49 protein-coding genes and 1 pseudogene (1 of these 50 only partly in view) are annotated in these 57,671 nt (G+C 70.8%); 31 read left to right on the top strand and 19 right to left on the bottom strand.

What is annotated here, in order from left to right; translation table 11 throughout:
• The first annotated feature begins 324 nt into the window (after nt 1–324).
• Entirely contained in the window at nt 325–966 is a 642-nt protein-coding gene (locus tag OG819_RS07870; RefSeq protein ID WP_266627965.1) for a PH domain-containing protein, read from the top strand.
• Nucleotides 967–1,011: 45 nt separating this feature from the next.
• On the opposite strand, the gene OG819_RS07865 is transcribed toward OG819_RS07870, so the two are convergent.
• From OG819_RS07865 to OG819_RS07850, 4 genes are all read right to left on the bottom strand, one after another.
• Nucleotides 1,012–2,124 carry a hypothetical protein gene (locus OG819_RS07865; RefSeq protein WP_266652620.1) on the bottom strand — a complete coding sequence of 371 codons (1,113 nt, stop codon included), beginning with the start codon at nt 2,122–2,124 and terminating at the stop codon, nt 1,012–1,014.
• 314 nt (nt 2,125–2,438) lie between these two features.
• Nucleotides 2,439–4,070, bottom strand: a complete 1,632-nt coding sequence (locus tag OG819_RS07860; protein ID WP_266648636.1) for a phospho-sugar mutase — start codon at nt 4,068–4,070, stop codon at nt 2,439–2,441.
• Nucleotides 4,071–4,424: 354 nt separating this feature from the next.
• Complete coding sequence (locus OG819_RS07855) at nt 4,425–5,249, bottom strand: purine-nucleoside phosphorylase (protein WP_266436654.1); 825 nt, start codon at nt 5,247–5,249, stop codon at nt 4,425–4,427.
• 168 nt (nt 5,250–5,417) lie between these two features.
• Nucleotides 5,418–5,855 (bottom strand): gamma-glutamylcyclotransferase, encoded by a 438-nt coding sequence (locus OG819_RS07850; RefSeq protein ID WP_054233631.1) that lies wholly within the window; start codon nt 5,853–5,855, stop codon nt 5,418–5,420.
• 143 nt (nt 5,856–5,998) lie between these two features.
• On the opposite strand from OG819_RS07850, the gene OG819_RS07845 reads away from it, so the two are divergent.
• The 3 genes from OG819_RS07845 (at nt 5,999) to OG819_RS07835 (ending at nt 10,053) form a co-directional block, all read left to right on the top strand.
• Nucleotides 5,999–7,447, top strand: coding sequence for an NAD(P)H-quinone dehydrogenase (locus OG819_RS07845; protein ID WP_266627969.1), 1,449 nt, complete (start codon nt 5,999–6,001; stop codon nt 7,445–7,447).
• A gap of 167 nt (nt 7,448–7,614) precedes the next feature.
• A complete protein-coding gene (locus OG819_RS07840) occupies nt 7,615–8,577 on the top strand; it encodes a DeoR/GlpR family DNA-binding transcription regulator (protein WP_266436649.1) in 963 nt (320 codons plus the stop codon).
• 357 nt (nt 8,578–8,934) lie between these two features.
• On the top strand, nt 8,935–10,053 hold the full coding sequence (locus OG819_RS07835) for an AI-2E family transporter (RefSeq protein ID WP_323139331.1): 1,119 nt from the start codon (nt 8,935–8,937) through the stop codon (nt 10,051–10,053).
• Between the two features lie 133 nt (nt 10,054–10,186).
• Here the strand turns inward: OG819_RS07835 and OG819_RS07830 are convergent, their stop codons facing one another.
• Nucleotides 10,187–11,959 (bottom strand): biotin carboxylase N-terminal domain-containing protein, encoded by a 1,773-nt coding sequence (locus OG819_RS07830; RefSeq protein WP_266648632.1) that lies wholly within the window; start codon nt 11,957–11,959, stop codon nt 10,187–10,189.
• A 355-nt stretch (nt 11,960–12,314) separates the two neighbouring features.
• Here OG819_RS07830 and OG819_RS07825 point away from each other — a divergent pair, with 355 nt between their 5' ends.
• Nucleotides 12,315–12,848 carry a hypothetical protein gene (locus OG819_RS07825; protein WP_266627975.1) on the top strand — a complete coding sequence of 178 codons (534 nt, stop codon included), beginning with the start codon at nt 12,315–12,317 and terminating at the stop codon, nt 12,846–12,848.
• Here the strand turns inward: OG819_RS07825 and OG819_RS07820 are convergent, their stop codons facing one another.
• The 4 genes from OG819_RS07820 to OG819_RS07805 form a co-directional block, all read right to left on the bottom strand.
• On the bottom strand, nt 12,849–13,469 hold the full coding sequence (locus OG819_RS07820) for a nucleoside triphosphate pyrophosphatase (protein WP_266648630.1): 621 nt from the start codon (nt 13,467–13,469) through the stop codon (nt 12,849–12,851). It abuts the gene before it with no gap.
• A 46-nt stretch (nt 13,470–13,515) separates the two neighbouring features.
• The gene (mmpB, locus tag OG819_RS07815; RefSeq protein WP_096239832.1) at nt 13,516–13,644 is read right to left on the bottom strand and encodes a morphogenic membrane protein MmpB; all 129 of its coding nucleotides are present in this window, start codon (nt 13,642–13,644) and stop codon (nt 13,516–13,518) included.
• Between the two features lie 150 nt (nt 13,645–13,794).
• On the bottom strand, nt 13,795–14,004 hold the full coding sequence (locus tag OG819_RS07810) for an acyl-CoA carboxylase epsilon subunit (RefSeq protein ID WP_266436638.1): 210 nt from the start codon (nt 14,002–14,004) through the stop codon (nt 13,795–13,797).
• Between the two features lie 24 nt (nt 14,005–14,028).
• The gene (locus OG819_RS07805) at nt 14,029–15,630 is read right to left on the bottom strand and encodes an acyl-CoA carboxylase subunit beta (RefSeq protein ID WP_266627978.1); all 1,602 of its coding nucleotides are present in this window, start codon (nt 15,628–15,630) and stop codon (nt 14,029–14,031) included.
• 322 nt (nt 15,631–15,952) lie between these two features.
• On the opposite strand from OG819_RS07805, the gene OG819_RS07800 reads away from it, so the two are divergent.
• Entirely contained in the window at nt 15,953–16,849 is an 897-nt protein-coding gene (locus OG819_RS07800; RefSeq protein WP_266648629.1) for a biotin--[acetyl-CoA-carboxylase] ligase, read from the top strand.
• Between the two features lie 529 nt (nt 16,850–17,378).
• Complete coding sequence (locus OG819_RS07795; protein ID WP_266438069.1) at nt 17,379–18,461, top strand: adenylate/guanylate cyclase domain-containing protein; 1,083 nt, start codon at nt 17,379–17,381, stop codon at nt 18,459–18,461.
• A 43-nt stretch (nt 18,462–18,504) separates the two neighbouring features.
• Here the strand turns inward: OG819_RS07795 and OG819_RS07790 are convergent, their stop codons facing one another.
• Nucleotides 18,505–19,680 carry a hypothetical protein gene (locus OG819_RS07790; RefSeq protein WP_266648627.1) on the bottom strand — a complete coding sequence of 392 codons (1,176 nt, stop codon included), beginning with the start codon at nt 19,678–19,680 and terminating at the stop codon, nt 18,505–18,507.
• 244 nt (nt 19,681–19,924) lie between these two features.
• Between OG819_RS07790 and OG819_RS07785 the strand changes: the two genes are divergently transcribed.
• From OG819_RS07785 to OG819_RS07765, 5 genes are all read left to right on the top strand, one after another.
• A complete protein-coding gene (locus OG819_RS07785) occupies nt 19,925–20,731 on the top strand; it encodes an enoyl-CoA hydratase/isomerase family protein (RefSeq protein ID WP_266627982.1) in 807 nt (268 codons plus the stop codon).
• Between the two features lie 101 nt (nt 20,732–20,832).
• Nucleotides 20,833–21,987 (top strand): sensor domain-containing diguanylate cyclase, encoded by a 1,155-nt coding sequence (locus tag OG819_RS07780; RefSeq protein ID WP_266648625.1) that lies wholly within the window; start codon nt 20,833–20,835, stop codon nt 21,985–21,987.
• Between the two features lie 99 nt (nt 21,988–22,086).
• The gene (hutH, locus tag OG819_RS07775) at nt 22,087–23,625 is read left to right on the top strand and encodes a histidine ammonia-lyase (RefSeq protein WP_266652615.1); all 1,539 of its coding nucleotides are present in this window, start codon (nt 22,087–22,089) and stop codon (nt 23,623–23,625) included.
• Between the two features lie 220 nt (nt 23,626–23,845).
• Nucleotides 23,846–24,049: a cold-shock protein gene (locus OG819_RS07770; protein WP_028803001.1), complete on the top strand. Its 204-nt coding sequence runs from the start codon at nt 23,846–23,848 to the stop codon at nt 24,047–24,049.
• 135 nt (nt 24,050–24,184) lie between these two features.
• A complete protein-coding gene (locus OG819_RS07765; protein WP_266648624.1) occupies nt 24,185–25,822 on the top strand; it encodes a DEAD/DEAH box helicase in 1,638 nt (545 codons plus the stop codon).
• A 125-nt stretch (nt 25,823–25,947) separates the two neighbouring features.
• Here the strand turns inward: OG819_RS07765 and OG819_RS07760 are convergent, their stop codons facing one another.
• Both OG819_RS07760 and OG819_RS07755 read right to left on the bottom strand, forming a co-directional pair.
• Nucleotides 25,948–26,685: a DUF2625 family protein gene (locus OG819_RS07760; protein ID WP_266648623.1), complete on the bottom strand. Its 738-nt coding sequence runs from the start codon at nt 26,683–26,685 to the stop codon at nt 25,948–25,950.
• A 37-nt stretch (nt 26,686–26,722) separates the two neighbouring features.
• Nucleotides 26,723–27,103 carry a cell wall protein gene (locus tag OG819_RS07755; protein ID WP_266648621.1) on the bottom strand — a complete coding sequence of 127 codons (381 nt, stop codon included), beginning with the start codon at nt 27,101–27,103 and terminating at the stop codon, nt 26,723–26,725.
• A 110-nt stretch (nt 27,104–27,213) separates the two neighbouring features.
• Between OG819_RS07755 and OG819_RS07750 the strand changes: the two genes are divergently transcribed.
• The 5 genes from OG819_RS07750 (at nt 27,214) to OG819_RS07730 (ending at nt 35,328) form a co-directional block, all read left to right on the top strand.
• Nucleotides 27,214–27,561 carry a hypothetical protein gene (locus OG819_RS07750; RefSeq protein ID WP_266648619.1) on the top strand — a complete coding sequence of 116 codons (348 nt, stop codon included), beginning with the start codon at nt 27,214–27,216 and terminating at the stop codon, nt 27,559–27,561.
• A 282-nt stretch (nt 27,562–27,843) separates the two neighbouring features.
• Nucleotides 27,844–29,094, top strand: a complete 1,251-nt coding sequence (locus tag OG819_RS07745) for an Ig-like domain-containing protein (RefSeq protein WP_266627994.1) — start codon at nt 27,844–27,846, stop codon at nt 29,092–29,094.
• A gap of 291 nt (nt 29,095–29,385) precedes the next feature.
• Nucleotides 29,386–30,861 (top strand): ABC transporter permease, encoded by a 1,476-nt coding sequence (locus OG819_RS07740; RefSeq protein WP_266627996.1) that lies wholly within the window; start codon nt 29,386–29,388, stop codon nt 30,859–30,861.
• Between the two features lie 278 nt (nt 30,862–31,139).
• Nucleotides 31,140–31,823, top strand: coding sequence for an ABC transporter ATP-binding protein (locus tag OG819_RS07735; protein WP_266436608.1), 684 nt, complete (start codon nt 31,140–31,142; stop codon nt 31,821–31,823).
• A 262-nt stretch (nt 31,824–32,085) separates the two neighbouring features.
• The gene (locus OG819_RS07730; protein ID WP_266648617.1) at nt 32,086–35,328 is read left to right on the top strand and encodes a S8 family peptidase; all 3,243 of its coding nucleotides are present in this window, start codon (nt 32,086–32,088) and stop codon (nt 35,326–35,328) included.
• Between the two features lie 286 nt (nt 35,329–35,614).
• Here the strand turns inward: OG819_RS07730 and OG819_RS07725 are convergent, their stop codons facing one another.
• Nucleotides 35,615–35,836, bottom strand: a complete 222-nt coding sequence (locus OG819_RS07725; RefSeq protein WP_323139330.1) for an ATP-binding protein — start codon at nt 35,834–35,836, stop codon at nt 35,615–35,617.
• Between the two features lie 117 nt (nt 35,837–35,953).
• On the opposite strand from OG819_RS07725, the pseudogene OG819_RS07720 reads away from it, so the two are divergent.
• Nucleotides 35,954–36,346: pseudogene (locus OG819_RS07720) on the top strand (group II truncated hemoglobin); the annotation flags it as partial.
• A gap of 138 nt (nt 36,347–36,484) precedes the next feature.
• On the opposite strand, the gene OG819_RS07715 reads toward OG819_RS07720, so the two are convergent.
• Entirely contained in the window at nt 36,485–37,375 is an 891-nt protein-coding gene (locus OG819_RS07715; RefSeq protein ID WP_266648615.1) for a helix-turn-helix transcriptional regulator, read from the bottom strand.
• 171 nt (nt 37,376–37,546) lie between these two features.
• On the opposite strand from OG819_RS07715, the gene OG819_RS07710 reads away from it, so the two are divergent.
• Complete coding sequence (locus OG819_RS07710) at nt 37,547–38,590, top strand: NAD(P)-dependent alcohol dehydrogenase (RefSeq protein ID WP_266648613.1); 1,044 nt, start codon at nt 37,547–37,549, stop codon at nt 38,588–38,590.
• 345 nt (nt 38,591–38,935) lie between these two features.
• Here OG819_RS07710 and OG819_RS07705 read toward each other — a convergent pair whose 3' ends face one another.
• The 3 genes from OG819_RS07705 to OG819_RS07695 form a co-directional block, all read right to left on the bottom strand.
• Nucleotides 38,936–39,943, bottom strand: coding sequence for an iron ABC transporter permease (locus OG819_RS07705; protein ID WP_266652611.1), 1,008 nt, complete (start codon nt 39,941–39,943; stop codon nt 38,936–38,938).
• 83 nt (nt 39,944–40,026) lie between these two features.
• Nucleotides 40,027–41,013 carry an iron ABC transporter permease gene (locus OG819_RS07700; protein ID WP_266652609.1) on the bottom strand — a complete coding sequence of 329 codons (987 nt, stop codon included), beginning with the start codon at nt 41,011–41,013 and terminating at the stop codon, nt 40,027–40,029.
• A gap of 44 nt (nt 41,014–41,057) precedes the next feature.
• Nucleotides 41,058–42,119 (bottom strand): iron-siderophore ABC transporter substrate-binding protein, encoded by a 1,062-nt coding sequence (locus OG819_RS07695; RefSeq protein ID WP_266648611.1) that lies wholly within the window; start codon nt 42,117–42,119, stop codon nt 41,058–41,060.
• Between the two features lie 147 nt (nt 42,120–42,266).
• Here OG819_RS07695 and OG819_RS07690 point away from each other — a divergent pair, with 147 nt between their 5' ends.
• From OG819_RS07690 to OG819_RS07645, 10 genes are all read left to right on the top strand, one after another.
• Entirely contained in the window at nt 42,267–43,907 is a 1,641-nt protein-coding gene (locus tag OG819_RS07690) for a multicopper oxidase family protein (protein WP_266628013.1), read from the top strand.
• 299 nt (nt 43,908–44,206) lie between these two features.
• The gene (locus OG819_RS07685; RefSeq protein ID WP_266648610.1) at nt 44,207–44,683 is read left to right on the top strand and encodes a hypothetical protein; all 477 of its coding nucleotides are present in this window, start codon (nt 44,207–44,209) and stop codon (nt 44,681–44,683) included.
• A gap of 156 nt (nt 44,684–44,839) precedes the next feature.
• Nucleotides 44,840–45,274 (top strand): GAP family protein, encoded by a 435-nt coding sequence (locus tag OG819_RS07680; protein WP_266648609.1) that lies wholly within the window; start codon nt 44,840–44,842, stop codon nt 45,272–45,274.
• Nucleotides 45,275–45,328: 54 nt separating this feature from the next.
• Nucleotides 45,329–45,556, top strand: coding sequence for a ferredoxin (locus tag OG819_RS07675; RefSeq protein ID WP_266585255.1), 228 nt, complete (start codon nt 45,329–45,331; stop codon nt 45,554–45,556).
• The gene (locus OG819_RS07670) at nt 45,553–46,947 is read left to right on the top strand and encodes an NAD(P)/FAD-dependent oxidoreductase (protein ID WP_266628016.1); all 1,395 of its coding nucleotides are present in this window, start codon (nt 45,553–45,555) and stop codon (nt 46,945–46,947) included. Before OG819_RS07675 ends, OG819_RS07670 begins: the two co-directional genes overlap by 4 nt.
• A gap of 50 nt (nt 46,948–46,997) precedes the next feature.
• Nucleotides 46,998–48,212, top strand: coding sequence for a cytochrome P450 (locus tag OG819_RS07665; protein ID WP_266648607.1), 1,215 nt, complete (start codon nt 46,998–47,000; stop codon nt 48,210–48,212).
• A gap of 224 nt (nt 48,213–48,436) precedes the next feature.
• Nucleotides 48,437–48,985 carry a DUF3455 domain-containing protein gene (locus OG819_RS07660; RefSeq protein ID WP_266652607.1) on the top strand — a complete coding sequence of 183 codons (549 nt, stop codon included), beginning with the start codon at nt 48,437–48,439 and terminating at the stop codon, nt 48,983–48,985.
• A gap of 183 nt (nt 48,986–49,168) precedes the next feature.
• Complete coding sequence (locus tag OG819_RS07655; protein WP_266648605.1) at nt 49,169–50,563, top strand: hypothetical protein; 1,395 nt, start codon at nt 49,169–49,171, stop codon at nt 50,561–50,563.
• Between the two features lie 137 nt (nt 50,564–50,700).
• Nucleotides 50,701–51,198: a hypothetical protein gene (locus OG819_RS07650; RefSeq protein ID WP_266648603.1), complete on the top strand. Its 498-nt coding sequence runs from the start codon at nt 50,701–50,703 to the stop codon at nt 51,196–51,198.
• Nucleotides 51,199–51,271: 73 nt separating this feature from the next.
• Entirely contained in the window at nt 51,272–53,080 is a 1,809-nt protein-coding gene (locus OG819_RS07645) for a S8 family serine peptidase (protein WP_266628024.1), read from the top strand.
• Nucleotides 53,081–53,171: 91 nt separating this feature from the next.
• On the opposite strand, the gene OG819_RS07640 is transcribed toward OG819_RS07645, so the two are convergent.
• Entirely contained in the window at nt 53,172–53,537 is a 366-nt protein-coding gene (locus OG819_RS07640) for a MerR family transcriptional regulator (protein WP_266648601.1), read from the bottom strand.
• A gap of 91 nt (nt 53,538–53,628) precedes the next feature.
• Here OG819_RS07640 and OG819_RS07635 point away from each other — a divergent pair, with 91 nt between their 5' ends.
• Nucleotides 53,629–54,108 carry a hypothetical protein gene (locus OG819_RS07635; RefSeq protein WP_266628026.1) on the top strand — a complete coding sequence of 160 codons (480 nt, stop codon included), beginning with the start codon at nt 53,629–53,631 and terminating at the stop codon, nt 54,106–54,108.
• Between the two features lie 75 nt (nt 54,109–54,183).
• Here the strand turns inward: OG819_RS07635 and OG819_RS07630 are convergent, their stop codons facing one another.
• Entirely contained in the window at nt 54,184–56,619 is a 2,436-nt protein-coding gene (locus OG819_RS07630; RefSeq protein ID WP_266648599.1) for a SpoIIE family protein phosphatase, read from the bottom strand.
• Between the two features lie 276 nt (nt 56,620–56,895).
• Between OG819_RS07630 and OG819_RS07625 the strand changes: the two genes are divergently transcribed.
• Nucleotides 56,896–57,671 carry the 5' portion of a YhjD/YihY/BrkB family envelope integrity protein gene (locus OG819_RS07625; protein ID WP_266648598.1) on the top strand. The gene runs 67 nt beyond the window's last position, so 776 of the gene's 843 nt are visible here — the first part of the coding sequence; it begins with the start codon at nt 56,896–56,898; the stop codon falls past the right edge of the window.

The following is a 57,671-nucleotide window of genomic DNA, read 5'->3' as shown; positions in this document are numbered from 1 at the left end:
AGCCCCCCGCGGGGCTCCGCCCCGGCCCCCGCATCGTCCGAAGGGCTCGTTCTCGGACGCCGGACGGGCCGGGTGGCGTGGGGCGAGGGTTTTGGGGGCGCGGGGAACTGCGCGATCAGCCCCCACCGGCTCGCGGACGAAACACTTCGTGTGGGCGGGGGATTCGGGGCGCAGCCCCCTGCTCAGGGGTGGGGAGCCGCGTGGTCGGGGGTGGGGAGCCGCGTGGTCGGCTCCCGCCGCCGCCCCTGCCCCGCCCGCGGCAAAGCGGCGGCGTGGGGCGGGGGTGAAGGAAGTGTTCAGGGGGCGTCGGGCAGAATCGGGGGCATGACGACCCCGGATGACCAGCCACCCGTGCCGGACGCCTCGCGACCCGAGTCGAAGGACCGGATCTACCGGTCACACGCCGGCATCGCGGGTGGCGTACTGCTGCTCGCCATCACGGGCTGGCTCGGCATCGACGCGCTGGTCTCGGGCCACGGCCGCACCCCCTGGCTGGCCCTCGCCGCGCTGATCCTCCTGGTTCCGCTGGTGGCCGCCTTCACGCTGCGTCCCGCCGTCTACGCCAACGAGGACCGGCTGCGCGTCCGCAATCCGTTCCGCGTCGTCGTGCTGCCCTGGAGCAAGGTCGGCTCACTGCGCTCCGGGTACTCCAACGAGGTGGTCGACACCTCGGGCGCCAAGTACCAGCTGTGGGCGATCCCCGTCTCCCTGCGTGCCCGCAAGGCCGCGGCCCGACGGCAGGCGCGCAGCGCCGCCGCCGACAGCAGCGGCCGCACCTCCTCGGTGGCGAGCGGCTCCACGCGTTCCCAGCCCGACCAGGTCATGGACGACCTGCGCGAGCTCGCCGAGGCGCGGGCGGCCACGGAGGGCGCGCAGGGCGAGGTGAGCGTGCGCTGGGCGTACGAGGTGCTGGGCCCCGCCCTCGCGGGAGCCGTGGTGCTGGCGATCCTGCTGGCCGTGGGGTAGCCGGCGCGGCTGTCGCGCGCGGGCCCCGTGTCCGTTCGGGGTCCGTCACGGCGCGCTCGGCCAGACGAGGACCATGTACGCGCCGCAGTACGCCGAACCCAGCAGCGCCGCGGTCATGGCGAGGGCCCGGAAGCGGGACGAGGCGCGGGACAGGTGGAGGGCCAGGGGGAGCAGGAGCGGGAAGGCCGGCATGAGGAAGCGGGCACGGGGGAAGTAGACACCGCCGCTGCCCAGCACGATCAGCAGCAGGACGCCGGTGAAGACCAGCAGGGGGAGCGGCTGCCGGTCCCAGACGCACAGGGCGTAGAGGACCACGGACACGAGCAGCGTGACCGTCACCGTCACCAGGAAGAGCTCCGGCGTGGAGTCCTGCACCAGGACCTCCCGCACCCGGCGCAGGGTCTCCACGCCGCCGTCCCACTCGTTGTGCCACAGCCGCTGTACGGCGAAGTAGCCGTCCCAGCGGCCGAGCCGCGCGCCCACCCAGCCGAGGTACGCGAGCCAGCCCGCCGGGGCGAGGGCCGCTGCCGCGAGCGCGCGGGGCGAGAAACGGTGCCGCAGGGAGAGCAGCGCCGTGACGGTGACCGCTGCCGCCGTCGCGATGCCGGTCGGGCGGGTCAGGCCCGAGAGCGACGCCAGAGTGCCCGCCCAGAGCCAGCGGCCGGTGAGCACCGCGTACAGCGACCAGGCGGCGAACGCCGTGAAGAGGGACTCCGTGTAGCCCATCCACTGGACCAGGCCGACCGGGAGAGCCGCCCACAGAAAGGTCAGCAGCAGGGCCACGCGCCGGCCGTGGAGATGGTGGCCGACGGCGAACACTCCCCACGCGGCGAGGAAGGAGGCGGCGATCGAGATCGCCAGACCCGTCGTGGCGCGCGTGCCCGGGGTCAGGACCGCGACCGCCTTGACCAGGTACGGGTACAGCGGGAAGAACGCGAGGTTGTTCGCGTCGTACCGGGTGCCCAGGTGGTGGGTGTAGCCGTGGTGGGCGATGCCCAGGTACCAGTCCGCGTCCCACTGCGTGGCCAGGATCGGCCACACGCCGTGGTGCTGATGGTGCGCCCACTGGTTGAGGAGCAGCAGGCCCACGAGGCGTACGGCCGCGTAGGCGAGGAGGGCGGGCGTCGCCCGGCGCAGATGGGTGCGGAGGGCGCACAGGGTGCCTGTGCCCGTACTCGTGCCCGCCCTCGTGTCCGTACTGGTGTTCGCGTTCGTGTTCGGGGGGAATGCGCCGGGAGCGTTCCGGGGTGGGGAGGATGTCGGCCGGGAGGCGGTCGAGGACACGCGGCAGCTCCTGGGGCTCGGCGGTGCGCTACCGCCAACCGTTCCTCGGTCGGATGGTGGCGCACCGGAGCGCTGCGTCAACTGCCGGGCGGAAATCACCCGAAAGTGGCTGAGTCCTGGACCTGGGCCCGCGCCGAGGCGCGGGATCACACGCGCGCGGTCAGAGGCGCGGGATCACAGGCGCGGGGTCAGATGCCGGCCGCCGCCGACAGATCCCGCTTGATCGCCGCGAGGAGCTCCGCCGCCCTCGCGTGGGCCGTCGACAGCTCGGCGTGCGAGCCGACCGGGACCACGACCTCCAGGTAGCACTTCAGCTTCGGCTCGGTGCCGCTGGGGCGGACGATGACGCGCGCGCCGTCCAGCGTGTAGCGCAGTCCGTCGGTCGGCGGAAGCGTGTCCGTGCCCTTGGTCAGGTCCTCGGACATGGTGATGGCCAGGCCCGCGAGCTCCGTCGGGGGCTGCTCGCGCAGCCGGCGCATCGCGTTCGCGATGACCGACAGGTCCTCCACGCGGACCGAGAGCTGGTCCGTGGCGTGCAGACCGTGCTCCACCGCGATGTCGGCGAGGAGGTCGAGCAGGGTGCGGCCCGCTTCCTTCAGCTCGGAGGCGAGTTCCGTGATGAGGAGGGCCGCCGTGATGCCGTCCTTGTCGCGTACGCCGTCCGGGTCGACGCAGTAACCGAGCGCCTCCTCGTAGCCGTAGCGCAGGCCCTCGACCCGGGCGATCCACTTGAAGCCGGTGAGGGTCTCCTCGTAGGACAGGCCGGCCTTCCCGGCGATCCGGCCGAGGAGGGAGGAGGAGACGATCGACTCCGCGAACGTGCCGCGCGCACCGCGGTTCACCAGGTGCTGGGCGAGCAGCGCGCCGACCTCGTCGCCGCGCAGCATCCGCCAGTCGGCGCCGTCCCTCACCGCCGCGGCGAGGCGGTCCGCGTCCGGGTCGTTGGCGATGATCAGGTCGGGGTCCGTCTCGCGGCCCTTCGCGAAGGCCAGGTCCATCGCGCCGGGCTCTTCCGGATTGGGGAAGGCGACGGTCGGGAAGTCCGGGTCCGGCTCGGCCTGCTCGGCCACCAGCACGGGCTCCGGGAAGCCGGCCCGGGCGAAGGCGGCGAGCAGGACGTCCTTGCCGACGCCGTGCATCGCCGTGTAGACGGTGCGGGCGGTGCGGGGGGAGTCCTGGGCGAGGACGGCGTCCGTACGGGCCAGGTAGGCGTTCAGGACGCCCTCGTCGAGGGTCTCCCAGCCGGACTCCGGGCGGGGGACGTCGGCGAGGCTGCTGACGGCGTCGATCTCGGCGGCGATCTCGGCGTCCGCCGGGGGGACGATCTGCGAACCGTCGCCCAGGTAGACCTTGTAGCCGTTGTCGCGGGGCGGGTTGTGGCTGGCGGTGACCTCCACGCCGGCCGCGGCGCCGAGGTGCCGTATGGCGTACGCCAGGACCGGGGTGGGGAGGGGGCGGGGGAGTACGGCGGCGCGCAGGCCCGCGCCCGTCATCACCGCGGCGGTGTCGCGGGCGAAGTCGGCGGACTTGTGGCGGGCGTCGTAGCCGATGACGACCAGGCCGTCCGTCTCGCCCTGCTTCTTCAGGTACGCGGCCAGGCCGGCGGCGGCGCGGATGACCACCGCGCGGTTCATGCGCATCGGGCCCGCGCCGAGTTCGCCCCGGAGGCCGGCGGTGCCGAACTGGAGGGTGCCGGTGAAGCGTGCGGTGAGCTCGGTGACGTCCTTGGCGGCGATGAGCTCGGCGAGTTCCTCGCGGGTTTCCGGGTCGGGGTCCTCGGCGAGCCACGCCTCGGCCCGTGCGATGAGTTCGTCCTGCACGTCGGGTGAACCTCTCTGTTTGTGGTGCCCTTGCTGTGTACCCGGCCAGGGTGCCTTCTCTCGCCCCCGCCGCCCCTACCCGACCCATCCCCGGGGGCTCCGCCCCCGGACCCCCGGGTGCGACCGTCGGCTGCGGGTGAGTGGGGGCCGGTCGCGCAGTTCCCCGCGCCCCTGGGGCGGGGGCTTCGCCCCGCATCCCCGTCCGCCGTTGTCTTTTGGCCGACGGCCGGTGGGGGCTGGTCGCGCAGTTCCCCGCGCCCCTGAAAGCCTTCAGTCCGTCCGGCGTTTGAGGACGAGGCCGTTCAGGCCGATCGGGGGTTTGGGGGCGGAGCCCCCAGGTTGGGGACGGGACCCCTACAGGCGGTCCAGGACCTGGGTGAGGAGGGCGCCCATGCGGGTCGCCGAGTCGCGGCCCGCCTGGAGGACCTCCTCGTGGTTGAGGGGCTCGCCCGTCATACCGGCGGCGAGGTTGGTGACGAGGGAGATGCCCAGAACCTCCGCACCGGCCTCGCGCGCGGCGATGGCTTCGAGGACCGTCGACATGCCCACCAGGTCCGCGCCGAGGACACGGGCCATCCGGATCTCGGCAGGCGTCTCGTAGTGCGGCCCGGTGAACTGCGCGTAGACGCCCTCCTCCAGGGTGGGGTCGATCTCCTTGCAGAGGGCGCGCAGCCGCGGCGAGTACAGGTCGGTGAGGTCGACGAAGTTGGCCCCGACGATCGGGGACGTCGCCGTCAGGTTGATGTGGTCGCTGATCAGCACCGGCTGGCCGGGGCGCATGTCCTCGCGCAGACCACCGCAGCCGTTGGTGAGCACGATGGTCTTGCAGCCCGCGGCGACGGCGGTACGGACCCCGTGCGCGACGGCGGCGACCCCGCGACCCTCGTAGTAGTGGGTGCGGCCCAGGAAGACCAGGGCCCGCTTGTCACCGATCTTGTACGAGCGGATCTTGCCGCCGTGGCCCTCTACCGCCGGCGGGGGGAACCCGGGCAGCTCGGTGACCTGGAACTCGGCCTCGGGGGTGCCGAGGGCGTCCACGGCCGGAGCCCAGCCGGAGCCCATCACGAGCGCGACGTCGTGGGTCTCGGCGCCCGTGAGCTCCCGCAGGCGGGTGGCGGCGGCGTCGGCGGCGGCGTGAGGGTCGCCCTGGATGTCGTCCGGAAGAAGAGATGCGTTCACGCGCATGAGCCTAGCTGGTCCAGGCCTACGCGCGTAGATGAGGGAGGTCACGGTCTTGCGATCGTTGTCTTGTCGTTTCCAACGAAGGGGTGGGGAGGGGGTGGACCGTCGTTTCCCACGAAGGGTGCCCTTAGTGGAGGGCGCAGGAGATGCGCCGAAGGACGGCTCTCAGCAGGGGCGCTTGCGCAGTTCCATCACGTAGTCGTGGGGCGCGCCCGCCGACTCCGCCGCGTCGGCGATCTCACCGAGGTAGCGCGCGGAGGGGAGTCCGCCCTCGTACCCGTTCAGTACGTACACCCACGCGGGCTCCTCGCCCTCCAGGGTGTGCACGCGTACGCGCATCCGGCGGTAGATGTCGAGGCCCACGCCCTCCCAGCGGTCCATGGAGTCCTCGTCCAGCGGGGCGATGTCGTACAGCGCCACGAAGACCTGCGAGCGGGGGGCCTCGACGAGGGTGACCAGCGCGCCTTCCCAGCCCATGTGCTCGCCCCCGAACGTCAGCCGCCAGCCGTTCAGCCAGCCCGTGGCGCGCAGCGGCGAGTGGGGGGCGCGGCGCGTCATGAGCCGCGGGTCGAGATTGCCGGCGTACGCGGCGTAGAGCGACATGAGGTCGAGGGTACGGCAGGGAGCACAGGAGCCTCTTGCGTAACAGAACGCATAAGCGCATAACGGATGAGCACATAACGGAAGGGGCTCGGATGGGGGCGGGCGCGGCCCCCGGGCGGAAGCACCTTGAAGCGTGCGGGACAATGGAGTACGTGACTCGGATCGTGATCATCGGTGGCGGACCCGGCGGATATGAGGCGGCGCTGGTTGCCGCCCAGCTCGGCGCGGAGGTGACCGTCGTCGACTGCGACGGTCTGGGCGGGGCGTCGGTGCTCACCGACTGCGTGCCGTCGAAGACCCTTATCGCGACGGCCGAGGTGATGACCACCTTCGACTCGTCGTACGAGGAGCTGGGGATCATCGTCGCCGACGACACCCCACCCATGGAGCAGGCCGCCCGGGTGGTCGGGGTCGATCTCGGGAAGGTCAACCGACGTGTGAAGCGGCTCGCGCTCGCGCAGTCGCACGACATCACGGCGTCCGTGACCCGGGCCGGCGCGCGGGTGCTGCGCGGGCGTGGACGGCTGGAGGGCATGCAGTCCCTGGACGGCTCGCGCAAGGTCGTCGTACGGGCCGCGGACGGGACCGAGGAGACGCTCGTCGCCGATGCCGTGCTCATCGCCACGGGCGGACATCCGCGTGAGCTGCCCGACGCGCAGCCGGACGGCGAGCGGATTCTGAACTGGACGCAGGTCTACGACCTCGACGAGCTGCCGGAGGAGCTCATCGTGGTCGGTTCCGGTGTCACCGGTGCCGAGTTCGCCGGTGCCTACCAGGCGCTCGGGTCGCGCGTCACGCTCGTCTCCAGCCGCGACCGCGTGCTGCCGGGCGAGGACCCGGACGCCGCCGCCGTGCTGGAGGACGTGTTCCGGCGCCGCGGCATGAACGTCATGGCCCGCTCCCGCGCCGAGTCCGCCAAGCGGGTCGGAGACCGGGTCGAGGTCACGCTCTCCGACGGCCGCGTCATCAGCGGCTCGCACTGTCTGATGGCCGTCGGCGCCATCCCGAACAGCAGCGGGATGGGTCTGGAGGAGGCCGGGGTCCGGGTCAGGGACTCCGGGCACATCTGGACCGACAAGGTCTCCAGGACCACGGCCCCGGGCGTGTACGCCGCCGGTGACGTGACGGGCGTCTTCGCCCTCGCCTCCGTCGCGGCGATGCAGGGACGTATCGCCATGTACCACTTCCTGGGCGACGCGGTCGCTCCGCTGAACCTGAAGACGGTCTCGTCCAACGTCTTCACCGACCCCGAGATCGCCACCGTCGGCTACTCGCAGGCCGACGTGGACGCGGGCAAGATCGACGCCCGGGTCGTCAAGCTGCCCCTGCTGCGCAACCCGCGCGCCAAGATGCAGGGCATCCGGGACGGCTTCGTCAAGCTCTTCTGCCGACCCGGAACCGGGATCGTCGTCGGTGGTGTGGTCGTCGCGCCGCGGGCCTCGGAACTGATCCATCCCATCTCGATCGCGGTCGACAACAATCTGACGGTCGAACAGATCGCGAACGCGTTCACCGTGTACCCCTCCCTTTCGGGCTCGATCGCCGAGGTCGCCCGGCAGTTGCACACCCGCAAGGCGGGCGACGAAGGCTGACGTCCCCACCCGACTTCCCGCTGGTCACGGGGAGTTGTCGACCATTCGTACGGCATAGGCGGTGCGAGTAGGCGCGTATACCACTTCGCCTACTGCCATGCGAACAACTTCTGTTATTCGGCGCAAACTGCTGAAAGCAGACGGTCGTTGGGGTTACTGTCAGTTTCGTGTTCGCTGCAGAACGTCGCCAATTGATCCTCGAAATGGTGCGAGCGAACGGGGCCGTGTCGCTCCGTGAGCTCGCCCGCGTCGTCCAGACCTCCGAAGTGACCGTACGGCGGGACGTGCGCGCACTGGAGGCAGAAGGACTCCTCGACCGCCGGCATGGCGGTGCGGTATTGCCGGGCGGGTTCACGCGGGAGTCCGGCTTTCCGCAGAAATCGCATCTCGCGACCGCCGAGAAGACGGCCATCGCCGATCTCGCCGCGGGTCTCGTCGAAGAGGGCGAGGCCATCGTGGTGGGCGCGGGCACCACCACGCAGGAGCTGGCGCGCCGGCTCGCGCGGGTGCCCGGGCTGACCGTCGTCACCAACTCCCTGCTGGTGGCACAGGCGCTGGCCCATGCCAACCGCGTCGAGGTCGTGATGACCGGCGGCACCCTGCGCGGTTCCAACTACGCCCTGGTCGGCAGCGGCGCCGAGCAGTCCCTCCAGGGGCTGCGGGTCTCGCGGGCCTTCCTCTCCGGCAGTGGGCTGACCGCCGAGCGCGGCCTGTCCACCTCCAACATGCTGTCGGCGTCCGTCGACCGCGCGTTGGTGCAGGCCGCCGCGGAGGTCGTCGTCCTCGCCGACCACACCAAGCTCGGCACCGACACCATGTTCCAGACGGTGCCGACCGATCTGATCACCCGCCTGGTCACGGACGAGCCGCCCGCGCACGACGACCGAGCGGCCACCGAACTGCAGGCCCTGGCGGACCAGGGCGTACAGATCGCGGTGGCCGGGCAGTCGGGTGCCGGCGCGGGAGGAGACACGGCCCCGGCGGGGCGCCAGCCGCGCCGGGACATGCCCCTCCCCGGTCCGCGCCGCGGCCAGGTGCCGGGTGCGGGGCCGCAGTTGCGCAGCGCTACCGTCCTGGGCGAGCAGTCACCGGGAGAGCGGGCGCGAGTGGCGGATTTGCGCCGCCGCTGACCGATTCGACCGGCGTGCCCCGGCGCTGACGGGGCCGGGAGCGCGGTACCCACCCACCCGGCCCGGGCTCACGGCCGTCGGGCGTGGATTGCGTGGGCCGTATGGCGTACGCCGGGCACCCTCCACTCGACCGTCACCCCGGCCGCGATACGGGGACGCGGCCCAGCTCACGGTCCACGGGGGCGGTTCATCCGCGTATATCCCGGCTTGCGACGGCTCCGCGTCCACCCGCAACCTGTCCCTGACACGGCGACGGGAGGCGGTGACGCACAGGTGAACGACGGATCGCGCCGTTCGCACCGGCGACGGATGCGGTACGTCGTGCTGGGAAGTCGGCCCGCCCGAGGAGTGGGGGCGGTGGCACGGGCCCGTACGGCGGGGACGGCGATCCGGCGTACCGCGGAGCGCGCCGACGCGCCGGTGAACCAGGGGCTGCGGGTGGCCGCGGCGTACGCATGGCGACTGCTGGTGCTCGGGGCGGCCGTGTACGCGGCCTTCAAGATCCTGGGCCGGCTGCAACTGGTCGCCGTGGCGCTGTTCCTCGCGCTGGTCGTGACCTCGGTGCTGCGTCCCCTCGCCGATCTGCTGGCGCGGCACGTGCCCCGGCCGCTGGCCGTCGTGGTGAGCGTGGTGGGCAGCCTGGTACTGGTGCTCGGGCTGCTGGCACTGGTCGGCAGCCTGGTCGCGAGCGAGTCGGGCCGATTGGGGCAGCAGTTCGCCGGGGGCATCGACCGGATCCAGCGGTGGCTGGAGGGCCCTCCCTTCCGCGTCCGCCCCACCGTGCTGTCGGATCTTCAGGGCAAGGTGACGAAGTACCTCTCGGAGCACCGCTCCACACTCATCAGCAGCGCGCTCAGCGGCGTCGGGCGGGCGGTGGAGGTACTGACCGGAGCGGTGCTCGCCCTGTTCTGCTCGCTGTTCTTCATCCACTCCGGGGACAGGTTCTGGCACTGGTTCCAGGGCCTGCTGCCCGAGAGCGCCCGGGATGGCTGGGGCCGCGCGGGACGGGTCGCGTGGCGGACGTTCGCCGGATACACCCGCGGCATCATCATCGTGGCCGCCACCAACGCCGTACTGGTCGGGATCGCCCTGTTCGCGCTGCGCGTGCCGCTGGCCCTGCCGCTGACCCTGCTGGAGTTCTTCGCCGCGTTCATCCCGCTGGTGGGCTCGCCCATCGCGCTGGCCGTGGCCACGGTCGTCGCGCTCGCCTCACGAGGGCCGGTCGTCGCGCTCGCGGTGCTCGCCCTGATCGTGGTCGTCGGCCAGATCGAGGGCCATGTCCTGCACCCGCTCGTGCTGAGCTGGGCGGTCCGGCTGCACCCGGTGGTCGTGGCCGTGTCCGTCATCGGGGGCGGCATCCTCGCCGGGGTGATCGGCGCGGTCGTGGCCGTCCCGATGGTGTCGGTCGCCTGGTCCGTGAGCGGCGCGATGCGGGCCCGGCCCGAGCCGGACCATCCCGGCCGCTCACCCGGCTGACACGGGCGCGAGCACCTGCTCGACGTCGCCCCTCCGCAGGGGGACGCTTTCCCGCCCCCCGGGGGAAAGCCGAAGCGCCCGGGTGACCGACTGCTCAGTCCCCCGGGCGCTTCGGATGCCGTACGGCCGTGTCTCAGTCCTTGATCTCGCAGATCACGGCGCCGGAGGTGATGGACGCGCCGACCTCCGCGCTCAGGCCCTTGATGGTGCCGGAGCGGTGGGCGTTGAGGGGCTGTTCCATCTTCATGGCCTCCAGGACGACGACGAGGTCGCCCTCCTTGACCTCCTGGCCCTCCTCGACCGCGACCTTGACGATCGTGCCCTGCATCGGCGAGGCGAGGGTGTCGCCGGAGGCCACCGGGCCGGACTTCTTCGCGGCGCGGCGCTTCGGCTTGGCGCCGGCGGCGAGGCCGGTGCGGGCCAGGGACATGCCCAGCGAGGACGGCAGCGAGACCTCCAGGCGCTTGCCGCCGACCTCGACGACGACCGTCTCGCGCCCCGGCTCCTCGTCGGCCTCCGTGTCCGCGGGGGCCGTGAAGGCGGGGATCTCGTTGACGAACTCGGTCTCGATCCAGCGGGTGTGGACCGTGAACGGGTCGGCGGATCCGGTCAGTTCGGGGCCGAAGGCCGGGTCCTGGACCACCGCGCGGTGGAACGGGATGGCCGTCGCCATGCCCTCGACCTGGAACTCCTCCAGGGCGCGGGCGGCGCGCTGGAGCGCCTGCTCGCGGGTGGCGCCGGTGACGATCAGCTTGGCGAGCAGGGAGTCCCAGGCCGGGCCGATCACACTGCCGGACTCGACGCCCGCGTCCAGGCGCACGCCCGGACCCGACGGCGGGGCGAACAGCGTCACCGTGCCGGGGGCGGGCAGGAAGTTGCGCCCCGGGTCCTCGCCGTTGATGCGGAACTCGAAGGAGTGGCCGCGCAGGACGGGGTCGCCGTAGCCGAGTTCCTCGCCGTCGGCGATGCGGAACATCTCGCGGACCAGGTCGATGCCGGCGACTTCCTCGGTGACCGGGTGTTCGACCTGGAGGCGGGTGTTGACCTCGAGGAAGGAGATCGTGCCGTCCATGCCGACGAGGAACTCCACCGTGCCGGCGCCGACGTAGCCGGCTTCCTTGAGGATCGCCTTGGAGGAGGAGTACAGCTCCGCCACCTGGGCCTCGGACAGGAACGGCGCGGGGGCCTCCTCCACCAGTTTCTGGTGGCGGCGCTGGAGCGAGCAGTCACGCGTGGACACGACGACGACATTGCCGTGGGTGTCGGCCAGGCACTGGGTCTCGACGTGGCGGGGCTTGTCGAGGTAGCGCTCGACGAAGCACTCGCCGCGGCCGAACGCGGCCACCGCCTCACGGACGGCGGAGTCGTACAGCTCGGGAACCTCTTCGAGGGTGCGGGCGACCTTCAGACCGCGTCCGCCGCCGCCGAAGGCGGCCTTGATCGCGATCGGCAGCCCGTGCTCCCGCGCGAAGGCGACGACCTCGTCGGCGCCGCTGACCGGGTCGGGGGTGCCCGCGACGAGGGGGGCTCCGGCGCGCTGGGCGATGTGGCGGGCGGCGACCTTGTCGCCGAGGTCACGGATGGCCTGCGGGGGCGGGCCGATCCACGTCAGGCCCGCGTCCAGGACCGCCTGGGCGAACTCGGCGTTCTCCGACAGGAAGCCGTAGCCCGGGTGGATGGCGTCCGCGCCGGAGTCCTTGGCGGCCTGGAGGACCTTGGCGATGTCCAGGTAACTGGTGGCGGGGGTGTCACCGCCCAAAGCGAACGCCTCGTCCGCCGCCCGGACATGCAAAGCGTCCCTGTCTGGTTCCGCATACACGGCAACGCTCGCGATCCCGGCATCCCGGCACGCCCGGGCCACGCGGACAGCGATTTCGCCACGGTTGGCGATGAGCACCTTGCGCACGATGGCTCCCTCCTTGAAACAAGCCGAGTTTAGGGACTGCCGACACGACCTTTCGACCCGTCCCCAATGGTGAGCTTGCCCACACGGAGCGTGATTCGAGGCTCGCTCGACCCGCGAGATCCCTTGTCACACCGCGGTACGCAGCAATCCTTGGCTGAACCCTAGCCCTCCTGTGTGGCCAAGGTCTCTGTGCGGCCGTGCTGCGCCGCACAGCGTTTCTTTGTGGAGTCCCTACGAATGGCCCAATGATTCTTTGCCCGCGGCCGAACCCTTGTCCCGGCGTTTACCCGTTAGTAGCGTTCGGGAGGTCTCGAACATACTTGGGGTAACAGCACTCGGAAGTGGGTGGGGACCGGTGGTGCGCAGACCGGTGGCGTGGGTGGCGGCGATCGTGCTCTTCGTGGAGGCGATCGGCATCGCGCTGCTGAACTGGTTCCTCGGCGTGGTCGTCGACCGCCAGGACATGTCCCTGGCGGGTCTGGACTCGGACATGATGTCCGTCTCGTCGAAGGTCGGGGGGCTGCTCTTCGGCCTCTACTTCGCGCTGTGCGGCGTCGCCGCGCTGCTCGTCGCGGTGCGCGGCCGCGGGCCGGGCCTCTTCGGCCGCATCCTGCTGACCAGCGCCGCGGTGGTGCACGGTCTGCTCGGCGCGTTCACCGTGGGTCTGGTCGGCTGGGGCGCGTTCGTGTTCATGATGGTGGTGCTCGCGCTGATCGTTTTCACTCTGTTGGCGTTCGACCGCGGGGTGGGTCCCGCCGACGCCGCGCCGGGCGACGGCGCGGGCGGCAAGGACGGAAACGGAGACACGAACGGCGGAATGAACGGTGGTACGAACGGCGGTACCGGGGGATCCCCGGTCACGGCGCCCCCGACGCCGACCGTGTCCTGATCACTTCTCCCGCGGGGTCCACAACTCGGTGATGCCCACTCCCAGTTCGGCCAGCAGGTGGCGCACCAGCGGCAGTGAGATGCCGATGACGGTGCCGTGGTCGCCGTCGATGCCCTCGATGAACGGGGCCGAGCGGCCGTCGAGCGTGAAGGCCCCGGCGACATGGAGCGGCTCGCCCGAGGCGACGTACGCGGCGATCTCGGCGTCGGTCGGCTCGCCGAAGCGGACCACCGTGGACGCGGTCGCCGACGCGTAGCGCTTGGCGGTCGTGTCGTAGACGCAGTGACCCGTCTGGAGGGTGCCGACCCGGCCGCGCATGGCCTTCCAGCGCGCGGTGGCCTCCTCGGCGTCCGCGGGCTTGCCCAGCGCCTCGCCGTCCAGGTCGAGAACCGAGTCGCAGCCGATCACCAGGGCGCCCTGGACCTCGGGCCTGGCGGCCACGACGGAGGCCTTGGCCTCGGCCAGGGCGAGCGCGAGTTCGGCGGGGGTCGGGGCGGAGACGGCGTCCTCGTCGACGCCGCTCACGATGACCTCGGGGTCGAGTCCGGCCTGGCGCAGCAGTCCGAGCCGGGCGGGGGACTGCGAGGCGAGCACGAGGCGGCGGCGCGGCTGATCAGTCATGCGGTCAGGGTATCGGCGCGGGCGTGTCGCGCTCCATCGCGTCGTGTCACATCACGCCGAGGACGATCATCGCGAGCAGCATGGCCAACGCCATGAGGAGGCCGAGCCGCCGCAACATCTCCTGCATGTCGCGCAGTTCCTTCGGCGGCTCGTTCTCCGGGTCGGACCACAGCATGCCCTCGATCGTGCGGTGGCGAGGGTTCCGGGCGCCTGAGTACGCGTACTCAACTTGCGCGAACAGCCGCCGCGCAAGCCCGCGCCGGTGGACCTCGACGGGGTGCGGGCCGACCCGGGAATCCGGATCGGCTACGGCCCCCTGACGGCCCTAGGCGGGCCAGTAGGTGCGTGTCCATGCCGCGGGGCCCGGCTGGGGCAGCGGCTGGGTGGCTATGCGGGACGGGTCCGACCAGGAGTCACGGGTGCCGGGCGCGCCGGGCGGCGTGGTGGCCGCCGCCGCGGCGCGCGCTCGGACCACCGCCAGGGCGGCGGCCAGCTCCTCCGGGGTCGGATTGCCCCGTACGACCTTGATCGTCATGTCTGCTCCCAAGGGTCCGGGGTTCTAGAGCGGGATGTTGCCGTGCTTCTTCGGAGGGAGTGATTCCCGCTTCGTGCGCAGCTGACGCAGACCCCGTACGACGTGGGAGCGGGTGTCGGACGGCATGATCACCGCGTCGATGTAGCCGCGCTCGGCCGCCGTGTAGGGGTTGAGGAGGGTGTCCTCGTACTCCCGGATCAGGCGGGCCCGGGTGGCCTCGGCGTTTCCGGTGCTCTCGGCGTCGGCGATGGTACGGCGGTGCAGGATGTTCACCGCGCCCTGCGCGCCCATCACGGCGATCTGGGCGGTCGGCCAGGCGAGGTTGAGATCCGCGCCCAGGTGCTTGGAGCCCATGACGTCGTAGGCGCCGCCGAAGGCCTTGCGGGTGATGACCGTGATGAGCGGGACGGTCGCCTCGGCGTACGCGTAGATCAGCTTGGCGCCGCGGCGGATGATGCCCGTGTGCTCCTGGTCGACGCCCGGGAGGAAGCCGGGCACGTCAACGAAGGTGATGACGGGGACGTTGAAGGCGTCGCAGGTGCGCACGAAGCGGGCCGCCTTCTCGCTCGCGTCGATGTCCAGGCAGCCGGCGAACTGCATCGGTTGGTTGGCGACGATGCCGACCGGGTGGCCCTCGACCCGTCCGAAGCCGGTGAGGATGTTCGGCGCGAACAGCGCCTGGGTCTCGAAGAACTCGGCGTCGTCCAGGATGTGTTCGATCACCGCGTGCATGTCGTACGGCTGGTTCGCGCTGTCCGGCACGATCACGTCCAGCTCGCGGTCCTCGTCCGTGAGGGCGAGGTCCGCCTCCTCCGGGAAGACCGGGGGCTCGCTGAGGTTGTTGGACGGCAGGTACGACAGCAGCTGCTTGACGTACTCGATGGCGTCCTTCTCGTCGCCCGCCATGTGGTGGGCCACGCCCGACACCGCGTTGTGGGTGCGCGCGCCGCCGAGCTCCTCGAAGCCGACGTCCTCACCCGTCACCGTCTTGATGACGTCCGGACCCGTGATGAACATGTGCGAGGTCTGGTCGACCATGATCGTGAAGTCGGTGATCGCGGGGGAGTACACCGCGCCGCCCGCGCAGGGGCCGACGACGAGCGAGATCTGCGGGATGACGCCGGACGCGTGGGTGTTGCGGCGGAAGATCTCGCCGTACATGCCGAGCGCGCTGACGCCTTCCTGGATACGGGCGCCGCCGGAGTCGTTGATGCCGATGACCGGACAGCCGGTCTTCAGCGCGAAGTCCATCACCTTCATGATCTTCTGGCCGAAGACCTCGCCCAGGGCGCCGCCGAAGACGGTGAAGTCCTGGGAGAAGACGGCGACCGGGCGGCCGTCGACCATGCCGTAGCCGGTGACGACACCGTCGCCGTAGGGCCGGTTGTTCTCCATGCCGAAGTCGGTCGAGCGGTGCTGGGCGAACTCGTCCAGCTCGACGAACGAGCCCTCGTCGATCAGCAGCTCGATCCGCTCACGGGCCGTCAACTTGCCCTTGGCGTGCTGCTTTTCGACAGCGCGTGCCGAGCCGGCGTGCGTCGCTTCCTGCACGCGGCGCCGCAGGTCCGCGAGTTTGCCCGCGGTCGTGTGGATGTCGGGGTGGTGCAGCTCTTCCGGCTCGGACATCGGGGTGCGGCTCCCTGCCTGCTCAGTGGGAAAATGAGGGTGACGTGCTCAGGGGGTTGCTACTGACTCGTAGGGTAGTGGTGCCGATACGGTTCGGCAGTGCGGCGTTTACCACACTCCCCCTCTGGTTTCAGCGGGGACGAGATCTCCGGATCAGGCCGCGGAGAGACCGGGACCGGCCATAGGATGGGTACCTCGCGGCGGGACACGCCGGAGGGGTGACATCACGAGAGTGATCGAGCGCCCGTGAACCTCAGCCCGGCAGGGCTGGAATCCGTCCCCATCTCGCGGGGCGGAGGATGTCAAACCTAGGCTGGGTTGCATGACGACGCCACCAGGTGCAGAAGGAAGCCCCTCCGACGGGCACGGTGAGTCGAGGTCGGACCGGTGGTCCGACCTCTCCCGTCCGCCGCTCAACGCCACCGCCCTGCGCCGGGCCCTGGTCCGCGAGGACGGGCTCTGGTGCGATGTCGAGGTCGTGCAGCGCACCGGGTCCACCAACTCCGACCTCGTCGCCCTCGCCACGGGGGAGGAGAAGGCCGACGAGGGCGCCGTCCTCGTAGCCGAGGAGCAGAACGCCGGGCGGGGCCGCCTGGACCGCCAGTGGACCGCACCGGCCCGCTCGGGCCTCTTCTTCTCCGTGCTGCTGAAGCCCACCGGGGTCCCCGTCGAGCGCTGGGGCTGGCTGCCGCTGCTCACCGGGGTCGCGGTGGCCACGGCCCTGTCCCGGGTGGCGGGCGTCGACACGGCGCTCAAGTGGCCCAACGACCTGCTGGTCACCGTGGACGGCGAGGAGCGCAAGGCCGGCGGCATCCTCGCCGAGCGTGCCGGGAGCGACGCGGTCGTCGTCGGCATCGGTATCAACGTCACCCTGCGCGCGGACGAACTCCCCGTGCCCGGCGCGGGCTCCCTCGCCCTCGCGGGCGCCACGACCACGGACCGTGACACCGTGCTGCGGGCCGTCCTGCGCTCCCTGGAGCAGTGGTACGAGAAGTGGCGCGCTGCGGGTGGCGACCCCGTCGCCTCCGGTCTCCAGGAGACGTATGCCGCGGGATGCGCGACCCTCGGAAGAGTGGTGCGGGCCGAACTTCCCGGCGGCACGTCGATCACCGGGGAAGCGGTGGCGGTGGACGGGGACGGACGTCTGGTCCTGGCCACGGAGGAGGGTGTACAGCAGCCGGTGGGAGCGGGGGACATCGTCCATCTGCGGCCGGCGTGAGTCGAGGAGGGCGGCGGACCGTACTCAGCCGTGGGGCCCGGAACCGATCGTGGTGCCGAGCCCCGACCGGGCGTACGAGTCAGGAGTGAGCCAGCGCACACCTGCCGTAGAGTTGAGCGCGGTCGATACCTGACCGCGGCAGATCGGAAGGGCAGCAGGCGTGACCGTCGACGACACGGGCTCCGGCACGGGTGCGCACCCCGCCCCCGACGGTGAGCCGGGGCGTACCGCCGGGTCGGTCACCGACCCGGCGCCCGCACGCGTCGACACCCACGATGCGGACGACACGAGCGGCGCGCAGGGCCCGCACGGCGCGAACGGGCGGGGGGACGCGGGCGCACGCGTGGACACGAACGGTGACACGGCCGGCGAGAAGACCGGTGGCACGGCCGGTGGGACGGCCAGCGGCACGACCGGCGGGAAGACCGGTGGGACGGCCGGCGAGAAGACCGGTGGCACGACCGGCGGGAAGACCGGTGAGACGACCGGGTGGATGGACGGACGCAGCCGCCTGGACGCGCAGAACCGGATGGACGAGCAGTTCGCCGACTCCGGCGAGGACCCCCTCGCGCTCCGCCTCGAAACGCTCATCCTCGGCGCCGAGCGCCGCTACACCCCCTTCCAGGCCGCCCGCAGCGCCGGTGTCTCCATGGAACTGGCCTCCCGCTTCTGGCGGGCCATGGGCTTCGCCGACATCGGCCAGGCCAAGGCGCTGACGGAGGCCGACGTGCTGGCGCTGCGGCGTCTCGCGGGTCTCGTCGAGGCGGGCCTGCTGAGTGAGGCGATGGCCGTCCAGGTCGCCCGCTCCACCGGACAGACCACGGCCCGCCTGGCCGAATGGCAGATCGACTCCTTCCTGGAGGGCTTGACCGAGCCCCCCGAACCGGGCATGACGCGCACCGAGGTCACGTACCCCCTGATCGAGCTGCTCCTGCCCGAGCTGGAGGAGTTCATCGTCTACGTCTGGCGGCGCCAGCTCGCCGCCGCGACCGGCCGGGTCGTCCAGGCCGGCGACGACGAGGAGATGGTCGACCGCCGTCTCGCCGTCGGCTTCGCGGACCTCGTCGGCTTCACGCGGCTGACGCGCCGGATGGAGGAGGAGGAACTCGGCGAGCTCGTCGAGGCCTTCGAGACCACCGCCGCCGACCTGGTGGCCGCGCACGGGGGGCGCCTCATCAAGACCCTCGGCGACGAGGTGCTGTACTCCGCGGACGACGCCGGGGTCGCCGCCGAGATCGCCCTGCGCCTCATCGAGACGATGGCCAACGACGAGACGATGCCGGAGCTGCGCGTCGGCATAGCCTTCGGCACCGTGACGACCCGCATGGGCGACGTCTTCGGTACGACGGTGAACCTCGCCTCGCGTCTTACGTCGATAGCGCCACGGGATGCCGTCCTGGTGGACGGCGCCTTCGCGGAGGAACTCATCCGCACCGGGGACGCGCCCGCCTCCGAGGCGGAGGCCGCCGAGGCCGCGGCCGCCGCGGAGAAGGAGGGCGAGGAGCCGCCCGACTACCACTTCGCCCTCCAGCCGATGTGGCAGCGCCCCGTCCGTGGCCTCGGCGTGGTCGAACCGTGGCTACTGGCCCGCCGCGACGGCGACCAGCCCTGAGGCCTGTCTCTTTCGACGCCCTCCGGTTCGACGTCCTAATGGGTCAATGCCCTCCGGCGGGGCCCGCCAGATCGTTCACGCAGATACCGACGATCGGCACGCACAGACCCGGCGCGCTCTGGCTGGGCGACGGGGCCGGGGCGCGGGTGGTGGGGCTCGGGGCCGATGGCTGCTGCGTATGTGGCTGCGACGGTACGGCGACGGGTGCGGTCGGGATGCCGGTCGTGTCCGGCACGCTTTCCGCGGGGGCGTTCGCCCGGGCGGACGGGATCGCCGCCGCCGATGACGGTGCGGCCGCCGACGGTGCCCTGGGCGCTGGGCTTGTACCCGAGGCCGGGGTCGCGCTCACCGCGACCTGTGCGGGGGTCGCGCCCTGGGACGCGGGATGCGTGGAGGGCGTGGCCCAGACGGTCGGCGCGGCGTCGAGCGCCTCGCCCGTGGCGACTCCGGGCCTCGGCTCGGCCTCCGTGTTCCCGGCCCCGCCGCCTACCACCGACTCCGGCGCCATCCGCGCCAGGCTCAACGCCCCCGCGGCCAGCGCGAGCCCACCCACGGCGAACAGCACCCGCCGGGGCCGCGGCTTACGGTGCCGTCCCCGCCCGGACCGTCCCCAGCCCGTACCAGCCGCCTCGTCCTCCACACCGGCCCCACCGACCGCCACGGGATGGGTCACCGCGCCGTCGGGTGCCGTACGGCGGGGCGCCGCGCCGTCGGCCCCCGCCGGGTCCGCGGACGCGCCACCGGTCGGTGCACGGCCGTCCGGTGGATCAGCCGTCGCCGTGCGGCCCGCCGGAGCGCCGCCGGGTGCCGCGGGCCCCGCCGCGGGGAGGCCGCCCGGCAGCCGGGTGATCAGCGGGTTGGCGGTCGCCGCACGCCCCGCCCGGCGGGTCGCCGCGTCGCGGACCCCCGCGGACACGCCTCGGTCGCCCGGTGTGCCGGCTCCGACCGCCGTGCGGGCGCCCGGAGCGCCGCCGGGCGCGGAGAGAGCGGCCGCCGACCCCACCGACGCGGCCGCCGCACCCCCGAAGAATCCCGCCGCACCCCGGAACGAACCGACCGCACTCCCGGAGGATCCCGTCGCCCCCGTGGAGGATCCCGCTGGCCGCCCGGAGGAACCGGCCGCACCCCCGGAGGGCCCCGTTCCCGGAGAGACCGGTGAGCGCCATGCCGTGGGCAGTGTGTACGGGGTCCACGGAGTGTCCGGTGGCTCCTTAGTCACGTCTGTTGTCGTGCCGTTCGTCATGGTCATCCCTCCCCGATGTGCCTGCGTCCCCCGAAGCGCCGGGCGGTGCGCAGGTTATGCGTCTTTTGGGGGCGTGGGGCGGGAGTTGGGCGGGATGTCACTCGAACGGGGAGCGGCAGTCGAAGGGAGGGGAGGGTACGGGTTTCGCGGGGCGGGGGCGGCTGCGATGATCGGAGGCGTCGGGAGTTAACCCGCGTTAACCGTTCACCGGGAGGGCGTCATGGCGGAGCAAGGGGACGAGCGGCGGTTCGGAGAGTTCGTCGTCGTACGGCGGCACGAGCACGTCGCGGAGCTCGCCCTCGACCGGCCGAAGGCCATGAACGCCGTGTCCACGGACATGGCCCGTTCCGTCACGGCCGCCTGCGAGGCGCTCGGCCGCGAGCGAGACGTACGCGTGGTCGTGCTGACCTCCACCGCCGAGCGCGCCTTCTGCGTCGGCGCCGACCTGAAGGAGCGCAACTCCTTCAGCGATGCCGACCTGGTCCGGCAGCGCCCCGTCGCGCGGGCCGCGTACACCGGCGTCCTGGAGCTGCCGATGCCGACGATCGCCGCCGTGCACGGCTTCGCGCTCGGCGGCGGCTTCGAGCTCGCCCTGTCCTGCGACCTGATCGTGGCCGACCGTACGGCGGTGCTCGGGCTGCCCGAGGTGTCGGTCGGGGTGATCCCCGGAGGCGGCGGCACGCAGTTGCTGCCGCGGCGGGTCGGGGCGGCCCGCGCGGCCGAGCTGATCTTCTCCGCGCGACGGCTGGAGGCGGCCGAGGCGCGGGAGTTGGGCCTCGTCGACGAACTCGTGGACGCGGGCCGTGACCGTGCCGAAGCCCTCACGCTCGCCGCCCGCATCGCCGCCAACTCCCCCGTCGGCCTGCGCGCCGCCAAGCGCGCGCTGCGGCTCGGGCAGGGGCTCGACCTGCGCGCGGGCCTGGAGGTGGAGGACGCCGCCTGGCGGTCCGTCGCCTTCTCGGGGGACCGCGCGGAGGGAGTCGCCGCCTTCAACGAGAAGCGCAAGCCGCAGTGGCCGGGGGAGTAGTCCCCGGCGCTTCCCGGCGCCCTCCGGCCGGTACGGCCACTCGGACCCCTGTTCGCCCTACTAATGTCCCGAATCACCGTGAATATCCCTAGCCTGGAGTGATGGGTGAGGACAGACGGCTGAGGGCCGTGGTGGAGCTGGCGCAGGGGATGGCGGCGGCGCACACCCCACGCGAGTCCTGGCGGGCCGCGGCGCTCGGCGCCTGCCACGCGCTCGCCGGGAGCTTCGCCGCGCTCTCCGTGTGGGAGCGCGAGCTCGGCCGGCTGCGGGTCCTGGCGAACGTGGGCGAACGCGCGCCGGACGAGGAGGAGTTCCCGGAGGCGGAGGCCTACCCCGTGCACCAGTTCCCGGAGATCACCGAGTTCCTGCACGAGCGCTGGGCCGGGGGCGGCGGCCCGAACGCCTGGGTGGAGACCGCGGGCGGGCCGGCGGCCGGTCCCGCCGGGTACTGCCACCAGCGCGTCGCGGCCCTGCGCAAGCGCGGCCGCGGCTGCTGCGTCGTCGCCCCGATCGTGCTGCACGGGCGGGCGTGGGGCGAGCTGTATGTGGCCCGCCCGGCCGCGGTCCCCGTCTTCGACCGGGCCGACGCGGACTTCGCGACCGTGCTGGCGTCCGTGGTCGCCGCCGGGATCGCCCAGACCGAGCGTCTGGAGGAGGCCCGGCGTCTCGCGTTCACGGACGCCCTCACCGGGCTCGCCAACCGCCGCGCCGTCGACGTACGTCTGGACGAGGCCATCGAGCTGCACCGGCAGGAAGGGGCCGCGGTCAGTCTCGTCGTCTGTGACCTCAACGGACTCAAGAACGTCAACGACACCCGCGGGCACGCCGTCGGCGACCGGCTCCTGGAACGGTTCGGGTCGGTGCTGTCGCTGTGCGGGGCGATGCTCCCGGGCACCCTCGCCGCCCGCCTCGGCGGTGACGAGTTCTGTCTGCTCGCGGTCGGGCCGCCGGCCGACGAGGTCGTCCGCATCGCCGACGAACTGTGCCGCCGCGCCGCCGAGTTGGAGCTGGGGGAGGGGGTCGCGTGCGGGGTCGCCTCGACCGCGGACCCGATCGGTCCGGTGCGCTCGGCGCGGCGGCTCTTCAGGCTGGCCGACGCCGCGCAGTACCGCGCGAAGGCGGTACGGGCCGCGAAGCCCGTCGTCGCCGGGCGCGAGGGACCGGACGACCCGGTCGTACGCCTCGCCGACGCGCCCTCCCCGATGCGGGGCGAACGTCGCCGCTTCCGGGGGCGGCACGAGCACCCCCGTCCCTGAGTTCTCGCGGGCGTGTGTGACGTAGGCCGAAGTAAGGGGTCAACCGGGCACCCACTAGTGACATCATCGAATTCACTGCGTACGCTCCTGAATATGGATATGCACACTGTGGTGGTGGGGACGTCCGGAGTGACCGCGTCCGACGTACTCGCCGTGGCGCGCGACGGCGCCCGGATCGAGCTCTCCGGCGAGGCGGTGGCGGCCCTCGCCGCGGCCCGCGAGATCGTGGACGCGCTGGCCGCCAAGCCGGAGCCGGTCTACGGCGTCTCCACCGGGTTCGGCGCCCTCGCGACCCGGCACATCAGCCCGGAGCTGCGCGCCCAGCTGCAGCGCAACATCGTCCGCTCGCACGCCGCCGGGATGGGCCCGCGCGTGGAGCGCGAGGTCGTCCGCGCGCTGATGTTCCTGCGGCTCAAGACCGTCTGCTCCGGGCACACCGGTGTGCGGCCCGAGGTCGCCCAGACCATGGCCGACATCCTCAACGCCCGGATCACCCCGGTCGTCCACGAGTACGGCTCGCTCGGCTGTTCCGGCGACCTGGCCCCGCTCTCCCACTGCGCGCTGACGCTGATGGGTGAGGGCGACGCCGAGGGCCCCGACGGTGTCGTACGGCCGGCGGGCGAGCTGCTCGCCGAGGTCGGCATCACCCCCGTCGAACTGCGCGAGAAGGAAGGCCTCGCCCTCCTCAACGGCACCGACGGCATGCTCGGCATGCTGGTCATGGCCCTCGCCGACCTGGAGACGCTCTACAAGTCGGCCGACGTCACCGCCGCGCTCTCCCTCGAAGCCCTCCTCGGGACGGACAAGGTGCTCGCCCCCGAGCTGCACGCGATCCGCCCGCACCCCGGACAGAGCGCCAGCGCCGCCAACATGCTGGCCGTGCTGAAGGGCTCGGAGCTCACCGGCCACCACCAGGGCGACGCCCCGCGCGTCCAGGACGCCTACTCCGTGCGCTGCGCCCCGCAGGTCGCGGGCGCCGGCCGCGACACCCTCGCGCACGCCCGCACGGTCGCCGAGCGCGAGCTCGCCTCCGCCGTGGACAACCCGGTCGTGCTGCCCGACGGCCGCGTCGAGTCGAACGGCAACTTCCACGGCGCCCCGGTGGCCTACGTCCTCGACTTCCTCGCCATCGCCGCCGCCGACCTCGGTTCGATCGCCGAGCGCCGCACCGACCGGCTGCTCGACAAGAACCGCTCGCACGGCCTGCCGCCGTTCCTCGCGGACGACGCGGGCGTCGACTCGGGCCTGATGATCGCGCAGTACACCCAGGCGGCGCTGGTGAGCGAGATGAAGCGCCTCGCCGTACCGGCGTCCGCGGACTCCATCCCCTCCTCCGCCATGCAGGAGGACCACGTCTCCATGGGCTGGTCGGCCGCGCGCAAGCTGCGCACCGCCGTGGACAACCTCACCCGTATCGTCGCGATCGAGCTGTACGCGGCCACCCGCGCGATCGAACTGCGCGAGGGCCTCACCCCGGCCCCCGCCTCGCAGGCGGTCATCGAGGCCGTCCGCGCGGCCGGCGTCCAGGGTCCCGGCCCCGACCGCTTCCTCGCCCCGGACCTGGAGGCGGCGGACGCGTTCGTGCGCGGCGGTCACGTGGTCGCGGCGGTGGAGCCGGTGACCGGTCCGCTCGCGTAGCCTCCGTGTGTCGTACGTGGGCCGGGGATGCTCCCCGGCCCACGGCACCGCGTCGCACACCCGCCCCGGAGTGTGCTACTGTCTCATTGATACGTTTTTGGTACCCATTTACTTTGTGCGCCTGATCGGAATCCTCCGCAGGCGCGTTTTGTTTTACCGGCATCTCCGGCATTTCCCGGTGCATCTCCGGATTGGGGCCCTACCTGTTCAGGAGAACAACATGGCTACTGGCACCGTGAAGTGGTTCAACTCGGAAAAGGGCTTCGGCTTCATCGAGCAGGACGGCGGCGGCCCCGACGTCTTCGCCCACTACTCCAACATCGCCAGCTCCGGCTTCCGTGAGCTGCTGGAGGGCCAGAAGGTCTCGTTCGACGTCGCGCAGGGCCAGAAGGGCCTGCAGGCGGAGAACATCATCCCCGCCTGATTTCGGGGACGCGCTTTTCCAGAGCCGGGGCCCGCACCTTCGGGGTGCGGGTCCCGGCTCGTGCTGTGAGTGCTTGTCAGTAGCGAGCGCTGTGCGTGCAGTCCGTGGGGCCCAGGAAGGAAATCCAGATCCAGCATGACTCGATCCGAACGTCCCGCCCGTAAGCGGCCGGCAAACGCACGTGGTGGCGCCCAGGCCGGCGGCTTCGCGAAGGGCGCGGGCCGCAGCGGCGGCCGTGGCAGTGGCAGTGGCAAGGGCCCGGCCCGCAAGGCCGTGGCGCCGCAGGAGTTCTCCCTGCCCGAGACCATCACCCCGGCGCTGCCCGCCGTCGACTCCTTCGACGCGCTCGACATGCCGGCGGCCCTCACCAAGACGCTTGCCGCGCAGGGCGTCACCGAGCCCTTCCCGATCCAGGGCGCGACGCTGCCCAACTCCCTCGCCGGACGCGACGTCCTGGGCCGGGGCCGCACCGGTTCCGGCAAGACGCTCGCCTTCGGACTCGCCCTGCTGGCCCGTACGGCGGGGCGCCGGGCGGAGTCCAGGGCGCCGCTCGCGCTCGTCCTCGTCCCCACGCGCGAGCTCGCGCAGCAGGTCGACGACGCGCTCACGCCGTACGCCACCGCCGTCAACCTGCGCGTGGCCACGGCCGTCGGCGGGATGTCGATCGGCCGGCAGGCCGGCACGCTGCGCCGTGGCGCCGAGGTGCTCGTGGCCACCCCCGGGCGGCTCAAGGACCTCATCGAGCGTGGGGACTGCGTTCTCGACCAGGTCGCGATCACCGTCCTCGACGAGGCCGACCAGATGGCCGACATGGGCTTCATGCCGCAGGTCACCGCGCTGCTCAAGCAGGTCGAGCCGGGCGGTCAGCGACTGCTCTTCTCGGCCACGCTCGACAAGAACATCGACCGGCTCGTGAAGATGTTCCTCACGGACCCCGTGGTGCACTCCGTGGACCCCTCGGCGGGTGCGGTGACCACCATGGAGCACCATGTGCTCCACGTCGCCGACGAGACCGACAAGAAGGCCGTCGCCCTGCGGATCGCGGCGCGCGACGGCCGGGTGATCCTCTTCGTCGACACCAAGCGCGGCGCCGACCGGTTCACCAAGCGGCTGCTCGCCAACGGTGTCCGGGCGTCCGCGCTGCACGGCGGGCGCAGCCAGCCGCAGCGCAACCGCACCCTGGACCAGTTCAAGAACGGCCAGGTCACCGCGCTCGTCGCCACCAACGTGGCGGCGCGCGGCATTCACATCGACGACCTCGACCTCGTGGTCAACGTCGACCCGCCCACCGACCACAAGGACTACCTGCACCGCGGCGGACGCACCGCCCGGGCCGGTGAGTCCGGCAGCGTCGTCACCCTCGTACTGCCCGAGCAGCGGCGGGAGATGACGCGTCTGATGGCGGACGCCGGCATCACCCCGCGTACGGCGCGGATCACGTCCAGCGACGAGGAACTGGCCCGCCTCACCGGCGCCCAGGAGCCCTCCGGCGTCCCGGTCGTCATCGAGGTGCCGCAGCCGGCCGAGCAGCCGAAGAAGCGGTCGCGGCCGCGGGTCGGAGGCGGGGCGAGGCGCCCTGCCGGTACGGGTTCGGGTTCGGGTTCGGGTTCGGAGTCGCAGGGCCGTCAGCCGCGGCGTACCGCCGGCGGTACGGCCGGTGGCACGGGTGGCGGTACGGGGGGTGCGGGTCGCTCCGGCGGTCGCGGGCGTGCCCCGCAGCAGCGACGTACGGAGCGTGGCGGGCAGGGCGGCGGCGGACGTCGCGCTGCGTAGCTCGGATCGCGTCTGCGGGCCGGTGGGGGCTGGTCGCGCCCACGCGGCGGAGCCGCATATGTGACGGCCTCGCGCCCCTGGGGAGTGCGCCCCCGGGGGCGCACTCCCCAGGGGCGCGGAACTTCTCAGTAGTCGTCGAAGTTGCCCAGGAAGCCCGGGTCGATCTTGTCGAGCTCCAGGCCGGTGCCCCGGTGGAGGTCCATGAGGTCCGACATGTGGACGGCGCGGCGGCGGGCCGCGGGCAGGTCGCGGCGGTTGGCGGCCGTCCACAGGACCGGGGCGAAGGTGATCCCGTGGGATCCCGGCAGGGGCCCCGTCTCGGCGCGCCAGCCGGGCCAGCGCAGGGTGTCGTAGAACTGCTCCGGGGCGCCGTCCATCATCCAGCTGAGCCAAGGCCCGTAGCCCACGCCGAGTGCGTCCCAGCGCAGGGAGTCCGGCGCGAAGTACAGCACCTCGCCGGGACCGCCGGGGCGGTTCGCCTGTGCGGGGTCGGATCCGTTGACCACGAAGACCCCGCCGAGGACGTCATGGGCGACGACCAGCCCGGCCTCCGGCTGCCACGCCGGGTCGAACCGCTCGGGGATGTCGTTGACCTCGGCGAAGCTCGGCGTCCCCGGAGGCGCGTCGTCGTCGGGGCTGCCGTAGATGCGCAGCCAGCCGCTGTCCAGCAGCACCCCGCCGCAGTTGAGCACGAAGGAGCCGAGCCAGGAGCGCGCGGTGAGTTGCAGCTGCAGCAGGGATCCACGGGCCTGCGCCGGGTCCACCGGCAGCACATCCATGGACACCCTGCTGTTGGAGATCGCCTCGGAGAGGAGCGGCCACGCCGGCTCCTCGACATCAGTCAGCTCGGTCAGGTCTCGCATGGGTATCCCGTGGGGTTTCCGGGCCGGAGCGTCGCGCTCAGAAGGCCGCCGCGCGCTCCCGGCGCACCGAGTAGGTCACAAAGCCGGCGCCGAGGCCGAGGAAAAGGGTTCCGCCGACGACGTACGGCGTCGTGTTGACGCTTCCGGTGTCGGCGAGCCGGGTCCCGCTGTCGTTGGACGCGGTGTCGTCGGACCCCGTGTCGTTCGCTGCGGCGTCGCTCGAATCGGCGGCGCCCGACTGGGTGTCGCTCGACTCCGTGGAGGCCTGCACCGCGGTTCTCGACGTGGTGTTCGTCGACATGGTGCCGGCCTGAACAGGCTTTTCCGGAGTCGCGTTGGCGGACGGGACGAACCACAGGGCCCCCAGAAGGGTTCCCGCTGCGGTGGCGGTCAGCAACGAGCGACGAGCGGCGGACACGTAATATCGATCCCCTTGTGGCGCTGGCGAATTGGCCGTGTGGGCCGATGCTAATGAAAGGCGCGGGTCGTGGGAAAGTCGTGAGAGCCACGGGCCGTACGCTCCGTCTCATGAGCACTCCTGAGACATCACGATTTGTCCGGCTTCGCGTGGATCTGGTACTGGAAGTCGACGACGCGGACGCCGTCTCCAAGGCCGCGCTGCGTCGGATCGCGGACGACTCCGGCATGCCGGCCGACGAGCGGGCCCATGCGGAGAACGCAGTGACGGAAGACACTGCGGAGGCCCTCGCCTATCTCGTCGACCCGTTCGACCTGGTCAGCGAGGTGCCCGGGGTCGACCTCGCGCAGGCTTCCTGGAGCAGTGAGCCGATCGACTACGACCCCGATTCGCCGGAATGGGACCTCGACGAGGATGATGGCGACGAGGATGACGACGAGGAAGTCGGAGTCGGCTGAGGCCTCTTGGGGAAAACGTGACCCCGGGTGGCAACCGCCGCCCGGGGTTCTGTCGTCTCTGACGACGCACCGACCACCTCCGCACCAGTGATTCCGGTCCGGCTGTCGGTACCACTCGATCGGGGTCCGGCGGCTCCGGTCGATTCGGTTGACGCTGTGGATCGACGCGGTGTGACCCACATATCAGAAGTATGTGGAACGGGACGAACCGGTCGTAGCGTTGAGGGTTCTTACGGGGCTCATGTGGTTCCAGGTGATTCGGCGACGATGGAGAAGCGTGTGATGACGGACAGTAAGCGGCGCAAGCGACTGATGGCCGCGTCCGCACTGCTCGGCGGAGTGCTGGTGCTCTCTGCGTGCAGCAGTGGGGACGGCAGCAGGGCCAGTGCCTCGGACGGCGAGACCTCGCAGGCCCAGGCCGACGCGGCGGCGGCCAAGAAGAGCTCCCAGGCACAGATCAAGATCACGCCCGCGGACGGTTCCGACAACGCCTCCATCAACAACGCCGCAGCGGTCACCGTGAGCAAGGGCACGCTCCAGGCCGTCACCATGACGACCGAGTCGGGCACGCCCGTCTCCGGTCAGATATCCGCCGACAAGAAGAGCTGGAAGCCCGCGGCCCAGCTCGAGCGCGCCACCACGTACAAGGTCGCCGCCGAGGCCACCGACTCCGCGGGCCTCGTCGCCCACGAGAACGCTTCGTTCACCACGGTCTCCCAGGCCAACAGCTTCATAGGCAACTTCACGCCGGAGGACGGCTCCACGGTCGGCGTCGGCATGCCGGTCTCGATCAACTTCAACAAGGCGATCACGAACAAGGCCGCCGTGCAGAAGGGGATCACCGTCTCCTCCAGCAGCGGCCAGGAGGTCGTCGGCCACTGGTTCAACGCCAACCGTCTCGACTTCCGTCCCGAGAACTACTGGACCGGCGGCTCCACCGTCACCCTCAAGCTCAACCTGGACGGCGTCCAGGGCGCGAGCGGTGTCTACGGCGTGCAGCAGAAGACGGTCACCTTCAAGATCGGCCGCAACCAGGTCTCGATCGTCGACGCCCAGACCAAGACCATGAAGGTCACCCAGGACGGCAAGACGATCAAGACGATCCCGATCTCCTCGGGTTCCCCGGAGCACAAGACGTACCAGGGTCAGATGGTGATCTCCGAGAAGTTCAAGGAGACCCGGATGAACGGTTCGACGGTCGGCTTCACGAAGACCGACGGCAAGGGCGAGTACGACATCAAGGACGTGCCGCACGCCATGCGTCTGTCGAACTCCGGCACCTTCATCCACGGCAACTACTGGGGCGCGAAGTCCATCTTCGGTGCGGTGAACACCAGCCACGGCTGTGTGGGTCTGTCGGACACCAAGGGTGCCGGCGACCCGAACACGCCCGCGGCCTGGTTCTACAACCACTCGCTGATCGGTGACGTCGTGGTCGTCAAGAACACCGGCGACAGGGTCATCGCCCCGGACAACGGCCTCAACGGCTGGAACCTGAGCTGGTCCGCCTGGAAGGCCGGCTCGGCCGCCTAGGCTCGCCTTTGCGGCTAAACCGCCGCCGCTTTCGCGGACGTGGTTGCTCGCCATAGTGGTTCCTCAATTGATGGTTGCGGTCTTCGTCGTTCGAACGTGACGGCTCGTTCGAACGTGACGGCTGCTCAGTACGACGGCCCGCACCCCGCCAGGGGTGCGGGCCGTCGGCCTTGGCGGGTGCACAGGATTCCTCGGCGGCCCACAGGTGAATTCCTGGGCCGCCACAGTCTTCTCATCCTTCTCTTATGCGGGGCTTATCCCTCCATCACGCGCCGTACCTAGCTTTCCGCCATGTTCTTCACCTACCTGAGGCGCGAACTGCGCCGCCGCAGGAAGGCGGCGCTCGTCGTCGCCTCCGGACTCGCCCTGGGCATCGCCCTGGTCATCGTGGTCAGCTCCGTGTCGTCCGGCATGGAGAAGGCGCAGGGCAAGGTCCTCCAGTCGCTGTACGGACTGGGTACGGACATGACCGTCACCAAGGCGGCGGCGCCGGCGACGAGCACCAGCCAGCGTCCGCGCTTCAACTTCGACGCGAACGACAACGGCTCCACCAAGGAGCAGAGCAGCGACCGCGTCATGGTGCAGGGCTTCCAGACCCTGGCCTCCTCCACGGTCACCAAGGTCGACTCCCAGAAGGGCGTCGCGGACTCCGTCGGCGGGCTGAGCCTCCAGGTCATCAAGATCAACGGCCAGTTCACACGGGGTCAGTTCCAGCAGAACCAGAGCGGTGGCACCGGCCAGGGCGGCGGGCGCCCGAACGCCCAGCAGTCCCCGCAGGGCCGTGTCGAGGGCGGCGGCGCCAACTTCGACGTCAACAACTACTCGGTGTACGGCACCGACGTCACCAAGCCCGACCTCGGCCCGCTGACCTCCTCGAAGATCACCAGCGGCCGTACGTTCAAGACGTCCGAGACCGACGCCAAGGTGGTCGTCGCCGACGTCTCGTACGCCAAGGAGCAGAAGCTCAAGGTCGGTTCCACCGTCACCGTCAAGAGCGTCAAGTACAAGGTGATCGGTATCGCCACGCCCGACAGCGGTGACGCGGCGGCCAACCTCTACATCCCGCTCAAGCAGGCGCAGACGCTCAGCGGCTCCAAGGACAAGGTCACCACGATCTACGTCAAGGCGTCGGACTCGCAGCAGATCTCCAGCGTGAAGAGCACCATCCAGAAGAACATCTCGGGGACGACGGTCACCACCTCGGCCGACCTCGCGTCCACCGTCTCCGGCTCCCTCTCCACCGCCTCCAGCCTCGCCTCCAACGTCGGCAAGTGGCTGTCCATCGCGGTGCTCGTGGCCGCGTTCCTGGTCGCCGGTCTGCTCACCTCCTCGGCCGTCTCCCGGCGCGTGCGTGAGTTCGGCACCCTCAAGGCGCTCGGCTGGAAGTCGGGCCGGGTGACCCGGCAGGTCGTCGGTGAGGCCATGGTCAACGGTCTGGTCGGCGGCGCCCTCGGTATCGCGATCGGCCTCGCGGGCGCCTACATCGTCACCGAGATCAGCCCCACCCTGCAGGCGCAGGTGGGCGGTTCGGGCGGCGGCGGAGGCCAGGGCGGCGGTGGCGGCTTCGGTGGCGGTGGCGGCTTCGGCGGTCCCGGCCGGCAGGCCGCGGCCAAGGCCCTCGACGTCACGCTCACCGCGCCCGTCAGCCTCGGCACCATCGTCGGCGCGGTGGCCCTCGCCGTCACCGGTGGTCTGATCGCCGGGGCGTTCGGCGGCTGGCGCGCCTCCCGGCTGCGCCCCGCGGACGCCCTGCGTCGCGTCGAATAGGCCCTTGGGTCTGTCTTTTGGATCAGGCCTGGGCCGCGGGGTCTGGCACGCGCATCTGCGGCGTTGTCGTCGGTCGCCATGGCTCCGCCATGACTTCCTCCTCCGCCTTGCAGCTGCACGCACCAGACCCCGCTCACCGGTGCCGATCAGGCGCCGTTTCCCGAAGCGGCCTGATCCAAAAGACAGGCCCCAGCCCCTGGGCCCCGCCCCCTCAAGGGGGGTGCCCGCTGTCGCCCGCTGTACCGGGCACCCCCTTCACCTCATCCAGGAGTTGCACCATGTACGAACTCAGAGGCGTCACCAAGCGCTATACCCGGGGCAAGGAGACGGTCGACGCGCTCGCCGGTGTCGACCTGACCATCGCGGACGGCGACCGGCTCGTCATCCAGGGCCCCACCGGTGGCGGGAAATCCACCCTTCTCCAGATGCTCGGCGGTCTCGACCGGCCCACCGCGGGCAGCGTCGAACTCGACGGCACGGACATGGCCAAACTGTCCGAGGCGAAGCTCACCAAAGTGCGCAGCGAGAACATCGGATTCGTCTTTCAGAGCTTCAACCTGATTCCCACGCTCACCGCCCAGGAGAACGTGGAGACCGCCCTCGTACCCCTCGGTGTGAAGGTGAAGGAACGGCGGCAACGGGCCGCCGACGCACTGGAGTCGGTGGGGCTCGCCGAGCGGCTCGGGCATCTGCCCGCCGAGCTCTCCGGTGGCCAGCAGCAGCGTGTCGCCATCGCCCGCGCCCTGGTCAAGCAGCCGAAGGTGCTGCTCGCCGACGAGCCGACCGGCAACCTCGACGAGTCCATGCGCGACGAGATCATGGAGGTGCTGGAGACCATGTGGAAGGAGCACGGGCTCACTTTCATCATGGTCACGCACGATTCCGCGATCGCGAAGAAGGCCCCGCGCCTCGCGACGATCCGCAAGGGAAAGATCTCCGTCAAGGAGAACGCGGGTGCTTAAAGAGGCACAAAAGGAGCGTGTGGGGTCTTAGCGAAACAACTCCGTCAACTCTTCACCCTCACCCCGCTATTGAGGGGCGATCACCCCCCGGGCATACTTGCGTATTCCGGGGGGTGTACGTGCATGCGTACGAGACTTCCCCCGACCGGATGAACGGGGATTCGTCCGGACCTGATCTCCAGGGGGAGACTTGCGCAGACAAGTGAAGAGAGCGTGCGCTGCGAGCGTCGCCGTAGCGGCGTCCGTGGCGCTGGCGGCGGGAATGACCAGCCCGGCGTCGGCGCGGGCGGAGCAGCGCACGGGGGGTGTCTCCGCGGCGGGGAAAGCCGCCGGGATCACGGCCAAGCACCGCATCACCCTGATCACCGGTGACCGGGTGGTCGTCGACGCCAAGGGGCGCGTCGTCGGCTTCGAGCGGGCCAAGGGCCGTGAGCACGTACCCGTGCAGATACGCAAGGCCGACGGCCACACCCTGGTGGTGCCGGCCGACGCGCAGGCGCTGATAGCCGACGGCAAGCTCGACCGCCGACTGTTCGATGTCACCGAGCTCAACAAGGCGGCGGTCCGCAAGTCCCAGCAGCGGGGCCTGAAGGTGATCGTCGGCTACCGGGGAACCGCGGCGGCCGCCAAGGCCGACGTCCGTGAGGCCGGCACGCTCCGCAGGAGCCTGAAGGCCCTGAACGCGGACGCGGTGCAGACGCCGCAGCGGGACGCGGCCGAGCTGTGGTCCGCGGTCACCGACGACGGGAAGACGGCCTCCGGCATCGCGCACGTCTGGCTGGACGGCGTCCGCAAGGCGAGCCTCGACAAGTCCGTGCCGCAGATCGGCGCCCCCACCGCGTGGGCGGCCGGATACGACGGCAAGGGCGTCAAGATCGCCGTCCTGGACACCGGTGTCGACGCGAGCCACCCGGACCTCAAGACCCAGGTGATCGAGTCCAAGAACTTCTCCGCCGCCGCCGACGCCACCGACCACTTCGGCCACGGCACGCACGTCGCGTCCATCGCGGCGGGCACCGGCGCCAAATCGGGCGGCAAGTACAAGGGTGTCGCGCCCGGCGCGAAGATCCTCAACGGCAAGGTCCTCGACGACACCGGCAGCGGTGATGACTCGGGCATCCTCGCGGGCATGGAGTGGGCGGCCGAGCAGGGCGCCGACATCGTGAACCTGAGCCTGGGCGGCCAGGACACCCCCGACGTCGACCCGTTGGAGGCCGAGGTCAACAAGCTCTCGGCCGAGAAGGGCATCCTCTTCGCGATCGCGGCGGGCAACGAGGGCCCCGAGTCGATCGGCTCGCCCGGCAGCGCGGACGCCGCGCTCACGGTCGGCGCGGTCGACGACAACGACAAGCTGGCGGACTTCTCCAGCACCGGCCCGCGCGTCGGCGACGGCAGCATCAAGCCGGACGTCACCGCGCCCGGCGTGGACATCACGGCGGCTGCGGCTCCGGGCAGTGTCATCGACCAGGAGGTCGGTGAGAAGCCCGCGGGCTACCTGACCATCTCCGGTACGTCGATGGCGACCCCGCATGTCGCGGGCGCCGCGGCGATCCTCAAGCAGGAACACCCGGACTGGACGTACACCGAGCTCAAGGGTGCGCTGACGGGCTCCGCGAAGGGCGGCAAGTACACGCCGTTCCAGCAGGGTTCGGGCCGGATCGCCGTCGACAAGGCGATCAAGCAGACCGTGATCGCCGACCCGTCGTCGGTGAGCTTCGGGATCGCGCAGTGGCCGCACACCGACGACACGGCGACGACCAAGCAGCTGACGTACCGCAACCTCGGTACGACGGACGTCACGCTGACCCTGGCGATCTCCGCGACCGACCCCAAGGGCCAGGCGGCTCCGGCGGGCTTCTTCGCGCTCGGCGCCAAGACGGTCACCGTCCCGGCGGGCGGCAAGGCCTACGTCGACGTCACCGCGAACACGAAGCTCGGCGGCACCCTCGACGGCGCGTACTCGGCGTACGTGACGGCGAGCGGCGGCGGTCAGGCCGTGCGCACGGCCGTCGCGGTCGAGCGCGAGGTGGAGTCGTACGACGTCACCTTCAAGTACGTCAACCGTGCCGGTGAGACGCCCACGCACCTCACCGACCTGGAGGGCTACTCCGGCCTCGGCGAGGCCCGGGACTACACGTCGCAGAGCACGGCCGACACCGCGACCCTGCGCGTCCCCAAGGGCAAGTACGTGCTCAACTCCCTTTCCGTGAAGGACCTGGTAGAGGCGAAGGGCGGGGTCGACTGGCTGGTCCAGCCCCGTCTGAGCGTCACCAAGAACACCACGGTGACCCTCGACGCCCGTACCGCCAAGGGCGCCGACATCACGGTGCCGGACGCGGGGGCGAAGCCGCTGTCGGCAGTCGTCGACTTCTTCGACGACGCCACCGGCATCGGCACCGGCATCGGCCTGGACTCCTTCCAGGACGTGCGCGTGGCGCACGTCGGCCCGGCGATCTCCTCCGGCCTCTTCCAGAGCTGGTCCGGACAGTGGACCAAGGGCGCGGGCACCGAGTACGACACCTTCACCGGTACCAAGACGACCAAGCTCCAGGGCGCGCACGTCAAGCACTACAAGGCGAGCGAGCTGGCCAAGGTGAAGGCGAACCTCGGGGCCGCGGCGTCCGGCAAGACGGGCGCGGTCACCGCGTACGGCTTCCTGCCCGACGACGACAGCATGAGTGTCGGGGTCAGCCAGAAGCTGCCGTCCTCGCGCACGCTGTACGTGTCGACCGGTGAGAAGGTCCAGTGGGCGTTCGACCTCGAGCAGGACGCAGGCGTCGACGCCACCGGGACCCCGATCATCGACGCCTACTACACGGACGACTACCCGCAGACCTTCAAGGCGGGCAAGAGCTACACGAGGACGTACAACACGGCCGTCTTCGGTCCGGAGATCAACGCGGACTACGGCGTCTTCCGGGACGGCAACAGCATCGCGGGCTACCTGCCGCTGTTCGCCGACGGGAGCGGTCACCCGGGCTCCTCGCTGTACACCTCGGTGACGACGACGCTGTACCGCAACGGCGCGAAGGTCGCCTCGAACGACGACCCGCTCGTCGGGTTGAAGGAGTTCAAGGTCCCGGCCGCCGAGGCCACCTACAAGCTCACGAGCTCGGTCAAGCGCACCGTGAAGGTCGCCGCGGCCTCCACGCGGATCGACGTGAGCTGGACCTTCAAGTCCAAGAAGGCCGACTTCGCGAAGCTGCCCACCTCCACGGTCCGCTTCAACGCCACCACCGGCCTCGACAGCCGGGTCGCGGCCGGAAAGACGGTCACGATCCCGGTCTCCGTGCAGGGCTCGGCCGCGGGCAAGAACCTCAAGTCGCTGTACGTGTACGTCTCGTACGACTACGGCCAGACCTGGAAGATGCTCAAGGTCAAGAACGGCAAGATCACCGTCAAGAACCCGGCGAAGGGGAAGGGCATCTCCTTCCACGCGAAGATCGCCGACAAGCAGGGCAACAAGTCGACGGTCTCGATCTACAACGCGTACTACGGAAAGTGAGGAGTGGTACGTAGCTGAGGTCGGCGCGTAGCACCACTCTCGGGCCCTTCGAGAATCCCATCTCGAAGGGCCCTTGTGCTGCGTCGGCGACACGATGACGCCCCACAACTCCGCGCGTCGATCAGGACAGCCATTGGCAGATCTGGGCCGGCTCCGGCGCCCGTGGCCGGGCCTGGCGGAGGTCTCGGGTGGCCCAGACGTGCCAATCCCGGCGCAGACGTGACTGCTCGTGGAGTCAGCCGGGTGAGGTGGGCGGACTGGCGGGGAGCGGAGCACGGTATCGCTCTCATTCCAGTTCGCACCAGACCGTCTTGCTGTCGGCGCCCTGTCGCACGCCCCAGCGCGGGGTGAGCGCGTCCAGGAGGGCGAGGCCGCGTCCGGACTCGTCGACCGGTGCGGCGTGCAGCAGTACGGGGAGGGCGCGCGGGTCGGGGTCGGTGACCTCGACCAGGGTGTGACCGCCGTCCGTGCCGGCGACTCGGACCGTCACCGGTGTGCCCTCTCCCACGTGGTCGATGATGTTCGTCACCAACTCGCTGACGCAGAGCTGGACTTCGAGGCTCGGTTCGCCGAAATGGTCGCGGACCTGGCGGCGCAGGGCGGGGACGGCCCCGGGGAGGGTGCGTTCTACACCAAGGTCGTCAAGGACGACGTCCTCGCACCGGTGTTTGAGGGTCTGGCCCCCGAACACGCGATGCATGTCGCCCTCTGGCTCGGCGAGGTCTTCGGCGGGCCGCCCGCCTACTCCGAGACCCAGGGCGGCCATGGCCACATGGTCGCGAAACACTTCGGTAAGAACATCACCGAGGTGCAGCGCCGCCGGTGGGTCAACCTGCTCCAGGACGCGGCGGACGACGCGGGCCTGCCCACGGACGCGGAGTTCCGCTCCGCGTTCCTCGCGTACGCGGAATGGGGGACGCGGCTGGCCGTCCACTTCTCCGCCCCCGACGCGACCCCTCCGGGGGACCAACCGGTACCGAAGTGGACGTGGGGAGCGGCCCCGCCGTACCACGCCTGACCTCCGAGACTTCCTCGCCCCCGCCGGGGCGAAGGCTTTTAGGGGCGCGGGGAACTGCGCGACCAGCCCCCACGCACCCGCAGACGAGGCACTTCGGGCGGCCGGGGATCCGGGGCGGAGCCCCGGTCCGAGCCGGGGCTACTGGGGCGTGCTCGCGCCCGCGCGAGTCGCGTCCGTGCCCCAGCTGGCCAGCAACCGCAGCGCCTCCGCCGAGGCGGACCCCGGCTCCGCGTGGTACGTGACCAGTGACTGCTCGTTGTCGTCGGGCAGCCGGAACGACTCGAACTGGAGTGAGAGATCGCCCACCAGCGGATGCCGCATCCGCTTCACCCCATGGCTCTTCTCCTTGACGTCGTGCGTGGCCCACAGCCGCCGGAAGTCCTCGCTCTTCACCGAGAGCTCGCCGACCAGCGACGAGAGTCGCGGATCGTCGGGGTGGCAGCCCGCGTCCATGCGCAGCAGGCAGACGATGTCGATCGCCTTCTGCTCCCAGTCCACGAACAGATCGTGGTATTCGGGCTTCAGGAACACCAGCCGCGCCCAGTTCCGCTCCTGCGGCGCCAGCTCCGACCAGTCACCGAACACGGCCGCCGCCATCCGGTTCCAGGCCAGGATGTCCGTACGCCGCCCGCCGACGTACGCGGGGATGCCGTCCATCGAGTCCAGCAGCTGCCGCAGCGCACCCCGTACCTGCTGGGGCCGCGCCGGCTGCTTCTTCTTGTGCGCCTTGGGCTTCGCGAGGTGGGTGAGATGCGCGTGCTCGGCATCCGTCAGCCGCAGGGCGCGGGCGATCGCGTCGAGTACCTCCGCCGACACGTTCCGTCCGTTGCCCTGTTCCAGGCGGGTGTAGTACGCCACGGACACCCCGGCCAGCTGTGCCAGCTCCTCGCGCCGCAGCCCCGGCACCCGGCGGTGCCGGCCGAAGTCGGGCAGTCCCACGTCCTCCGGCTTCAGCCGGGCCCGGCGGGTGCGCAGAAACTCGCTGAGCTCGGCACGCCGGTCCAGGGGAGGGGAGGGCTGTTCGTCCATACGTCCAGTATTCACGGTCGTACGCCGGTGAACCTGACCCCGCCAGTAGTAGGACCAGCGGACGTACGCAAAGCCGTGACCTGGGTGAAGGATCCGCCGTGAGGCAGGCTGTAGACCGTGCCCGGCGGAAGGCAGCCGGGCGCACGACCACTCCTTAGGAGAACCCCCGGCATGACCACTGTTGCTGCGTACGCCGCTCCCGCCGCCAAGGCTCCGCTGGAGCGCACCACCGTCGAGCGCCGGCCGGTCGGCGAGTTCGACGTCCTGATCGACATCAAGTTCGCCGGTATCTGCCACTCGGACATCCACCAGGCCCGTGAGGGCTGGGGCAAGGCGATCTTCCCGATGGTGCCCGGTCACGAGATCGCCGGCATCGTCGCCGAGGTCGGCCCCGGCGTCACCAAGTTCAAGGTCGGCGACCGCGTGGGCGTCGGCTGTCTGGTCGACTCCTGCCGCGAGTGCGAGAACTGCAAGGCGGGCCTGGAGCAGTACTGCACCGGCAGCGGCGGCGTCGGCACGTACAACGCCCTCGACAAGAACGGCGATCCCACCTACGGCGGCTACTCCGAGAAGATCGTCGTCGACGAGAACTACACCGTCCGCATCCCCGACGGCATCTCCCTCGACGTGGCCGCGCCGCTGCTCTGCGCCGGCATCACCACCTACTCCCCGCTCAAGCACTGGAACGCCGGCCCCGGCAAGAAGGTCGCGATCCTCGGCATGGGCGGCCTCGGTCACATGGGCGTCAAGATCGCGGACGCGCTCGGTGCCGAGGTGACCGTCCTGTCGCAGTCGCTGCGCAAGAAGGACGACGGGCTGAAGCTGGGCGCCGACCACTACTACGCCACCAGCGACCCGAAGACCTTCGAGAAGCTGCGCGGCACCTTCGACCTGATCCTGTCGACCGTGTCCGCCCCGCTGGACCTCGACGCCTACCTGTCCCTGCTCAAGACGGACGGCGCCTTCGTGAACGTGGGCGCCCCGGAGGAGCCCGTCAAGCTCAACCTCTTCTCGGTGATCGGCGGCCGCAAGACCCTCGCCGGTTCCGGTATCGGCGGCATCCAGGAGACCCAGGAGATGCTGGACTTCTGCGCCGAGCACGGCTTCGGCGCCGAGATCGAGCTGATCAGCGCGTCCGAGATCAACGACGCGTACGAGCGGGTGCTGGCGAGCGACGTCCGCTACCGCTTCGTGATCGACGCCGCCACCATCTAGGGCCGGTCCGGCGGATCATGCCGCAGACGCGGGGCTTGGCACGCACTCCCCCACTGCCTTAAGGGCGTGGGGGGACCCCCAGCCGCGTTGTCGTCGGTCGCCGACTCCCCCACTCTCGACTTCGCTCGAGCGGGGGGACCCCCATCGCGTCGACGCCCTCCTCCGCCTTGCAGAGCTGAACGCGCCAAGCCCCGCTCACCAGCGTTGATGAGGCACCGTCGCTGCCCTCCGACTTGATCCGCCGGACAGGCCTTAGTCGCGGGTCACGTCTCAGCAGTAGGGCGCCGATCGGTCGTACGACCGATCGGCGCCCTCGGCGTTTCCACCGTACGTACGGCGAGTCCGTCAGCGGCGGCCGGACCTGCCCAGCAGCCAGAGCAGATACGGGCCGCCCACCAGGGACGTGAGCGCGCCGACCGGGATCTCCAGCGGCGGCATCAGCGTGCGGGCCACCAGGTCGGCGCCGACCACGATCAGCGCGCCCGTCAAGGCGGAGGCGGCGAGGGGGAGCTGTGGGGTGCGCGTGAGGCGGCGGGCCAGTTGGGGGCCGGTGAGGGCGACGAAGCCGACCGGACCTGCGGCGCCGGTCGCGACCGCGGCGAGTACCACCCCGAGGACGGTCAGGCCCAGCTGGGTGCGCTGGACGCGGACGCCGAGCGCGGCGGCCGTGTCGGCGTCCAGGCCGAGCGGGCGCAGCGCGCGGCTCGCCCACACCAGGGCGGGCAGCGAGAGGAGGAGGACGCAGGCGAGGGGGCCCGCCTGCTCCCAGCCGCGCCCGTTCAGACTGCCCGTCAGCCACAGCTTGACCTGCTCGGCGGCGGCCAGTTCGCTGTCGGTGAGGTAGAGCTGGACGACCGCCGACAGCGCCACGCCGATGCCGACCCCCGTCAGTACGAACCGGCTCGGCTGCATTCCGTGCCGCCAGGCCAGTACGTACACCAGCGCGGCGGCCGCGAGACCGCCGGTGACGGCGACGGCCGGGAGCGCGCCGGGGGAGGCGACGGTTCCGGTGGTCAGCGCCAGTACGGTCGCGGCGGCGGCGCCGTGCCCGACGCCGATGACGTCCGGACTGGCCAGCGGGTTGCGTGTCACGGTCTGTACGAGCGCCCCGGAGAGCCCGAGCGCCGTTCCGACCAGCGCGCCGAGCACGATCCGCGGGACCCGCAGCTCGCCGACGACCAGGTCGTACGGGCCGCCGTGGCCGCGCAGCACCCGCCAGACCTCGCCCGGTGGGACGTACGTCTGTCCGACACACGCCGCGAGCAGCATCACGCCCGCGAGGAGCAGGAGGAGGACGGTGACGACGGCCGCGGCGCGCCGGTGCAGGAGGAGGGAGAGGTGCCGGTGGCGCAGGACGGCGAGTCCGGCCGCGTGCGGGTACGTGGTGCGAGGGGCGGTGGGCCCAGTGGGCGTCGGGCGTGCCGTGGGTGCCCTGGTCACGAGGCCACGCCCTTCCGCCGTACGAGTACGACCAGGACCGGCACGCCGACCAGCGCGGTCATCACTCCGGCCGGTACCTCCGCCGGGGCGCGCACCACCCGGCCCGCCACGTCCGCGGCGAGCAGCAGGGCGGCGCCGAGGAGCGCGGAGAGGGGGAGGGTCCAGCGGTGGCCGCCGCCCACGAGCCGGCGGGCGAGGTGGGGGACGGCCAGGCCGACGAAGGCGATGGGGCCCGCGGCGGCGACCGCGGCCGCGGTCAGCAGGGTCGCACCGAGCGCCGCACAGCCTCGTACGAGCGCGACCCGGTGGCCGAGTGCCCGCGCGGTGTCGTCGCCGAGCGCGAGCGCGTCCAGGCCGCGGGCGCAGGCCAGTACGAGCAGCGCGCCCGCGGCGAGGAAGGGCAGCATGCGCCCCACCGTTCCCGCGTCGCGCCCGCTGAGCGCACCCACCTGCCAGAACCGGAACTGGTCCAGCGTGGCCGAACTGGAGGTGAGGACGACGGTCGTGGCTCCCGCCGTCATCGCCGACAGGGCGGTTCCGGCGAGCGCCAGTTTCACCGGGGAGGCGCCGCCGCGTCCGCGCGAGGCGATGGCGTACACGACGCAGGCGGCGATGACCGCGCCGGTGAAGGCGTACCAGACGTACCCGCCGAAGCCGTTCGCCCAGCCGAGCGCGATCGCGAACACGACACCGGCCGCCGCTCCCTGACTCAGCCCGAGGATGCCGGGGTCGGCGAGCGGATTGCGGGTGACCGCCTGGAGTGCCGCCCCGGAGATTCCGAGGGCGGCACCCGCGGTCAGTCCGATCGTGGTCCGCGGTACCCGCAGCGACCGTACGACCAGCGCGTCCGGTGAACTCCCACCGTGCACCAGCGCGTCGAGGACGGCGGACAGCGGGACGGGGCGGGTGCCGACGGCGAGGCTGAGGGCGGCGGCGGTGACGGCGAGGAGGAGGGCCACGCCCAGCCAGGCCGCCCGCCGCACGCCTGCCGGGGCGGACGTGCGGCGGGCGGCAGACGTACGTCCGGTCACTTGCCGAGGGTGTCCGCGAGCTGTCGTACGACGAGCCGGGCGGCGGTGGGGCCGGCGTTGAGGTACCAGGGGTCGTCGTCGACCTTCACGGCGTGCCCGGCCTTGACCGCCTTCATCGACTTCCACAGGGGCCGGGCGAGCACGCTGCCCGCGTCGGTCTTGGCGGCGTCGCCCTGCACGGAGTAGAAGATCCAGTCCCCGTCCGCGACATCGATGCTCTCCGCCCCGATGTCCTGCGAAATGGCCTTGAACTGCTGCGACTTGGGCCGGGAGAGCCCCATGTCGACGGCGATGGAGCCGGTGAACGACGACACCCCGAACATCCGCGTCCGGTCCGGTGTGAACCGCACCATGGACACGGCGGGACCGCCGAGCCGCTTCCCCCGCGTGGCGGCGTCGCTCACGATGCCGTCGAGGAGCTCCTGCGCCTTGTCGCCCTTGCCGACCGCGTCACCGACGAGGAGCAGGTCCCGCTTCCAGTTGATGCCGTTGCCGGCCGTGACGACGGTGGGGGCGATCTTCGACAGCTTCGGGTAGAGGTCGCCGAGCGAGTCGTTGATCAGGATCAGATCGGGCTTGGCGGCGGCGAGCGTCTCCAGGTTGGGCGCGGTACGGGTGCCCGCGTCGGTCATGGCCGACAACTGCTTCTTGTACGCGGGGAAGGCGTCGTTCAGATAGCCCGGCACCAGCCCGGCGTTGTCCGCGCGGGTCGTCACGGTGGGCACGATGCCCAGGGTCAACAGGTCGTCCAGCTGGCCGGTGCTGAGCGCGGCGATCTTCTTGGGCGCGGTCTTGATCTCCGACTTGCCCTCGAAGTGCCCGACGGTCCGTGGGAATTGGCCGTCCTTGGCGCGGCCCGCGCCCATCCCGGCGGCGACGGCGCTCGGAGCGACGGAGGGGCCCTCCGAGGCTCCGCTCACGAGATTGCGGTCGCCGCCGGCGGTGCCCTTGCTCTGTGAGGAGCCGTCTTCACCGTCCCCGTTCCCGGACGAACATCCGGCCAGCAGACCGCCGACGACGGCAACGGCCAGGACGGCCTTCGACCCCAAGGTGCGCACAGGTACTCCGATCAATGACTAAGGCAAGCCTAACCTTAGACCCTGTGGTGCGGGGGAGTGTCGCGAGGGAGTGGGGACCTGCCCCAATGGAGGACACGCCGTGCCGGGTTCTAGGACATATCAGCCTGAAACGTGTGTTATTCATTCATGCACACACCTACGCGGCGCACCGTGCTCGGTGCCTCGATCGCGGCCGCCGGCTCGGGACTCCTGGCCGGCTGCTCCGGGTCCGACTCTCCCTCCGGACCCGGCTCGCACCCCGGGCCCGGCGAGCACCATGGGAGCGAAGTCGGCGGCCACGACGGCAGGCCCTTCGTCCCCAAGGGACCCAAGGGATATGTGAACCCGTCCGATCCGGAGGTCCTCGCCGTCGAGAGGAGACGCGATGGCGGCCCCCTCCGATCGTTCACGCTCCACGCCGTCGAGACCCACCTCGACCTGGGGGGACGCACCGTCAGATCATGGGCGTACGGCGACGAGCTGCCCGGCAAGGAGGTGCGGATCACGGCGGGCGACACCCTCGGTATCAAGCTCTTCAACCATCTGCCCGTGCCCACGACGCTGCACTCGCACGGTATCCGCATGCGTTGCGACATGGACGGGGTACCGGGCCTGACCCAGCGCTCCATCAAGCCCGGCGACGACTTCACCTACCGCTTCGCCGTGACGCACCCGGGCACGTACTGGCTGCACTCGCACTCGGGACTGCAGCTCGACCGCGGCCTGTACGCCCCGCTGATCGTCGAGGACCCCAGGGAGCCGTTGTCCTACGACAGGGAGTGGGTCGTCGTCCTGGACGACTGGGTGGACGGCGTGAGCGGCTCGAACCCGGACGGCGTGCTCGCACAGCTGGTCGACGGCAAGGGCATGCGGGCGAACATGGACATGGGCGAGAGCGACGAACACGACGGCAACTCCGACCACGGATCCGGCCATGAGAAGCCCCACGGCCCCTCCCGCGTCCTGCACAAGTCCTACAGCCGCGTCCTGCACAGCGAGGGAGGCAGCGTCGACTACCCGTTCTACCTCGTCAACGGCCGTCTCGCGCACGCTCCTTCGGTCTTCCGGGCCCGCAAGGGCGACCGCATCCGACTGCGGATCATCAACGCCGGCGCCGAAACGGCCTTCCGAGTGGCGCTGGGCGGCCACGAGATGACGATCACGCACACGGACGGCTACCCCGTCGAGCACGCGACCACGGACACGCTGCTGCTCGGCATGGCCGAACGTTACGACGTGCTGATCACCGCCAAGGACGGGGTGTTCCCGCTGGTCGCGCTCGCCGAAGGCAAGGGCGCCAGAGCCCTGGCCGTCCTGCGCACCAGCGGCGGGGACCTTCCCAGCCCCTCCGTGCACCCGGACGAACTCGACGGCAAGCTCGTCCCGGCCAGACGCCTCGTACCGGACGACTCCGTGGCCCTCAGCGACGACGAACCGGACCGCGAGCTGCGCATCAGGCTGACCGGCGGGATGAAGAAGTTCGACTGGGCCTTCGACCACCAGCCGTACGACATCAAGCAACGCCACCCGATCCGCCAGGGCGAGAAGATCCGCCTGACCCTCATGAACGCCACCGACATGTGGCATCCCATGCACCTGCACGGCCACACCTTCGCCATCGTCGGCTTCGGCGCGCTCGGAGCCCGCAAGGACACCGCCCACGTAGTGCCGCACCACAAACTCGTCGTCGACTTCTACGCCGACAACCCGGGCCTGTGGATGCTCCATTGCCACAACCAGTACCACTCGGAGTCCGGCATGATGACGATCCTCGGCTACCGGAAGTGAGTCACCGCGCGCGGTGAATACGGAACATCGGCGCGCTGTCACTTGATCACGCGGAAGTCGGGGCGGGCCGTCCAGGCGGCCAGGAACTCCTGGTCGCCGACGTGGCCGCCCCAGCAGCGGTTCGGGCGGCAGGGGCGGTCGGGTCGTTGTCGTTCGCGTGTGGCAGGGCCGGGCTTGACGCACCATGAACGAAGTGGCGCCGGGCCCGGACCGGCGCCCCGGTCGGACTGGCTCGGGGGAAACGGATGAACGGCTGGGGTCGGCTCAGGGAGAGAACTCGGGCAGGCCGTCCGGCGGTCATGGTCGTCGTTCTGGTGGTTGCGGGAATCGGCCTGACCTGGTTCGCGGGAACGCACTTCGCCTATGCCACGGGCCTGGCGGGCACCTCGGGCCATCTCCGGGTCGAATCCTGCGTCTGGGAACAGGTCGGGGGCCATCGGTACCCGCACTGCAGCGGCGTCTTCCGCTCCTCCGACGGCACCGTCGTGGACCCGGACGCCTCGATCGGCAAACGGCTGCCCGTCGGCGGCATCGTCGCGTTGCAGCGGGTGGCCTCCGGTTCCTATGAGCAGACGGGCCCCGCGTCCTCGTTCGGGTGGCTGGCGATCTCCTTGCTCGGCCTGATGGTGCTGCTCCTGGGAATCCTGGTCGTCTACGGCAAGGGCGGTGGGCGTCGAGTACCGCGCGGCCTCCTGGTACTGCTCGGCGCGCTGGGCGCGTTGATGCTGCTCAGCGCGCTCATCGGCGGAGTGGCGGGGATGACGGAGGCGTTCTGAGGCCGGGGACCCTTTGGGCGCCCACATCGTGCGGCCGGGCGATGCGCGGTCGACGATGACTGTGGAGGTGTGCCGCTGCCGGGTCGACTCCTGCTCACCCTGCCGAGCCGCGCCCGGTCCGATCGCTCCGATCCCCTTCCCCTACCGGAGGCCGCCATGGGGCAAGTTCTCGGTGATGTCCTGGGTCTCGCGGCCGCCGTCGCCGTCAGCCCGCTCCCGATCATCGCGATGATCCTCGTACTCGCCACACCTCGGGGACGCCTCAACGGAATCCTCTTCACCGTCGGCTGGATTCTCGGACTCTCCGTCCTGGGCGCGGCGGTGCTGGCGATCGTCGGACCGCGGGGTTCCTCCTCGTCCTCCTCCACCAGCAGTCAGCCGGGGGGTCCTGTTCTTCGTCATGGGGCTGAAGCTGCTCGGCGACGGCATCTCCATCCTCACTCCCTGACGGCCCCCGCACGGCCCTTTTCCCGGGTGCGGACGACGTGCCCGGGGGATACGCTTTTGACGGCAAGGTCAGGTTCTCCGGGCGGTTTTGCAGACGCCGAGGCCTCATTCGCGATGATCGATTCTTCCCGCGGACCTCTTTGACGAGCGTGCTGCCGCAGGGTCCGCGGCTTCGCGATCCCTGAAATGGAGGTCGGGATGAGAGTTGTCGTTGATCTTTCCCGGTGTCAGGGGTACGCGCAGTGCGCGTTCCTGGCTCCGGACGCGTTCCGGATGCACGGCGAAGAAGCGCTGATGTATGACTCCAACCCCGACGACACCCAGCGCGAACAGGTGCTGCGCGCCGCGGCGGCCTGCCCGCTCCAGGCCATTCTGGTCGACCAGCTGGAAGGCCGGGAGACGCCGGTGGGGGCGTCCCCGTCATGAGCACCGCCGACACCCTTCAGGGGTTCAAGCGTGACGGCCGTGTCGTGATCGTAGGGGCGTCACTGGCGGGACTGCGCGCCGCGGAGGCCCTGCGCGCCGAGGGGTTCACCGGGACGCTGACCATGATCGGTGACGAGTTGGGAGAGCCCTACGACCGCCCACCGCTGTCCAAGCAGGTACTGACCGGATGGGTGCCGGCCGACGGCACCACACTGCCACGGCGCCGTGACATCGACGCGGAGTGGCTCCTGGGCGTCCCTGCCGACGGACTGGACCTGGTGAACAACCATGTGCGGCTCGCCGACGGCCGGACGATTTCCTTCGACCGCATGCTGATCTCCACCGGGGTACGGGCCCGGCCCTGGCCCGTCGAGGCCGAGGCGGCGCTGGACGGCGTCTTCGTGGTCCGCACGCGCGAGGACGCCGCCGGTCTGCAGCGGGCGGTCGCCGCCGGGCCCTCCCGCGTACTGATCATCGGCGCGGGCTTCACCGGCTCCGAGATCGCCTCCATCTGCCGCGAGCGCGACATCCCGGTGACCGTCGCCGAACTCGCGCCGTACCCACTGGTCGGGGGACTCGGCGCCATGATCGGCGAGATCGCGGCGGACATGCAGCGCTCCCATGGCGTCGACCTGCGCTGCGGTGTCAAGGTCACCCAGCTGGAGGGCGACGCGCAGGGGCGGGTTCGCCGCGCCCACTTCTCCGACGGCAGTTCCGTCGACGCCGACGTGGTGGTGGTGGCGCTCGGGGGCATCCGCAACACCGAGTGGCTGCGCGACTCGGGACTGGCGGTCGGCGTATGGGGAGTCGCCTGCGACGCGGGCTGCCGCGCCTTCGACCTCAACGGCCTGGTCACCGACGACATCTTCGTCGCCGGAGACGTGGCACGCAGCCCGAACCCGATCTACGAGTACCGGTTCATCTCGCTGGAGCACTGGGCCAACGCCGTGGAGCAGGCCGAGATCGCGGCGCACAACATGCTCAGCGCCCAGGCGGACCGCTGGCCGCACCTGTCCATCCCGACGTTCTGGTCGATCCAGTTCGGCGTCAACATCAAGTCCGTCGGTGTACCGACCTACGCCGACGAGGTCGTCGTCACCCAGGGATCCGTGGCCGACCACCGCTTCGTCGCCGCATACGGCTACCAGGGCCGCGTCACCGCCGCCGTCAGCTTCAACAATGCGAAGTGGCTGGACCACTACCGGCGGCTGATCGAGACGGCGGCGCCCTTCCCGCCTCCCTGCCCCACGCCCGACCAGCCCCTCGACGCGAAACCGGTGCCCGTCGACTTCCCCGGCCCCACTCTGCTCGCCCAGGGCGCCACGGTGGTCGTCACCGGCCATGACCCGGGAGAGCGGCGCGTCACCGCCTTGCGGCAGCACCACCGGTAAGCCGCCTTGCGGCAGCACCACCGGTAGGAGGGAACAGGAGGGAAAGCGACATGACCACGATCCAGACGCCCGACATCCTGCCTCGGATCCTCGACTACTCCGCCCGGGCCGACCCGTACCCGCTCTACGCCGAGCTGCGCAGGACGCCGGTGGCCCTGCAGGAGGACGGCAGCTACGTCATCAGCACCTACCGCGAGCTCGCCGACATCCTGCACAACCCCCACCTGAGCTCCGACGTCCGCAACCTGGCGCATCCGATGGCCGCGGCGGAGGCACGGACCACGCCGTCGTTCATCAACGTCGACCCGCCCGAGCACGACCGTCTGCGCCGCCTGGCGATGCGTCACTTCGGCCCCCCGCACACCCCGCGGCTGGTCAGCGGCATGGAACCCGACCTGAGGGCCATCGTCAGCGGCCTGATCGACGACTTCGAGGGCAAGCAGCGGATCGACATCGTCGACGACTTCGCCTACCCGTTCCCCGTCACCGTGATCTGCCACCTGCTCGGCGTGCCGCGCGAGGACGAACCACGGTTCCACGTGTGGGTGAACGCCATCATCGACTCGATCGACTACAACCCCAGGACCGACCCGCAGGAGAAACTGGACAACGGCGTGCAGGCCACCAAAGACCTGCGCCAGTACCTCGGCGGGCTGCTGGAACAACGCCACGGCCGGCCGGGCGACGACCTCCTGACCCGGCTGGCCAACGACGACGGGCCCGAAGGGCGGATGACCGACGCCGAAATCGTCAGCACCGCCAACCTGCTGCTCATCGCCGGCCACGAGACCACCGTCAACCTCATCACCAACGGCATGCTGACGCTGCTGCGCCACCCCGAGGTGCTGCAACGCCTGCGCGCCGAACCGGACCTGGTCGTACCACTGGTCGAGGAACTGCTGCGCTACGAGCCCCCCGTGCACATCATTCCGTGGCGGGCGGCGTACAGCGACATCTCCGTCGGCGACACCGTCATCCCCAAGGGCTCGCAGATCATGCTCATGCTCGCCTCGGGCAGCCGCGATCCGGACCGCTTCCACGATCCCGACCGCTTCGACCCCGATCGCCAGGACAACCAGCACCTCGGCTTCGGCAGCGGCATCCATCTGTGCTTCGGCGGCCCCATGGCTCGGCTGGAAACCCAGATCGCCCTGACCGAACTGGTACGCCGCCTGGACGGCCTCAGCCTGGTCACCGACCCACCCCCGTACCGGCCCAGCCCGGTCCTACGAGGCCCCATCCACCTGCTCGTCGACCAGAACTGACGCCGAACCGACACCACGCGCTGACGAATCCTCAGAGTCCCCCCACGTTCAGGGGCCGCTCCCAGGGCACGGCGGACGTCCCCGAGTCCTCGGCGGCATGACCGTGGGCGTGCCCCATAGTCCCTCGCCAAGCCGAAACTCATCCGGTGATACTCCCTACCCATGGGGCGTGGGTGATCTCGACAAGGACGCCCCGGCTGCCGAACGTTCTGGAGACACACCCGATGAAGCTCGCCAAGCGTCCCGTCCTGACCACCACGGCGCTTGCCGCCGTGACCGCCGCCACCCTCTTCGGCGCGACGTCCGGCCAGGCCGCGGCCTCGCAGCCCGCCCGCGTCGACGCTCCCGCCGCGCTGAAGGTCCCCGACGGCAACCGGCTCACCGGCGTCTTCTCCGCCGCGGGCGTCCAGACCTACACCTGCGGCGCCAACGGCGCCTGGACGCTCCTGGAGCCCGCCGCCACCCTCTGGGCCAAGAACGACCGCTCCCACCGCCCCGTCGCCCTCCACTCCCGCGGCCCCGTCTGGGTGTCCACGGTGGACGGCAGCGCCGTCAACGGGGCCGCCGTCGCCAACTCCCCCAAGACCGGCGCCATCCCCGAGCTCCTCCTGAAGTCCACCGCCACGCGCGGCACCGGGGTCTTCGCCGACGTCTCCTACATCCAGCGCCTCAACACCCACGGCGGCGTCGCCCCCACCACCGCCTGCACTGGAACCGACCAGGTCAGCGTCCGCTACTCCGCCACCTACGCCTTCTACAAGCCCGCCAAGTGATGCGGTAACGAGCAACGGCAGGAACGGCAGGGGCCCTTGGGGCGATCTCGAGGAACCCCGCCCCGCCCCTCCCCGTCCGCCAGGACCGCCTCGCAAGCGTGATCGCCGACGTCGACCTCGTACGCGCGACATGCACACAATCCGCAGGCCCGCGAGGCTCGTTGGCGGACAGGGAGGGGCGCCATGTACGGAGACCGCGGCCACCGGGAGACCCTTGCCGCGATCGCGCGAAATCCCGCGGCGCCGGCCGAGGTACTGACCAGGCTGCTGTACCAGGAAGCCATCGCGGCCTGGGACACGATCGCCTGGCGCGCTCTGCCGGACGAGGTGGTCGACGCCATCGTCAGGCATCCCGACCACAGGCTGCGGACGGTGTTCGCCGGGAACCCCGCGGCGACGCCGGAACAACGCGCCCGGCTCATAGCCGATCCCGATCCACGTGTCCGCCGTTCTCTGGCCATCGGACCCGAATGGTTCCGCATCCCCGCGCGGCCACTGCCCCTGTCCACTCAGCAGCGACTGCTTGCCGATCCGCGACAACTGGTCCGCCGGAGCGCGGCCTTCTGCCGCCACGCGGCTGCGAGCCTGGTCGCGGGGCTCGCCGACCACCAGGACGCGGACCTTCGGCAGGCAGCCTGCCGCCAGTGGAGTTCACTTTCCGAGGACACCCGAAGTCGCCTGCTGTGCGACGCCGATGACGAAGTACGTCAGGCGGCCATGATGGAGGCCTGCCGCGATGACGCGGACTGCACGGACCTTCTTCTCGACGCGGGAATCGGTCGCTTCGCCAGGCAGGACGTGATCCGGTACGGCGCCATGAGCACGGCGACCGCCGAACGGCTCGCGGCAAGCACCGAAGAGGAGGACCGGCGGGAACTGGCGGCCAACCTCAACGTTCCCATCGGCATGGTCCGGACGTTGGCGAACGACGACGCGCACAGTGTCCGGCTGGCGGTATCGGTACGACCCGAGCTGACGGAGTCCGAACGTAGCGCCATTCGCGTCACCATCAGCCCGTCCGACCGGCTCTACCCCGTCGAATGGGTTCGCCTCTGCGCCGATCCCGACGTCTTGCGCCAATGCGCCAAGTCGGCCAACACCCTGCTACGACGCAGCGCCGCGTGCAGCCGGCACCTGCCTTCCGACGCCGTCGACCTGCTCGCGAAGGACGACGACTACCCCGTACGGCTCCTGCTGTGCGAGAACCAACCGACCGTCGACGGCGAGGTGGTGCTGCAGACGTATCTGGACTGCGAGGTCATCACCAAGGGCGATCTGCTGCGCCACCCGAACTTCCCGGGCGCGGGCAGCGGACAACGCTTCGCCGACGACCCGGATCCAGAGAAACGGTGGCTGGTGGGGCTCGACGCCCAGGCGCCCGTCGAAACCGTGGTCCGCTTGCTTGCCGACCCCGACGATCGTGTCCGTGCCATGGCGGCCGCGCACCCCGCGCTGCCCGTCGACCTCATCCTCCGAAGCTGCGGGAACCCGGAGACCTCCTCCCACGCCCTCAGCAACCCGAGCCTTCCTACGGAAGTCATGCACCGACACCTCGACGATGCGGGCATCCCACGCTGACGGATGCTTCCCCGAGTGCGGTCGTCGGATTGCGGTGGGGGCGCGCTCGCCTTAGCTTCAGGTCGTCGGATAGTCCGACAAGGCGGCATAAAATCCTTATGTCGGCTTCCCCCGTGGTGCCATCGAATGGAGCATTCATGTCGGTGATGACCGGTACTCAACCCCTCCAGCAGTTCGGCCAGCAGATGGGCGGCTCGCAGCAGATCGCCCAGGTGGTCCAGCAGGCGATCCAGCAGGCGTGTCAGCAGACGAGCCAGCAGGTCGCGCAGCGACTGCAGCAGACGTTCCAGCAGATCCAGCAGATCCAGCAGCAGCTCCAGCAGCAGGGCCTGGCCCAGCAGGCGCACCCGTACCTGGCTCTCGCGCTGCACCGCTCGCTGCACACGGGCATTCAGCAGGCTGTGGAACAGTCCGTTCAGCAGGCGCTGCCGACCGCGATCGTGGCGCTGCTCCAGCAGAGCCAGCAGGGTCAGCAGGGCCACCAGAGCCAGCAGGGCCAGCAGGGCCAGCAGGGCCAGCAGTGGGGTGGTGGGTTCGGCCAGCAGTCGTTCGGCCAGCCGTTCCAGCAGTACCAGCAGCCTGGCTTCGGCTTCGGCCAGACGGGCCAGATGGGCCAGCCGTACGGTATCGGCTGACCATAGGGCGGCGTGATGCGGTGTGCCCGGAGCAGTCTCCGGGCACACCGCATCACCGTGGAAACGCGAGATCGTGGACGCGCGAGCCGCCCCGCCGCCGGATCAGGAGCACAACGACGACGTAGACGTGGTGAAGGTGGACGTGATGGTCAAGGAAAGGCCCGGAAACAGCAGCGAGAGCGGGGCCGAGGGTGCGGGCGTGGGCGGTCCCGGATCCGAGGCTGGGCAAACGGGGCCGAGCAAGAAGGGCGCGCAGTCACCGCTCCCGGTACAGCCGCGCCGGGAGCGGTACATGGTGACACCGCTGCCGCAGCATCTGCTCCCGCCGGGAGTGCCCGAACTCAGCATGGACGCGGTGTGTGACCAACTGGACCGGATGCCCGAGGTCAAGGTGATCCGCAGGCTCCGGCCGTCGGAGAAGGCCCAATCGGGCGGACTGCCTCCCTCCTGTCCGGAGATCGCGGTCATCGAGGCGGCCGAGGCCCAAGTGCCGGCGATGCGGTCGCTGCACGTGCACATCGAGCCGGACCTGCCGCTGTCCGGAATCGGACCCGCCGCCGTGCCGACCGCGGGGATCCTGCCGCTGCGTGATCCAGGGCTGGTCGCGGCGCTGGAAGAACCGGTGGCGATCTCGCTGCGCGTCAGCGGTCCGGACGGCGAACCGCTGGCCGGCGCGGGGGTGTTCCTGATCGGGGCGTCATGGCCGGGCCAGGGCCTCACCGGGGCCGACGGGACGGTCACCGTCATGCTGGCCACGGAGACCCCCCAGTCCATTCAGTCCCTGTACGTCCGGCCCGCGGGTGGATACGCGGACCGCTGGATCCATCGCCCGGACCTGTCGGTGACCCGGGAGAACCTGGTCACCCTGACCCCGCTGGCCAAGGTCTACCCGGGGCTGGAAGAGAGACAGCAGTACGGCTGGGGCCAGCAGGCCATGCGGCTGGACCGGCTGCCTCCCACGTTCCGTGCCTTCGGGGTCAAGATCGCGGTCATCGGTTCGGGTGTCGCCGCCGAACACCCCGATCTCAAACAACGCGTGCGCTCCGGGGCCGATCTCGTACGCGGCACGGAAGAGGGCTGGGCCCACGACCCGGTGGGCACCGGTACGCACGCGGCGGGCGTCATCGCCGGGGCGGACACCGGCATGGGTGTCATCGGCATCGCGGTCGACGCGGAGATCGATGTCTGTCAGGTCGTGCCCGACGGCTGCTTCAGCGACATGATCGCCGCTCTGGACTACTGCATCGAACACGAGGTCGACATCGCCCATATCGCGGTGGCGACCCCGTACTCGTCGGCCCTGGTCTCACGCAAACTCGCCGATGCCAACGCGGCGGGTATCGCCTGTGTCGCCCCGGCGGGCGACACGGCCGGACCGGTCGCCTTCCCGGGCTCGCTGCCCACCGTGTTCACCGTGGGCGCCCTGGGAGTCTTCGGGACCTACCCGCCGGACACATCCCAAGCCACCCATTCGGGCCCCCAGCTGACACCGGAAGGGCTGTTCGCCGCGCCGTTCAGCTGCTACGGCCCCGGCGTCGACGCGGCTGCCCCCGGCGTGGCAGTCCTGTCGTGCTCGCCGCTCGGCGGATACACGGCTGTCGACGGCACCGGCACGGCGTCGGCTCACGTCGCCGGTCTTGCCGCCCTCGTTCTCGCCCACCACGAGGACTTCCACGGTCAACTGCTGCCCCGCGGACCCGGCCGGGTGCAGCGCCTGTTCGACATCATCGCCGGCAGCTGCCGCCCGTTGGCTGCCCCCGGCACGATGGAGGCGGCCCGCGTCGGACGCGGCCTCCCCGACGCGCTCGTCGCCCTCGGCCTGGCCCTCGGAGTCCAACTCGCTCCGGCCTTGTCCCCGTACGCCTCGTCCATGGTCGGCTAGGCCCACGCCCACAACGACAAGCACACACAACGGCGCCCGCCTCAAGAGGACGGGCGCCGTTCCACTTGCCCGCGACGCCTCCGCCTCTTGGTCAGCTCGGCCGGCCGGCCGCCCGCAACGGGCACCTGGTGTCGACACGTGTAGCGAGTTCGGCCCGCAGGGTGGCGAGTTCGGCCATGCGGGCGTCGATGACCTGGATCTTCTGCTCGAACAGCACGGACAGTGCCGCCGCGGAGTCCGGCGCCTCCCGCAGCTCCTCGCCGTGCCGCGCGATCTCCGCCAGCGAGAACCCGAGCGTCTGCGCGGTGCGGACGTAGTGCAGCCAGGGCACCGCCTCGGGCGGGAAGTCGCGATAACCGTTGGCCAGCCGCCGACCCGAGACGAGGCCGACCCTCTCGTAGAACCGAATGGTGTCCCTGCTCATGCCCGCCTGCGCGGCCAGCTCTCCGATACGCATGCCCCTCCGTCGGTTGGTGGGCTTGACCTTGGACCGTACTCCACTGTTTACCGTGAGGCGTCGCCGTCCCGAGACCCGTCGGAGCCTCATCGTGATCCGGACCATCGCCCCCGAACGTCCCTCCTATCTTCGCGTCGTACGCGCGAGCGCCTGGTACGACCTCGTCGTCACCGCGGGCTTCGCGACGCCGTGGACGTACACGCTGGTGCACGATGCGCTGTCGTCGTCGGGCAACGCACTCGGGCTGGGCGCCCTGCCCGAACTCGACCCCGTGCAGGTCCTGTACGCGAATCTGATGGGCTCGGTCGTGGTCGTCTGGGCCGTCCTGCGCATCGTCCGGCCGCTGGCCTTGCACGGACTGCTCGACGGCATCGCGCGCACGCTGTTCGCGGCGTGGCAGTCGTACGCGCTGGCCCACGGTGCCACGCGGCTGCTGTGGCTGTTCTTCGGCGTCGAGGTGATGTTCGGCCTCGTCCAACTCGTGCCGTGGTGGCGACACCGGACCACGAACCTGCTGAACACCCAAGCCGGCCCGGCCGTCGGACATCCACTCGACGCAGAGGGCCGATGACACCCGGCGCAGCCGCGTTCCCACGGGCGCCGGTCGGCGAACAGCCGTGTGGTGGGTGTGGAACTCCGTCGCGGGTCATGCGTGCGGCAGTGGCTGCTCCGTCCAGACGGTCTTGCCGTCGTGGGCGTAGCGGGTGCCCCACCGCTCCGTGAGCTGCGCGACCAGGAAGAGTCCTCGGCCGCCCTCGTCCGTGCTGAGGGCCCGTCGCAGATGAGGGGAAGTGTGGCTGGCGTCGGACACCTCGCAGATCAGGCATTGCGTACGGATGAGGCGCAGGGTGACGGGGCCGGCCGCGTACCGGTAGGCGTTGGTGACGAGCTCGCTGGCGACCAGTTCGGTGGTGAAGGCCAGTTCCGTCAGCCCCCATTCGGCCAGTTTCGCCGTGGTCAGCTGCCTGGCACGGGCGGCGGCGGTCGCTTCCAAGGGCAGCTGCCATGCGGCGACATCCTGGCGGGGCAGCACCCGGGTACGGGCGATGAGCAGCGCGATGTCGTCGGTGGGGAGGTGCTCCTTGGGCAGCAGCGCTTCGACCACGGCATGGCAGGTGCTGTCCAGGGGATCGGCGGAGTGGGAGAGATATTCGTGCAGGTGCTCCAGCGCGGCGTCGATGTCGCCGTTGCGCGCCTCCAGAAGACCGTTGGTGTAGGGCGTGAGCAGGCTTCCCTCGGGGAGGTCGAGGTCGTACGTCTCGAACGGCAGTCCACCCAGTCCGAGCGGTGGGCCCGCGGGCAGGTCGAGCACGGTGACCTCGCCGTCCGGCGTGGTCACCACCGGTGCCGGGTGGCCGGCGCGTGCCAGGGAGCAGTGCCGGGAGACCGGATCGTAGACCGCGTAGACGCAGGTGGCCCCGATCATCTGCTCGATCGCCGACCCGTCGCCGTCGCTGTTCGCCTCCAGCTCGGCGGCCAGCAGACTGACCAGATCGTCCAGCCGCGCCACCACCTCGTCCGGTTCCAGGTCGAGGCTGGCCAGGGTGCGCACGGCGGCGCGCAGGCGGCCCATCGAGGCCGCGGCGTGGATCCCGTGGCCGACCACGTCTCCCACAACGAGGGCGACCCGGGCTCCTGACAACGGGATCACGTCGAACCAGTCACCGCCGATGCCCGGTTCACCACTCGCTGGGAGGTATCGGCAGGCCACCTCGACGGCCGGCAGATCGGGCGCCGCGCTCGGCAGCAGACTGCGCTGCAGAGTCAGGGCGGCGCTCTGCTGCTGGGTGAAGCGGCGTGCGTTGTCGATGCAGACGGCCGCGCGCGAGGAAAGCTCCTGGGCCACGGCGGCATCGTCGTCCTCGAAAGGCTCCGAATGGCGCGATCGCCACAGGCTCACTACGCCCAGAACCAGACCCCGCGCGACCAGGGGCACCGCGATCAGCGAGTGAACTCCGAGCCCCAGGGCGATCTCGACCCGCCGCCGGTCCATGGCGTACCACTCGGGGCGGAGGGACAGCCGTCCTTCGAGAACCGGGCGACGCTCGAACAGGCACCGCGCCTGCGGAGATTCCGGAAGCAGCGGGACCACATCGCCTTCCTGGAAGGGGACGCGGTGTTCTGGGGGTGAGAGGGCAGCTCGGAGCAGCGGGCCCGACATACCGGAAACCGGTTCGTCACCCAGTGTCACCGGCTTGAGGAGGTCCACCGAGCAGTGGTCGGCCAGGCCCTGGCCGACCACCTCGGCCAGTTCCCGAGCGGTCTGTGTCACGTCCAGGGAGGTTCCGATCCGGGCGCTTGCCTCGTTCAGCAGGGCGAGCCTGCGTTGGGCCCGGTGGCGGTCGGTCACGTCCTCGATCGTCTCGGCCACGCCGAGAACCCGGCCCGAAGGGTCTTCCATCCGGAACGCCGAGACGGACACGATCCGTTCCCGACCTGGATCGTGGCGCGCCCGGGCGGACTGCTCCGTGAAGATCAACGGCTCGCCGGTCTCCAGGACGTGCCGCACCCGCTCCTCGGCCGGACCCGCGTCCTCGTCGACCATGAACTCGCGGGGGAGACGGCCCACCGGCGCCTCGGCCGGGACACCGCTCGCCTTTTCGACCGCACGGTTGACCCGCGTCACCGTCCTGTCCGGGCCGTAAGTGACCAGACCGATCGGGGACCGGCGGTACAGGCCGTCCAGCAGCGCACGGTCCCGCTGCCAGGCACTGACCTCCGCGGCGGGGGCTCCGACCAGGACCCACTCCTGACGGTCCCCGTCCCGCGTGATCGCGCGGGCCCGGAATCCCATCTCCACCCGCCGTCCGTCGCGGTGCCGGACGGGCAGGACCCCGAACCAGCCGCCCGTCCTCATGGCGTCCACGACGACGGACCGCGCGACAGGCAGGTCACGAGCGTCGACCAGGAGGTCCTGCCACGCCCGTCCGATCACTTCCTTGGCCGGATAGCCCAGCAACTCCTGTGCACGTACGCTCCAGCCGACCACGGTGCCCTGATCGTCGAGCGCGGCCGAGGCGCCACGCCCGAGGGCGAACGGATCCTCAGGACTCTCGCTGAAATGCATCGACGGCGTCCCCATAGCCACCACCTTGCCTACGTGATTCCGATGTTCCTCCCCGCGGTCTCCGTTCGCGACCCGTTCCTCTCGGCCCGGCGGTCCGGCGGAGTGGAGCTGCTTCTCGTGTCGCCCCTCATCGGTCCGGTGACCGTCCGTTAGGCTCACGTCGCCATAAAGGTCCCGATCTTCACGGAGGGCAGCACGGCGGGGATCAATCGAAAGCGCCTCGTCAGAACGCTGACGTTTTGGCTGCGTCCTGCCTTCGCGCTGCGGGTCGTCAACCGGTTTCAGAAGATCGTGGGTTTCGACCGCTCGATGGCCCTGGCGTCCAGCGCCTTGACGGCATTGGTCCCGCTGTCCATCCTCATCGGCGCTGTCCTGGGCAACTTCGTGCACTACGACGCCGCAGAGCGGATCATCAAGCGCTACGACCTCAGCGGCGCAGGCGCCACGGCAGTCAGCTCGCTGTTCTCATCGGCCGAGGGCACCAGTGCGAGCGTGGGCATCTTCGGAGCCGTGTTTCTGACGATCTCGGTGCTGAGTTTCACGCGAGCCGTGCAGCGGCTCTTCGAGCAGACATGGGAACTCAAGCCCCTCAGTGTGCGCAACACGCGCAACGGCCTGTGGTGGATCCTCACCCTCGGTGGCTACGGGGTGGTCACCGCGACGGTCTCCGCGCTCCTTGGCGGGGGCGCACTGGGTCTGGCCGCCTCGGTGTGCCAGGTGCCGGTCACCGCCGCATTCCTCGTCTGGAGCGGCTGGATCCTGTCAGCGAAGCGGATCAGTCGGCCGGACCTGCTCCCCTTCGGCGTCACCGCCGCCGTTCTGACGGTGGCCTATTCCGTGGGCGCGACCATCTACATGCCGCGCCTGTTCAACTCCTCCGCTTCACGCTACGGGGTGGTCGGCGCCGTCTTCGCGATGATCTCCGCCCTCTTCGCGGCCATGCTCGTCATGGTTGCGTCGGCGGCACTGGGACGAGAGGTACGAGACGAGCTCAGCCGGATCCGTCAGGGCCACCGCCCTTCCGACCACGAGGTCCGCCGACAGTGGGACAGCGTGGTCGAGCAGGT

The sequence above is a fragment of the Streptomyces sp. NBC_01549 genome, assembly GCF_026339955.1.
Taxonomy (GTDB): domain Bacteria; phylum Actinomycetota; class Actinomycetes; order Streptomycetales; family Streptomycetaceae; genus Streptomyces.
This window is presented reverse-complemented; position numbering and strand designations above follow the sequence as displayed.

Bases quoted from the DNA above. Each gene is read 5' to 3' on its own strand.
- OG819_RS07670 (WP_266628016.1), top strand. From the start codon at position 45,553: ATGAGCACCGCCGACACCCTTCAGGGGTTCAAGCGTGACGGCCGTGTC.
- OG819_RS07715 (WP_266648615.1), bottom strand. From the start codon at position 37,375: ATGGACGAACAGCCCTCCCCTCCCCTGGACCGGCGTGCCGAGCTCAGC.
- OG819_RS07870 (WP_266627965.1), top strand. From the start codon at position 325: ATGACGACCCCGGATGACCAGCCACCCGTGCCGGACGCCTCGCGACCC.
- OG819_RS07675 (WP_266585255.1), top strand. From the start codon at position 45,329: ATGAGAGTTGTCGTTGATCTTTCCCGGTGTCAGGGGTACGCGCAGTGC.
- OG819_RS07795 (WP_266438069.1), top strand. From the start codon at position 17,379: ATGGACGAGCAGTTCGCCGACTCCGGCGAGGACCCCCTCGCGCTCCGC.
- OG819_RS07820 (WP_266648630.1), bottom strand. From the start codon at position 13,469: ATGACTGATCAGCCGCGCCGCCGCCTCGTGCTCGCCTCGCAGTCCCCC.
- OG819_RS07800 (WP_266648629.1), top strand. From the start codon at position 15,953: ATGACGACGCCACCAGGTGCAGAAGGAAGCCCCTCCGACGGGCACGGT.
- OG819_RS07640 (WP_266648601.1), bottom strand. From the start codon at position 53,537: ATGCGTATCGGAGAGCTGGCCGCGCAGGCGGGCATGAGCAGGGACACC.
- OG819_RS07805 (WP_266627978.1), bottom strand. From the start codon at position 15,630: ATGTCCGAGCCGGAAGAGCTGCACCACCCCGACATCCACACGACCGCG.
- hutH (WP_266652615.1), top strand. From the start codon at position 22,087: ATGCACACTGTGGTGGTGGGGACGTCCGGAGTGACCGCGTCCGACGTA.
- OG819_RS07760 (WP_266648623.1), bottom strand. From the start codon at position 26,685: ATGCGAGACCTGACCGAGCTGACTGATGTCGAGGAGCCGGCGTGGCCG.
- OG819_RS07735 (WP_266436608.1), top strand. From the start codon at position 31,140: ATGTACGAACTCAGAGGCGTCACCAAGCGCTATACCCGGGGCAAGGAG.
- OG819_RS07665 (WP_266648607.1), top strand. From the start codon at position 46,998: ATGACCACGATCCAGACGCCCGACATCCTGCCTCGGATCCTCGACTAC.
- OG819_RS07685 (WP_266648610.1), top strand. From the start codon at position 44,207: ATGGTCGTCGTTCTGGTGGTTGCGGGAATCGGCCTGACCTGGTTCGCG.
- OG819_RS07810 (WP_266436638.1), bottom strand. From the start codon at position 14,004: ATGACGATCAAGGTCGTACGGGGCAATCCGACCCCGGAGGAGCTGGCC.
- OG819_RS07650 (WP_266648603.1), top strand. From the start codon at position 50,701: ATGTCGGTGATGACCGGTACTCAACCCCTCCAGCAGTTCGGCCAGCAG.
- OG819_RS07730 (WP_266648617.1), top strand. From the start codon at position 32,086: ATGACCAGCCCGGCGTCGGCGCGGGCGGAGCAGCGCACGGGGGGTGTC.
- OG819_RS07785 (WP_266627982.1), top strand. From the start codon at position 19,925: ATGGCGGAGCAAGGGGACGAGCGGCGGTTCGGAGAGTTCGTCGTCGTA.
- OG819_RS07710 (WP_266648613.1), top strand. From the start codon at position 37,547: ATGACCACTGTTGCTGCGTACGCCGCTCCCGCCGCCAAGGCTCCGCTG.
- OG819_RS07655 (WP_266648605.1), top strand. From the start codon at position 49,169: ATGTACGGAGACCGCGGCCACCGGGAGACCCTTGCCGCGATCGCGCGA.
- OG819_RS07845 (WP_266627969.1), top strand. From the start codon at position 5,999: ATGGAGTACGTGACTCGGATCGTGATCATCGGTGGCGGACCCGGCGGA.
- OG819_RS07740 (WP_266627996.1), top strand. From the start codon at position 29,386: ATGTTCTTCACCTACCTGAGGCGCGAACTGCGCCGCCGCAGGAAGGCG.
- OG819_RS07770 (WP_028803001.1), top strand. From the start codon at position 23,846: ATGGCTACTGGCACCGTGAAGTGGTTCAACTCGGAAAAGGGCTTCGGC.
- OG819_RS07690 (WP_266628013.1), top strand. From the start codon at position 42,267: ATGCACACACCTACGCGGCGCACCGTGCTCGGTGCCTCGATCGCGGCC.
- OG819_RS07745 (WP_266627994.1), top strand. From the start codon at position 27,844: ATGACGGACAGTAAGCGGCGCAAGCGACTGATGGCCGCGTCCGCACTG.
- OG819_RS07765 (WP_266648624.1), top strand. From the start codon at position 24,185: ATGACTCGATCCGAACGTCCCGCCCGTAAGCGGCCGGCAAACGCACGT.
- OG819_RS07850 (WP_054233631.1), bottom strand. From the start codon at position 5,855: ATGTCGCTCTACGCCGCGTACGCCGGCAATCTCGACCCGCGGCTCATG.
- OG819_RS07630 (WP_266648599.1), bottom strand. From the start codon at position 56,619: ATGGGGACGCCGTCGATGCATTTCAGCGAGAGTCCTGAGGATCCGTTC.
- mmpB (WP_096239832.1), bottom strand. From the start codon at position 13,644: ATGCTGTGGTCCGACCCGGAGAACGAGCCGCCGAAGGAACTGCGCGAC.
- OG819_RS07780 (WP_266648625.1), top strand. From the start codon at position 20,833: ATGGGTGAGGACAGACGGCTGAGGGCCGTGGTGGAGCTGGCGCAGGGG.
- OG819_RS07750 (WP_266648619.1), top strand. From the start codon at position 27,214: ATGAGCACTCCTGAGACATCACGATTTGTCCGGCTTCGCGTGGATCTG.
- OG819_RS07660 (WP_266652607.1), top strand. From the start codon at position 48,437: ATGAAGCTCGCCAAGCGTCCCGTCCTGACCACCACGGCGCTTGCCGCC.
- OG819_RS07680 (WP_266648609.1), top strand. From the start codon at position 44,840: ATGGGGCAAGTTCTCGGTGATGTCCTGGGTCTCGCGGCCGCCGTCGCC.